General features: G+C 45.0%; 54 protein-coding genes and 7 pseudogenes (2 of these 61 only partly in view). 50 read left to right on the top strand and 11 right to left on the bottom strand.

Annotated elements, in window-relative coordinates; all coding sequences use genetic code 11:
• Positions 1 to 976, top strand: partial view of a GGGtGRT protein gene (locus tag VSQ62_RS16615; protein ID WP_334635903.1) — the 3' portion only. It extends 35 nt beyond the left edge of the window; only the last 976 of its 1,011 coding nucleotides appear in the window; its start codon lies off the left edge, out of view; its stop codon occupies positions 974 to 976.
• A 167-nt stretch (positions 977 to 1,143) separates the two neighbouring features.
• Here the strand turns inward: VSQ62_RS16615 and VSQ62_RS16610 are convergent, their stop codons facing one another.
• Together VSQ62_RS16610 and VSQ62_RS16605 are read right to left on the bottom strand one after the other, a co-directional pair.
• A complete protein-coding gene (locus VSQ62_RS16610) occupies positions 1,144 to 1,332 on the bottom strand; it encodes a hypothetical protein (protein WP_334635902.1) in 189 nt (62 codons plus the stop codon).
• A 1,766-nt stretch (positions 1,333 to 3,098) separates the two neighbouring features.
• Positions 3,099 to 3,404 (bottom strand): hypothetical protein, encoded by a 306-nt coding sequence (locus tag VSQ62_RS16605; RefSeq protein ID WP_334635901.1) that lies wholly within the window; start codon positions 3,402 to 3,404, stop codon positions 3,099 to 3,101.
• A gap of 95 nt (positions 3,405 to 3,499) precedes the next feature.
• Between VSQ62_RS16605 and VSQ62_RS16600 the strand changes: the two genes are divergently transcribed.
• From VSQ62_RS16600 to VSQ62_RS16510, 18 genes and pseudogenes are all read left to right on the top strand, one after another.
• Entirely contained in the window at positions 3,500 to 6,622 is a 3,123-nt protein-coding gene (locus tag VSQ62_RS16600) for an MSCRAMM family protein (RefSeq protein ID WP_502957756.1), read from the top strand.
• A complete protein-coding gene (locus VSQ62_RS16595; protein WP_334635900.1) occupies positions 6,615 to 7,091 on the top strand; it encodes a hypothetical protein in 477 nt (158 codons plus the stop codon). The genes VSQ62_RS16600 and VSQ62_RS16595 overlap by 8 nt, the downstream gene beginning before the upstream one ends.
• Complete coding sequence (locus VSQ62_RS16590) at positions 7,091 to 7,315, top strand: sortase family protein (RefSeq protein WP_334635899.1); 225 nt, start codon at positions 7,091 to 7,093, stop codon at positions 7,313 to 7,315. The genes VSQ62_RS16595 and VSQ62_RS16590 overlap by 1 nt, the downstream gene beginning before the upstream one ends.
• 524 nt (positions 7,316 to 7,839) lie before the next feature.
• Positions 7,840 to 8,220, top strand: coding sequence for a hypothetical protein (locus VSQ62_RS16585; RefSeq protein ID WP_334635898.1), 381 nt, complete (start codon positions 7,840 to 7,842; stop codon positions 8,218 to 8,220).
• Between the two features lie 406 nt (positions 8,221 to 8,626).
• The gene (locus VSQ62_RS16580; RefSeq protein WP_334635897.1) at positions 8,627 to 9,109 is read left to right on the top strand and encodes a type III toxin-antitoxin system ToxN/AbiQ family toxin; all 483 of its coding nucleotides are present in this window, start codon (positions 8,627 to 8,629) and stop codon (positions 9,107 to 9,109) included.
• A gap of 159 nt (positions 9,110 to 9,268) precedes the next feature.
• Positions 9,269 to 10,429 carry a methionine adenosyltransferase gene (gene metK / locus VSQ62_RS16575; protein WP_334635896.1) on the top strand — a complete coding sequence of 387 codons (1,161 nt, stop codon included), beginning with the start codon at positions 9,269 to 9,271 and terminating at the stop codon, positions 10,427 to 10,429.
• A complete protein-coding gene (locus tag VSQ62_RS16570) occupies positions 10,429 to 11,400 on the top strand; it encodes a DUF3991 domain-containing protein (RefSeq protein ID WP_334635895.1) in 972 nt (323 codons plus the stop codon). Before metK ends, VSQ62_RS16570 begins: the two co-directional genes overlap by 1 nt.
• Before the next feature lie 44 nt (positions 11,401 to 11,444).
• Entirely contained in the window at positions 11,445 to 12,248 is an 804-nt protein-coding gene (locus VSQ62_RS16565; protein ID WP_334635894.1) for a hypothetical protein, read from the top strand.
• Entirely contained in the window at positions 12,245 to 13,231 is a 987-nt protein-coding gene (locus VSQ62_RS16560; RefSeq protein ID WP_334635893.1) for a hypothetical protein, read from the top strand. Before VSQ62_RS16565 ends, VSQ62_RS16560 begins: the two co-directional genes overlap by 4 nt.
• Positions 13,232 to 13,246: 15 nt before the next feature.
• On the top strand, positions 13,247 to 13,846 hold the full coding sequence (locus VSQ62_RS16555; RefSeq protein ID WP_334635892.1) for a hypothetical protein: 600 nt from the start codon (positions 13,247 to 13,249) through the stop codon (positions 13,844 to 13,846).
• 22 nt (positions 13,847 to 13,868) lie between these two features.
• Complete coding sequence (locus VSQ62_RS16550) at positions 13,869 to 14,708, top strand: DNA-methyltransferase (RefSeq protein ID WP_350339917.1); 840 nt, start codon at positions 13,869 to 13,871, stop codon at positions 14,706 to 14,708.
• Positions 14,709 to 14,822: 114 nt separating this feature from the next.
• Positions 14,823 to 15,170, top strand: a complete 348-nt coding sequence (locus VSQ62_RS16545; protein WP_334635890.1) for a DUF3848 domain-containing protein — start codon at positions 14,823 to 14,825, stop codon at positions 15,168 to 15,170.
• Positions 15,171 to 15,200: 30 nt separating this feature from the next.
• The gene (locus VSQ62_RS16540; protein ID WP_334635889.1) at positions 15,201 to 15,524 is read left to right on the top strand and encodes a DUF7768 domain-containing protein; all 324 of its coding nucleotides are present in this window, start codon (positions 15,201 to 15,203) and stop codon (positions 15,522 to 15,524) included.
• 651 nt (positions 15,525 to 16,175) lie between these two features.
• Complete coding sequence (locus VSQ62_RS16535) at positions 16,176 to 18,542, top strand: VirB4-like conjugal transfer ATPase, CD1110 family (protein WP_334637689.1); 2,367 nt, start codon at positions 16,176 to 16,178, stop codon at positions 18,540 to 18,542.
• Between the two features lie 201 nt (positions 18,543 to 18,743).
• Entirely contained in the window at positions 18,744 to 19,544 is an 801-nt protein-coding gene (locus VSQ62_RS16530; protein WP_334635888.1) for a DUF6674 family protein, read from the top strand.
• 14 nt (positions 19,545 to 19,558) lie between these two features.
• Positions 19,559 to 19,945, top strand: coding sequence for a hypothetical protein (locus tag VSQ62_RS16525; RefSeq protein ID WP_334635887.1), 387 nt, complete (start codon positions 19,559 to 19,561; stop codon positions 19,943 to 19,945).
• 96 nt (positions 19,946 to 20,041) lie between these two features.
• Positions 20,042 to 21,865 (top strand): annotated as a pseudogene (locus tag VSQ62_RS16520) (lysozyme family protein).
• Positions 21,866 to 22,327: 462 nt separating this feature from the next.
• Positions 22,328 to 23,464: a B12-binding domain-containing radical SAM protein gene (locus VSQ62_RS16510; RefSeq protein ID WP_334635885.1), complete on the top strand. Its 1,137-nt coding sequence runs from the start codon at positions 22,328 to 22,330 to the stop codon at positions 23,462 to 23,464.
• A 181-nt stretch (positions 23,465 to 23,645) separates the two neighbouring features.
• Here the strand turns inward: VSQ62_RS16510 and VSQ62_RS16505 are convergent, their stop codons facing one another.
• The 3 genes from VSQ62_RS16505 to VSQ62_RS16495 all read right to left on the bottom strand — a co-directional run bounded on the left by VSQ62_RS16505 (position 23,646) and on the right by VSQ62_RS16495 (position 25,776).
• Positions 23,646 to 23,846: a hypothetical protein gene (locus tag VSQ62_RS16505; protein WP_334634633.1), complete on the bottom strand. Its 201-nt coding sequence runs from the start codon at positions 23,844 to 23,846 to the stop codon at positions 23,646 to 23,648.
• A 109-nt stretch (positions 23,847 to 23,955) separates the two neighbouring features.
• A complete protein-coding gene (locus tag VSQ62_RS16500) occupies positions 23,956 to 24,408 on the bottom strand; it encodes a PLC family EF-hand domain-containing protein (RefSeq protein ID WP_334634634.1) in 453 nt (150 codons plus the stop codon).
• A gap of 171 nt (positions 24,409 to 24,579) precedes the next feature.
• Positions 24,580 to 25,776, bottom strand: a complete 1,197-nt coding sequence (locus tag VSQ62_RS16495; RefSeq protein ID WP_334634635.1) for an IS256 family transposase — start codon at positions 25,774 to 25,776, stop codon at positions 24,580 to 24,582.
• 259 nt (positions 25,777 to 26,035) lie between these two features.
• Here VSQ62_RS16495 and VSQ62_RS16490 point away from each other — a divergent pair, with 259 nt between their 5' ends.
• The 3 genes from VSQ62_RS16490 to VSQ62_RS16480 are packed head-to-tail and all read left to right on the top strand — an operon-like array spanning position 26,036 to position 27,717.
• Complete coding sequence (locus VSQ62_RS16490) at positions 26,036 to 26,332, top strand: hypothetical protein (RefSeq protein ID WP_334635884.1); 297 nt, start codon at positions 26,036 to 26,038, stop codon at positions 26,330 to 26,332.
• 1 nt (position 26,333) lies between these two features.
• The gene (locus tag VSQ62_RS16485; RefSeq protein ID WP_334635883.1) at positions 26,334 to 27,548 is read left to right on the top strand and encodes an MFS transporter; all 1,215 of its coding nucleotides are present in this window, start codon (positions 26,334 to 26,336) and stop codon (positions 27,546 to 27,548) included.
• The gene (locus VSQ62_RS16480) at positions 27,535 to 27,717 is read left to right on the top strand and encodes a hypothetical protein (RefSeq protein WP_334635882.1); all 183 of its coding nucleotides are present in this window, start codon (positions 27,535 to 27,537) and stop codon (positions 27,715 to 27,717) included. Before VSQ62_RS16485 ends, VSQ62_RS16480 begins: the two co-directional genes overlap by 14 nt.
• Before the next feature lie 203 nt (positions 27,718 to 27,920).
• Here the strand turns inward: VSQ62_RS16480 and VSQ62_RS16475 are convergent, their stop codons facing one another.
• Positions 27,921 to 29,303 carry an IS1380 family transposase gene (locus VSQ62_RS16475; RefSeq protein ID WP_120397169.1) on the bottom strand — a complete coding sequence of 461 codons (1,383 nt, stop codon included), beginning with the start codon at positions 29,301 to 29,303 and terminating at the stop codon, positions 27,921 to 27,923.
• A gap of 199 nt (positions 29,304 to 29,502) precedes the next feature.
• On the opposite strand from VSQ62_RS16475, the pseudogene VSQ62_RS16470 reads away from it, so the two are divergent.
• From VSQ62_RS16470 to VSQ62_RS32485, 6 genes and pseudogenes are all read left to right on the top strand, one after another.
• Positions 29,503 to 29,799: pseudogene (locus VSQ62_RS16470) on the top strand (phage replisome organizer N-terminal domain-containing protein); the annotation flags it as partial.
• Complete coding sequence (locus tag VSQ62_RS16465) at positions 29,796 to 30,653, top strand: ATP-binding protein (protein WP_334635881.1); 858 nt, start codon at positions 29,796 to 29,798, stop codon at positions 30,651 to 30,653. The pseudogene VSQ62_RS16470 and the gene VSQ62_RS16465, both read left to right, overlap by 4 nt.
• A gap of 30 nt (positions 30,654 to 30,683) precedes the next feature.
• Positions 30,684 to 30,860 (top strand): transposon-encoded TnpW family protein, encoded by a 177-nt coding sequence (locus VSQ62_RS16460; RefSeq protein ID WP_334635880.1) that lies wholly within the window; start codon positions 30,684 to 30,686, stop codon positions 30,858 to 30,860.
• Between the two features lie 84 nt (positions 30,861 to 30,944).
• Complete coding sequence (locus VSQ62_RS16455) at positions 30,945 to 31,787, top strand: PD-(D/E)XK nuclease family transposase (RefSeq protein ID WP_334635879.1); 843 nt, start codon at positions 30,945 to 30,947, stop codon at positions 31,785 to 31,787.
• Between the two features lie 106 nt (positions 31,788 to 31,893).
• Positions 31,894 to 32,388, top strand: a pseudogene (locus VSQ62_RS16450) (type IV secretory system conjugative DNA transfer family protein); the annotation flags it as partial.
• Positions 32,389 to 32,604: 216 nt separating this feature from the next.
• A pseudogene (locus VSQ62_RS32485) lies at positions 32,605 to 33,414 on the top strand (transposase); the annotation flags it as partial.
• Positions 33,415 to 33,678: 264 nt separating this feature from the next.
• Here VSQ62_RS32485 and VSQ62_RS32480 read toward each other — a convergent pair.
• Positions 33,679 to 34,242, bottom strand: a pseudogene (locus VSQ62_RS32480) (transposase); the annotation flags it as partial.
• 813 nt (positions 34,243 to 35,055) lie between these two features.
• On the opposite strand from VSQ62_RS32480, the gene VSQ62_RS16440 reads away from it, so the two are divergent.
• The 15 genes from VSQ62_RS16440 to VSQ62_RS16370 all read left to right on the top strand — a co-directional run bounded on the left by VSQ62_RS16440 (position 35,056) and on the right by VSQ62_RS16370 (position 50,190).
• Complete coding sequence (locus VSQ62_RS16440) at positions 35,056 to 35,601, top strand: ECF transporter S component (protein ID WP_334635877.1); 546 nt, start codon at positions 35,056 to 35,058, stop codon at positions 35,599 to 35,601.
• A 14-nt stretch (positions 35,602 to 35,615) separates the two neighbouring features.
• Positions 35,616 to 36,287, top strand: coding sequence for an MATE family efflux transporter (locus VSQ62_RS16435; RefSeq protein ID WP_334635876.1), 672 nt, complete (start codon positions 35,616 to 35,618; stop codon positions 36,285 to 36,287).
• A 95-nt stretch (positions 36,288 to 36,382) separates the two neighbouring features.
• Positions 36,383 to 37,870 (top strand): IS4 family transposase, encoded by a 1,488-nt coding sequence (locus VSQ62_RS16430; RefSeq protein WP_334633004.1) that lies wholly within the window; start codon positions 36,383 to 36,385, stop codon positions 37,868 to 37,870.
• 136 nt (positions 37,871 to 38,006) lie between these two features.
• Complete coding sequence (locus VSQ62_RS16425) at positions 38,007 to 38,609, top strand: MATE family efflux transporter (protein ID WP_334635875.1); 603 nt, start codon at positions 38,007 to 38,009, stop codon at positions 38,607 to 38,609.
• Between the two features lie 54 nt (positions 38,610 to 38,663).
• Positions 38,664 to 39,542: an MBL fold metallo-hydrolase gene (locus VSQ62_RS16420; protein ID WP_334635874.1), complete on the top strand. Its 879-nt coding sequence runs from the start codon at positions 38,664 to 38,666 to the stop codon at positions 39,540 to 39,542.
• 471 nt (positions 39,543 to 40,013) lie between these two features.
• On the top strand, positions 40,014 to 40,709 hold the full coding sequence (vanR, locus tag VSQ62_RS16415) for a VanR-ABDEGLN family response regulator transcription factor (RefSeq protein WP_016230077.1): 696 nt from the start codon (positions 40,014 to 40,016) through the stop codon (positions 40,707 to 40,709).
• A 29-nt stretch (positions 40,710 to 40,738) separates the two neighbouring features.
• On the top strand, positions 40,739 to 41,257 hold the full coding sequence (locus VSQ62_RS16410; RefSeq protein ID WP_334635873.1) for a VanZ family protein: 519 nt from the start codon (positions 40,739 to 40,741) through the stop codon (positions 41,255 to 41,257).
• A 12-nt stretch (positions 41,258 to 41,269) separates the two neighbouring features.
• Entirely contained in the window at positions 41,270 to 42,334 is a 1,065-nt protein-coding gene (locus tag VSQ62_RS16405; protein ID WP_334635872.1) for a sensor histidine kinase, read from the top strand.
• 189 nt (positions 42,335 to 42,523) lie between these two features.
• Positions 42,524 to 43,411 carry an ABC transporter ATP-binding protein gene (locus tag VSQ62_RS16400; RefSeq protein WP_334635871.1) on the top strand — a complete coding sequence of 296 codons (888 nt, stop codon included), beginning with the start codon at positions 42,524 to 42,526 and terminating at the stop codon, positions 43,409 to 43,411.
• A 1-nt stretch (position 43,412) separates the two neighbouring features.
• Positions 43,413 to 44,648 (top strand): ABC transporter permease subunit, encoded by a 1,236-nt coding sequence (locus VSQ62_RS16395; RefSeq protein WP_334635870.1) that lies wholly within the window; start codon positions 43,413 to 43,415, stop codon positions 44,646 to 44,648.
• 283 nt (positions 44,649 to 44,931) lie between these two features.
• Positions 44,932 to 45,645 (top strand): LytR/AlgR family response regulator transcription factor, encoded by a 714-nt coding sequence (locus VSQ62_RS16390; protein WP_334635869.1) that lies wholly within the window; start codon positions 44,932 to 44,934, stop codon positions 45,643 to 45,645.
• A 24-nt stretch (positions 45,646 to 45,669) separates the two neighbouring features.
• Entirely contained in the window at positions 45,670 to 47,064 is a 1,395-nt protein-coding gene (locus VSQ62_RS16385) for a sensor histidine kinase (protein ID WP_334637687.1), read from the top strand.
• On the top strand, positions 47,057 to 47,803 hold the full coding sequence (locus tag VSQ62_RS16380) for a hypothetical protein (RefSeq protein ID WP_334635868.1): 747 nt from the start codon (positions 47,057 to 47,059) through the stop codon (positions 47,801 to 47,803). The genes VSQ62_RS16385 and VSQ62_RS16380 overlap by 8 nt, the downstream gene beginning before the upstream one ends.
• A 158-nt stretch (positions 47,804 to 47,961) precedes the next feature.
• Complete coding sequence (locus VSQ62_RS16375) at positions 47,962 to 48,672, top strand: DUF6033 family protein (RefSeq protein WP_334635867.1); 711 nt, start codon at positions 47,962 to 47,964, stop codon at positions 48,670 to 48,672.
• Positions 48,673 to 49,056: 384 nt separating this feature from the next.
• Positions 49,057 to 50,190, top strand: a complete 1,134-nt coding sequence (locus VSQ62_RS16370; protein WP_334635866.1) for a transposase — start codon at positions 49,057 to 49,059, stop codon at positions 50,188 to 50,190.
• Positions 50,191 to 50,262: 72 nt separating this feature from the next.
• Here VSQ62_RS16370 and VSQ62_RS16365 read toward each other — a convergent pair whose 3' ends face one another.
• From VSQ62_RS16365 to VSQ62_RS16355, 3 genes are read right to left on the bottom strand one after another with little or no spacing between them, the layout of a single operon-like run.
• Positions 50,263 to 50,454, bottom strand: a complete 192-nt coding sequence (locus VSQ62_RS16365; protein WP_334635865.1) for a hypothetical protein — start codon at positions 50,452 to 50,454, stop codon at positions 50,263 to 50,265.
• Positions 50,455 to 50,487: 33 nt separating this feature from the next.
• Positions 50,488 to 51,273 carry a class I SAM-dependent methyltransferase gene (locus VSQ62_RS16360; protein WP_004055994.1) on the bottom strand — a complete coding sequence of 262 codons (786 nt, stop codon included), beginning with the start codon at positions 51,271 to 51,273 and terminating at the stop codon, positions 50,488 to 50,490.
• 45 nt (positions 51,274 to 51,318) lie between these two features.
• Positions 51,319 to 52,803: a nitrilase-related carbon-nitrogen hydrolase gene (locus VSQ62_RS16355; protein WP_334635864.1), complete on the bottom strand. Its 1,485-nt coding sequence runs from the start codon at positions 52,801 to 52,803 to the stop codon at positions 51,319 to 51,321.
• Positions 52,804 to 53,059: 256 nt separating this feature from the next.
• Between VSQ62_RS16355 and VSQ62_RS16350 the strand changes: the two are divergent.
• The 7 genes and pseudogenes from VSQ62_RS16350 to VSQ62_RS16320 form a co-directional block, all read left to right on the top strand.
• Positions 53,060 to 53,323 (top strand): annotated as a pseudogene (locus VSQ62_RS16350) (VirD4-like conjugal transfer protein, CD1115 family); the annotation flags it as partial.
• A 64-nt stretch (positions 53,324 to 53,387) separates the two neighbouring features.
• Positions 53,388 to 53,509 (top strand): annotated as a pseudogene (locus tag VSQ62_RS16345) (Maff2 family mobile element protein); the annotation flags it as partial.
• Positions 53,510 to 53,685: 176 nt separating this feature from the next.
• Entirely contained in the window at positions 53,686 to 54,102 is a 417-nt protein-coding gene (locus tag VSQ62_RS16340) for a site-specific integrase (protein WP_334635863.1), read from the top strand.
• Positions 54,103 to 54,321: 219 nt separating this feature from the next.
• Positions 54,322 to 54,717, top strand: a complete 396-nt coding sequence (locus VSQ62_RS16335; protein ID WP_334637686.1) for a tyrosine-type recombinase/integrase — start codon at positions 54,322 to 54,324, stop codon at positions 54,715 to 54,717.
• Positions 54,714 to 55,688: a tyrosine-type recombinase/integrase gene (locus VSQ62_RS16330; RefSeq protein ID WP_334635862.1), complete on the top strand. Its 975-nt coding sequence runs from the start codon at positions 54,714 to 54,716 to the stop codon at positions 55,686 to 55,688. The genes VSQ62_RS16335 and VSQ62_RS16330 overlap by 4 nt, the downstream gene beginning before the upstream one ends.
• Complete coding sequence (locus VSQ62_RS16325; RefSeq protein WP_334635861.1) at positions 55,675 to 56,463, top strand: tyrosine-type recombinase/integrase; 789 nt, start codon at positions 55,675 to 55,677, stop codon at positions 56,461 to 56,463. The genes VSQ62_RS16330 and VSQ62_RS16325 overlap by 14 nt, the downstream gene beginning before the upstream one ends.
• 56 nt (positions 56,464 to 56,519) lie before the next feature.
• The gene (locus VSQ62_RS16320; protein WP_334635860.1) at positions 56,520 to 56,711 is read left to right on the top strand and encodes a hypothetical protein; all 192 of its coding nucleotides are present in this window, start codon (positions 56,520 to 56,522) and stop codon (positions 56,709 to 56,711) included.
• A 755-nt stretch (positions 56,712 to 57,466) separates the two neighbouring features.
• Here the strand turns inward: VSQ62_RS16320 and VSQ62_RS16315 are convergent.
• On the bottom strand, positions 57,467 to 57,671 hold the final stretch of the coding sequence (locus VSQ62_RS16315) for an FMN-binding protein (protein ID WP_334635859.1). It continues 239 nt past the right edge of the window; 205 of the gene's 444 nt are visible here — the last part of the coding sequence; its start codon lies off the right edge, out of view; the stop codon is at positions 57,467 to 57,469.

Here is a 57,671-nt window from a genome sequence, read left to right as displayed (position 1 = left end):
TAAAATCAATGAAGTGTTAGGAAGCTATGGCATTGCTTCCATTGAAGAAGCAGAGAAGATCACGAAGGATGCCGGACTTGACGTATACAATCAGGTTAAGGGAATCCAGCCGATCTGTTTTGAGAATGCATGCTGGGCATATACAGTAGGTGCGGCGATCGCGATCAAGAAGGGATGTAAGACGGCTGCTGATGCTGCAGCAGCGATCGGGGAAGGATTACAGGCATTTTGTATTCCGGGTTCTGTGGCTGACCAGAGGAAGGTTGGACTTGGACATGGTAACTTAGGCAAGATGCTTCTCGAGGAGGAGACAGACTGTTTCGCATTCCTTGCAGGGCATGAGTCATTCGCGGCAGCAGAGGGCGCTATCGGTATCGCAGAGAAGGCTAACAAGGTTCGTAAGAAACCTCTTCGCGTTATTCTGAACGGACTTGGAAAGGATGCTGCGAAGATCATTTCCAGAATCAATGGATTTACCTATGTAGAGACAGATTATGATTATTATACAGGTGAGTTAAAAGAGGTTCAGAGGATCGCTTACTCAGACGGACTTCGTTCCAAGGTTAACTGCTACGGCGCTAATGATGTACGTGAAGGCGTTGCGATCATGCACAAGGAAGGCGTAGACGTATCTATCACAGGTAACTCTACCAACCCGACACGTTTCCAGCATCCGGTTGCAGGTACTTATAAGAAGGAATGTATCGAACAAGGCAAGAAGTATTTCTCAGTAGCATCCGGCGGCGGTACAGGACGTACGCTTCACCCGGATAACATGGCTGCAGGTCCGGCTTCTTACGGTATGACTGATACATTGGGACGTATGCATTCTGACGCACAGTTTGCAGGATCCTCATCCGTACCGGCTCACGTTGAGATGATGGGTCTGATCGGCGCAGGTAACAATCCGATGGTTGGTATGACTGTTGCGGTTGCAGTTGCGATTGAAGAAGCGGCGAAGGCAGGTAAATTTTAAGAAATAGTGTAGAATAAGGGCTATCGCTGACGTGGATTGTCGGCGGTAGCCTTAAATTTTGCCGGGTAGCACACAGGTAACACACAAGTAGCACACATGAGAGGTAGCACACAAAAATGCGTTACAAAAAAGGCATCTGCTGACTGCAAGATACCTCTTAATACGGTTTATGTAACGGTTATATCTATTTTAGAATATTGTCCGGCTAATAAAGAATAATCCCTTAAATGGCTTAATACAGTGTCCTGTACGTGCTGTAAAATAGCGTCCGTATCATAATTGAAATTCTGCTCGTCCAGTACATTGTCATTTAACAATTCCTCTGCTATCCGCTTCGCTATATTCTCACTACTCATGTTTAATTCCTTTCTCTCTGCGATATTTTGCGATTATGTAATGATATATAAAAGATAATCCTCATTTTCAATCTCTTGTACCATTCGCATAATCTCTTCTCGGTAATTCTTTTCGTCATTCATGCGCTCATTTCCTCGTCAATGACTTTCGCCGCTTTCTGAATCTTTTCTATTAGCTCTGTAACTCCGATTATAACCCACCACAAACGTTCGTTTAAATGAGTACAGTATACCACGAAAGGGAGAGAAAATCATGAGTAAATCAACCATTTTTGGATATGCGAGAATAAGCACAATGAAATAAAGAAAGCTATTGAAGCAAAGAAGCAGATACGGAAACATAGCAAGGATTTCGGGGGCAATCTGTCAGACGTGGATTGTATGAAGCTGACAGGACTTGCAAGGAATACATTCTACAAGTATAAGAGGGAAATGAAAGCAGAATAGGTATTGATATTGTTTAAGGGTATGCAATAACTGCATATCCTTTTATTTTGCGTTTATTTTAATGGCATGATATGTATTACTGTCTTAACTGCCTGTATGGGGCGAATATGACGCGAATATGACGCATAGAAAGGATGTGATAATAAATGAGAAAGAAGCGTTGAAGTAACCGGGTGAGGGATTTGTGTAGAATATATGTTCGGCTTCATTAACCCGCAAAATTAACCGCAAATCAAGAAAAAGCCTTAAAGAAATTATTTCAAAAACGAAAAAGATGATATTGTTGTATCATGAAAAATATGTTATATTGTCGATAGGGAAAGACCATGAAGCCGGGCGGCTTTACCCCTCTTTTACTCGGAGGGCGTATAAATGCCCTCCAGACGAGAGAAAGGAGGGCGATAGCAATGTATGTTACATATTCGGATTTAATTCAGATAGGTATACTCATTGTTGCCCTTATCAGTCTGTTTTATCAGATTTACAAGGGAAGAAAGAAATAGCCGCCACTACTACCAATAGTGACGGCTTGCCTATGCCAAGTCATAGGTAGCAACACATCTTTGGGGTAGAGCCGCTTGTACGGCTTTCCCTCTATTCATAATATAGCATATCTGGCAGCAGGATTCAAGAAAATTATTTATCGCTTTCATTTGAAGCGTGATAGAATAAAGATTGATTCAAGAAGATTATCATAGCTTAAAAATGGTGTGGGTAATAATCAGGTAATAGACAAAGAATGCTTAAACCCCTGTAAAATCAATATTCACAGTTGCGATTGAAGAAGCGGCAAAGGCAGGGAAATTTTAAAGAATCGTGTAGAATAAGGGCTATCGCTGACGTGGATTGTCGGCGGTAGCCTTAAATTTTGCCGGGTAGCACACAGGTAACACACAAGTAGCACACATGAGGTAGCACACAAAAATGCGTTACAAAAAAGGCATCTGCTGACTGCAAGATACCCCTTAATACGGTTTATGTAACGGTTATATCTATTTTAGAATATTGTCCGGCTAATAAAGAATAATCCCTTAAATGGCTTAATACAGTGTCCTGTACGTGCTGTAAAATAGCGTCCGTATCATAATTGAAATTCTACTCGTCCAGTACATTGTCATTCAATGTTAACAACTTAGTAGTGGCATGATATCACAATAGGATTAAGTTATTAAACCAATAATAGTAGATGATAGGAATGATTAAAATACACTGAAAAAAGGGCAGACTTCCCCCTTGGTTGCTATCAGCTGTTTTTTTAGATATGGCGTTTGTATTGTAGAATATAAAGAAACTGGCACCATCACCTTTCTTAAATGGTATTAGTGTGTAGTCTTGTTATTGTAATGATGTTTGACTTTTCTTGGAGTTGTACGTAGATTTGATTCCCCGCTGCCCTTTTTGTCACGCACCCGGTGAGATACGGCAAAATCAAATATACAGCGGATGATGCCATACTTTTCTGTGTCTGTATCAGTATCCATATATTCTCCTATATGACGGCTCAGGTATCCGACAAGCTCATTCATGTTTGTCATATATTTGTTCTGATTCCCTTTCTGGTTTATGGTGCTGTCAACAATGCCGTCCGTCTCCCGCTTTATGGCAAGAGCCAGGTTTGCAAGCAATACCGATATCCAGAATTCCTGGAGAACGGAGTTCTCGGAATAGCCCCGGAAATTGGTGAGCCCGATCTTTTCTTTGAAATCCGGCGGTTTATCCGGTGGATGCAGAGGCAGGCAAGGTCACGCAGGTATCGGCAGGAAATGATTGTGTAAAGGGCAGTATCCATCTCAATAAGATCGACCGGGAGACGACCAGATTCCTCCCCCAGGGAGACAGCGTGCTTGCCGGTGCGGTGTATGGATTGTATGCGAGGGAAGATATCGTGCATCCGGACGGCAGGACGGGAGTGCTCCACCGGAGCGGGAGCCTCATCACCCAGGGGACGGTTGGGAAGGACGGAACCCTTGAGTTTACAGACCTGTATCTTGGAAAAATGTTTGTCAAAGAGATCACGGCGCCGGAAGGTTATCTGCTGGATACCACGCAGTATGATGTGGAGCTTGCCTATGGAGGGCAGGATCAGGCAGAGGTTACCAAAAGCGTGACGGTCGCGGAGCAGGTGAAGAAACAGGCTTTTCAGATGATCAAGGTCAGTGAAGACGGAGAGCAGACGGAGACAGATCTGGTGGCAGGAGCAGGATTCAAAGTGTATCTTGTCAGCAACTTGTCCAGAGTAAAAAGCGGGGAACTGAAACCGGCAGACGGAAATGCATTTACAGCGGCAGATTTTAGGGATTATGATTTCAGCGGCGAGAATGTAGCAGTGACCTATGAAAATGGAAAGGCAGTCCCTGTCCCGGAACTTATCACGGATTCTAAGGGATATGCGGTCAGTCCGGAACTTTCTTATGGCCTTTATGTGGTGAAGGAAAGCAGGGTGCCGGAGAATCTGAAGGAAGTGGATCCGTTTCTTGTCAGGATTGATGCGGACAGCCGGGAACCGATGCAGTGGCGGGTGTTCGATGACCGTCTCTTTGAATTCCTGATGAAGATCGTAAAGAAGGATGCACAGACCGGGAATACCGTGCTGAAAGCGGGAACCTGTTATAAGATTTTTGACTGCAAGAAGAAAGCCTATGTAGAGCAGGCCATCCAGTATCCGAAGAAGGAGAAGGTCAGTGTATTTACCACCAATGAGGATGGGTATCTGGTCACGCCAGAAGAACTGAAAGCCTCGACCTACCGAATCGAAGAGACAGAGGCTCCGGAAGGATTTGTGAAGCAGGGCAGTGAGGAAGTCTTATATACTGATGGGAAAATGCGCTCTGCCGGAGCTATCGCAGGCAGCGGAGAATATAAAGAAGCGCCGTCTAAAGTAGTCGAGGTTGCCATTGCCTCCAACACAGCACACCAGATCGATCCGGATACCGGGGATGCCATTGTGGAAGTGGATCAGTCCAATGATGAGCAGGTGGGAAGCCTTACACTTACAAAGACCGGGGAACAGCTGGTAAAGGTGCAGGAAGGCTCTATATTGGAAAAAGTGAAAGCAGTATTCACAGATCTCAAAGATACGATTATGGGAACTGAGACAACAGGAATTTCCCGTAGATTTGAATATGAAGAATCCGGTGTTGAGGGCGCAGGGTTCGAACTCCATGCGAAGGAGACTATTTATTCGCCGGATGGCGCAAAGGATGAAAATGGGAACCGGATCGTCCGATACAGCAAAGATGACCTGGTGGCAGAGCTTACTACAGATGCGGAAGGAAAAGCGGTGGTAAATAACCTGCCGTTAGGTTCTTACTATCTGAAGGAGACGAGAGCAGGAGAGCATTTTGTATTGAATACGGAGGTCAAAGAGTTTACGTTAACTGCCAAAGATGATACGCAGGCAGTGGTATATGAGGGAGTTTCTTATAAAAACGAGCGGCAGAAGGTAGAGGTAACCGTAAGGAAGAAGGATGCCGTATCCGGAGAAAATCTGGAAGGTGTCATCTTTGGCTTATATGCCGGAGAAGATATCGTATCCAATCAGGGGAAGGTTTTGGTTTCTAAGGATACCTTGTTGGAGACCAAGGCTACGGATGCAGAGGGAACCGTCACATTTGACAGCGATTTATACCATGGAAGCTATTATGTGAAGGAAGAACAGCGCCTGCCGGGATATCTTCCCAATGAGGAAGTATGGGAGTTTGAAGCGGTATATACAGATCAGAATACAAAGGTGCTGACATTTGAACAGGAAGTAGAGAACCAGCCGACAGAATCCCATTTCACAAAGAAGGATGCCACAACCGGAGAGGAACTTCCGGGAGCGAAGCTGCAGATCTTAGATGGAGACGGCAATGTGGTGGAAGAATGGATCAGTACCGAAGAGCCGCATGTAGTTTACTGTCTGCCGGAAGGAACCTATACCCTGCATGAGGAACTGGCTCCGTATGAGGACGGCTATGTGTCTGCAGCAGATGTGGACTTTGAGGTATTGGAAGACGGCAGTGTTGCAGAGGTGGAGATGGAGGATGAATATTCCAAGATCGACATTTCCAAGACAGACCTGACCACCGGGGAAGAGATCCCAGGCGCTACACTGCAGATCCTGGATCCGGACGGGAAGGTGCTGGAGGAATGGGTGACGGACGGAAAGCCGCACCGTGTGGAGAAGCTCCCGGTGGGAGAGGAACTGACACTCCGCGAGATCAGCGCGCCGGATGGATATATTGTGGCGGAAGAGGTGAAGTTTACGCTGGAAGATACAATGGAAGTGCAGAAAGCGAAGATGAAGGACGATTATCTGTATGGAAAGATTATGCTCAGGAAGACAGACGGAGCAACCGGAAAGGCGCTGGCAGGAGCAGAGTTTGAGATCCGCAATAAAACCACAGGCATGACCATGGAAACCCTGGTGACCGATGCCGAGGGAAAAGCAGAGAGCAGCGATTTGCTGATCGGTACTTACGGCACAGAAGGTCTCCGGGAATTATTTGAATATGAGTGTGTGGAAACGAAAGCGCCGGAAGGATATGTATTGGATGATACGGTACATCCGGTCAGATTCGAACTGGAAAATCAGATGGATGACCATATCGTGGTGACACTGGAGGTGAAGAACCAGCTAGCCGAGGAAGCGCCGGCTGTACCAAAGACCGGAGACCTGCCGTGGCTTCCGATGACACTTGCGGCAGCCAGTATCGGAGCGGTGATCTTCTTTGTTGTGGTAACGGCGAAGAAGCGCCGGGAAAGGCAGATGGCCGGCATGGATGTGGAAGATGCAAAGAAACCGGATGTAGAAATGCTGGAAGTATCCGTAGGATTAGGCAATGAGGAAGATTGTGAATAAATATCGGTTTTGGCAGGCAGTCCTGGTGTTGATATTTTGTATCAGTACCGGGCTCTTAGTTTATCAGATGGTGTATATGCCAATGAGGAACCGGGAAGCGGCAGAACGATTGAAGGGTGAGTTCCCGGAGGGCGATATCCCTCCGGGAGGTTCGGCCTCTTCCAAAGAACGCTCACCGGCTGGAAAAGAAAAAGGGATCCTGTCTGTGGATCTTGCCGCCCTTCGGGAAAAATATCCGGATGTCCAGGGATGGCTTACGATTCCAGGTACAAATATCGATTACCCTGTGCTTCAAAGCGGGGAAGACAGCCCGGAGTATTATCTGAAGCGGAATTATAAAGGAGAACGGGATGCGAACGGCAGCCTGTTCCTGCAATGGAATTGTAAAGTGCCCGAAAGCCGGAATTTCATCATCTACGGACATAACATGAACAGCGGGGCAATGTTCGGGAATGGATTGCGTCAGTAATGAAGGCTGATATTCGGATGTTTCCGTTCCAACAGGCTGACTTTTCGGAGGCGGGAGGACTGCAGGATTACGTGATTAGGGCAAAAGGGCTTGGAATGTTTGAAAAGGGAGAAGATGCGGAAGTGATGGAAGCGGATCAGGTGCTGACGCTGATGACCTGTTCCTATGAGTGGAAGGATGCCCGGAATATCATTGTGGCGGTAAAAACCGGCATGGCAGATTAGGAAGGAGACTTGAAGGAAGGGTGTTCGGAAGTACCGACGTAAGGAATATCATGAGGTATCTGGCGAGAATAAGGTTCATGACGCACGGAGAAAGTGTTCGAAACTGAGGGAGTAGGACGTGTGCTGGAACAGCCTGTCCGGCTTCTGTATCAAAGATGGAGGCCTGGGAAGCAGGAAGTGTTCGAAACGACCGCTTTGCGGAACAATTTGTGACACTCTGCGTCGATGGCGCCAGGAATGGTGCTGCATCAATGTGCTGTAATTCGGGGAAACTGCAGGATGTGTGGAACCAGTGTGGAGGGATTTAGGGCAGAATCAGGAGAAGTGTTCGAAACAGGCGATTTGCGGAACATATCGCAACGCTCTGTTGCATGTCCCGGAAGTGTTCTAAACCAGAGGCTCCCAGAACATGGTGTGGCACAGTGCGTCAAGGGTACTTTTATGACAGGATTGTTCTGATTATGGTAAACTCTCTTTGTACAGCTGGCATATTAAAAAATCAGTCAGCGGCAGGAGGAAAGCATATGCTATATACGAAGGAACAGAAAAAAGAATTGGAAGAAATGGTTACAGCATTTGGGGATTACTTAAGGAACAGTGAATATTTGGAATTAATCTGGTCGGACAAGATTGGATATATCCTGTTGAAGATCTGGGTTTCCAGCAGAAGTATCCCATTGGCGCCGGTGATTATTGAGGATGGAGAAATGCTGTGTGAAGAGCTTTTTTGTGAGATCGCCAATGATGTGTTGGAGTATACCGGGAATGGCCATGACAGAAAGAATGCCGATCCGTTGGAGCGGGCAGAAATTAGGAGAAGATACCAGCCTTATATCGAGCAGTTCCCACAGTATCAGAAACTTGCGGAAGAGATTCTTATGGGAGAAGATAGTATGTATCCGTAGATTTGTAGAAAGCGAAAAATATTGGCTTTTTTATAGAAGATATGTTAAAATAATCTCAGACCGTAGGAAGGCAAGGGTAACGCCCGAATCCCAATATTCCATTGGCGGGGCAGGCAAGCTATAAGCTTGTCTGTTGGATCAGATGTGGGGAGAGCATTCAGTATATTTATCCGGAAAATAATTTTAAAAGCCAGTTGATATTTCGGGAGTATTTGAGTATACTATAGGTAGGTTAATGCTTTTGGCTTAACAGAAGGTATATCTCGACCTTTAAGCGAGACAGTTATAAGCGGGCATATCTCAGCCCTAAGCGAGACAGTTATGAGCGAGTGTTTCGCCACTCTAAGTGCGAATCTAACAGTGGGGCGGATTTTCCGCCCCATTTTTATAACAGGAGGGTATCAAATTGTCAATAAAATTATACGAAGTCAATCCTAAATACATCGATTACCTGATCCCATATGCTCCGCATTTATTTCAAAATAAACAGCCAGGACAAAGCAATGAAAGAAAGTATATTGGTATTGTTTTAACCGTTAATGGTATGAATTATTTTGCACCTTTATCTTCGTTTAAAGCCAAGCACGAAAAAATGAAAAATGGATTAGATTTTATTAAAGTAGGGAATTATGCCGTAATCAATATCAATAATATGTTCCCGGTTCCGGATGGAGAGTATACATATGTGGATATTCCCAAAGTGAAGAATCCGCAATACAAGAAGCTGTTAACAACGGAATACCGTATTATCAGGAAATTACAGGACAAAATTAAAAATCACGCAGCGGAGGTTTATAAGCACAAAATAACGAAAGGCTCCGCAACAGCATTAGCGAAAAGATGTAATGATTTTTTGTTGTTGGAAGAAAAGAGTAAGCAATTCAAATAAATTCCAATTGTTTTACAAAGGAGAGATTATGTAGAAAGAGAAAGCCAGTAGTCAGAGATAATCTATACAAAACTGAATATGGATGAAAAGCAGGCACAGGGTATATCCACCGTATGGATGTATCCCGTGCCTTTTTGGATTGGAAAGGAAGGTTAAGAGATGAGACGATTTTATACAGCAGAATCAGTAACAGAAGGACATCCGGATAAGTTGTGCGATCAGATTGCGGACGCTGTCTTGGATGAATGTCTGAAGGAGGACAGTGAATCCAGGGCAGCCTGCGAGGTGCTGGCAACGAGAGGACATCTGCTGGTGGCAGGAGAGATCACCAGTAAGCATGAGCCATATGTGCCGGAGATTGTGAAAAAGATTCTTGAGGACACAGGGTATCAGGCAGAAGATATCACGATTGATGTGCAGATCCATAAGCAGAGTCCGGACATTGCCAGGGCAGTGGATCATCCACAGGGAAGACGAAAAGGACTGTCTGAGGAAGCGGAAGCCAGGGGAAATGGAGCCGGGGATCAGGGTGTGATGATTGGATATGCCTGCAATGAGACAGCACAGCTGATGCCTATGTCGGTCGTGCTGGCACACCGGATTGTGCGGGAGCTGTCTGCCTGCAGGCGCAGTGAATATATTAAGGGGCTTCTGCCGGACGGGAAAGCACAGGTGACGGTGGAATACGAGGATGGGAAACCGATGCGGGTGGACAGCGTGATCGTGTCCTGCCAGCATGCCGGGGATAAGAACCTGAGAAAGTTGGAGCAGGAGATTCGGAATAAGGTGCTGCTTCCGGCATTGCGCCCGCTTCCGGCAGATGAGGATACCAGGATATATATCAATCCGTCCGGCAGATTTGTGTGCGGCGGATTGAATGCAGATACCGGAGTTACCGGGAGGAAGCTGATTGTGGATTCCTACGGCAGTATGGTTCCCCATGGAGGCGGTGCATTTTCCGGAAAGGACTGCTCCAAGGTGGACCGATCCGGGGCATACATGGCGCGTTATATTGCAAAGAATCTGGTGGCTGCGAATCTTGCCGACAGATGCCAGGTCTCTCTTGCCTATGCCATTGGCATGGCAGAACCGGTCATGGTGCAGGTAGAGACATTTGGAACCGGAAGAGTGTGTGCCGATGACTGTCTGGCGGCGGCAATCCCGCTGGTGTTTGGGTTGTCACCAAAGCAGATCTGCGATACCTTCCGGCTGAAACGCCCTATCTTCCAGAGGACTGCCGTATACGGACATTTTGGCAGAAAGGAATTCCCATGGGAGAGGATTGATAAGACAGAAGAACTGAGAAATGCGGTGATGTGATGCCCTGGTACAGCGGGGAACAAATAGAAGCGGCACGGCAGATGACTGCGATGGAGTATCTCCGGAGATACCAGCCATACCGCCTGAAGAAATCCTCGGCAAGAAATGAATGGGAACTGACGGACCATGACAGCTTCAAGATCAACGGTATTACCAGCCAGTGGCACTGGAAGTCCAGAGACATCGGCGGGATCTGTGCGTTGAATTTCCTGGTAAAAGTGGACGGCATGGACTTTAAGGAGGCGGTAGATCTGCTGCTTCGGGAGAATCCTGCTTATATTTCGCCGATGCCAAAGGAGAAGGAATCGAAGCCATTTGTGCTTCCGGAAAGATACCGTAACTGCAGACAGGTACAAGAGTATCTGAACCGGCGCGGGATCAGCGATGGAGTGATCCGATACTGCAGGCAGTACGGGCTTTTGTATGAAAGCGCGCCTTACCACAATGCTGTTTTTGTTGGCAAAGATACAGAAGGGATACCCAAGTATGCATTTTTACGGGGAATCTATGACAGAAATGGGAAATCATTTCGGATCGAGCAGGCGGGAAGTGATAAGAAATATGCATTCTGTGTCCCTCCAAATCGGGAGAGCATCCGGGTGGCTGTGTATGAAGCCTGCATTGACGCTCTTGCGCATATGACATTGGAGGGAGGAACGGCAGAAAAGTACCGGCTGGTGCTTGGCGGGATCAGTGCGCCCAAGGAGGGAGAGCTAAGGAAAGAAGGGAAGAAACCCCAGGCGCTGGAATATTTTCTGTCAGAGCATCCGGGAATCCGGGAGATAGAGATCTGCACAGACAATGATTTTGCCGGAAGGTGGGCATGCGGGCAGATGAAACAGGCCTATCAGGAACGGTATCATATCATAGAAAATCTGCCGCAGATAGAAGGAGCAGACTACGGAGATCTGGCGTGGCAGGAGGCAGAGAAGAAGAGAGAGGCAAGACAGAAATATGGACGAGGGAGATGAGCGGTAGGGGATAGAAATGAGTAGAAAGGCAGGAGGAAGGAAGATTGATAGAAATAGAACTTTTGTCTCCGCTGACCGGAGATTTTTTCTCAGATGAGCGAGAAGATGACATAGATTATTCCGACCTGGAGGAAGGGGAACCGTTTGACGGCAGGGATCTTTTGCAGTATGAAGCTTCTATCCGGGAACGGGCAGAGGAAGAAAACCGATTGGATTCTTCCGTAGGAGACCCGTGCAATCTGATGGTATATTATCACGAGGAAAATGAAGTAAAGCGTAAGGTGGAAAGCGCGGTGATATCCGTAAAAAGCAGGGGAGATACCTTGTATGGCTGTACGACACTGAAGCTTCGTGAACCTTTAGATGAAAAGGAATTATCTGAATTGAAAGATTACATCCGTGGGCAATACAGCGACGGATGGGGAGAAGGATTTGAGCAGAGGGAGATTTCCGTTGTCGGCGGGGAATTGTATGTACATTTTTGGCAGCCTGACGGATTCCGGTTCTTGAGTGAAGCGGAGCTTGGCAGGGATTCATCTGCAGAGGAACCCCATAAGAGGCCGCGGATACAGTTACTTGGACATGATGAAAATATCTTTGTGATTATGGCAAGGGCAAAGCAGCTGCTGGTTCGAGATGGACAACACCAAGAGGCAAAAGAGATGATTGACCGGGTAAGTGATGCAGGGGATTATTACCGGGCCTTGGCAATCGTCAGTGAATATGTGGAGACGGAATTAAGTCCCCAGGTTCAAAAAGGAAGGAAAGAGATGAGAGAAGAGCAGGATCAGAAGATCCGAAAATCAGAACAAAGAGACCAGAAGAAAAGGAGTGGTGACAGCAGATGAAATTAACAGTATATATACCGTTTAGCGGAAAACTGGAAGACAGGTTGGGGAATCCGGTCAGGGAGTTATATGGAGAGGATCTGGCAGTATTCCAAAACGCCGTATTAGAGAGGCTTCCTTCGGATCCGGCGTTTGTGTTTTCGAAGGATTTTAAAGAGTTTATCAATGATCCGGAATATCATGAAAACGGGAAAGTAAAGAAGATGGAAGTATGCATCAAAGGCAGTGAGGATTCTTTGTATGGGGAAATGAGTTTTTACAGTGACATTGCATTGACCAGAGGGGAACAGGAGGAACTCGGCAGGCGTATGGATGAGCAGTTTTTAAAAGGATGGGGAGAGCGGTTCCGGGGAATCCCGATCACGGTAGAAGAAGGAATCTTGAGGATTCAGGCAGAAAATCCATATACTTCGCAGTTCCTGATGGATGTGCAGGATTACTCGGAAGATTCCCATTTAAAATATAAAGTTACAGAACATTTGCACCCCAAGTTTCCAAAGCTTCGGCAGATTCAGGCGTTTAGAGATATCGGATCAAGCGTCAGGAAAGGCGACCTTGGAGGATATGTAGAGCGGGAATGGAACCTGGATCAGCAGGGAGACAGCTGGATCCATCCAGAGGCGGTCTGCCGTGAATTTGCACGGGTGCAGATGGATGCGCAGTTGTTTGGAAATTCCGCAGCAGAAGGGCAGGCCATGGTGTCGGGGCGTGCGCAGATCTGTGGAAACAGTATCCTGCAGGGGAATGCCTATGTAAGCGATGCACGGATCGAGGATGATGTGCTGATCACAGGCGATGCAATCGTACAGAAGGCTCCCGGCGGCACAGGGATACCGCTTATCTGTGGAAAGAGCCGTATCCAGGGTACGGTAGTTGGGAAAGTACGGCTTAAGGATGAAGTAGTTGCGGCAGGGGAGAACCGGATGTGTTCGGAGGAAAAGCGGGCTGATAAGGATCGAAAGAAGGGAGAGACAGAGAGATAGGGAAAGGCAGAACAGATGGAACAGAAGAAATATGAGATCACGGACATCGCACATCCAAAATACCCCTGGCTTCACCGGATCCGTGCGCTGCTCCCGGTCAATGAGCAGGTAAGCGCCGGGGATTTGGGAGGGTATGTTCAGTCTGAAGATAATCTCAGCCAGAAAGACAGCTGTTGGATCCATGACCATGCAATCTGCTGTGAGGATGCGGTGGTGCATAAAGACGGCAGGATTTTTGACGGAGCGGTGGCAAGAGGTTCTGCAGTGGTAGGCGGGGATGCGAGGATGTTTGACAGGGCTTGTGCGGATGGGAACTGCTGTATCCGCAGTGGAGAGATCAAAGACGATGCCAGAGTTGCAGGAACGGCCATAGTGGCCAGTGATACAGGAGAACTGTCACCATTGATCGCCGGAAACAGCCGTATCTATGGAAATGTCTGTGGCTGGTATGTGGTCAAGGATGTGGTGCTTCCGGGTGAGAATTACCGGAATCCAACTCAGGATCTTTTCATCCTGGAAAATGGAAAGCGGACGGTGCTGGTGAAGGAGCGGAAGCTGAAGCCGCCAGAGCAGATCCGAAAAGAAAGAGCAGTACAAGGAAACTTAGAGAGATGAGATAAGAGAGGGGATGATGCCTATGGAAAAAACTTTGAAACTGGAGGAGCTTCTTAAGGATGGGATGTATCCGGAGGAATCGGCAGGAGGCCAGCGGTGGAGGATTCTGCATGGGGATACGTTGAAGCTTGTGAAATCCTTCCGTCCCGGAATCTTTGACGCGGTCATCACGGACCCACCCTATGCTTCCGGAGGTACGAAGCAGAATGAGCGGAACCGGACGACCAATCAGAAATACAGCAGTATGAAGCCGGGAAATGCCCTGCCTGATTTTGACGGGGATAACAAGGACCAGAGGTCATGGACACACTGGATGGCGGAATGGCTGTATGATGTGCGGAAAGCATGCGTTAGCGGTGCGCCTATCTGCCTGTTTATCGATTGGAGGCAGTATCCGTCTATCACGGATGCCATGCAGTGGGCAGGATGGATCTGGAGAGGGACTGCCGTGTGGGATAAGGGAAACTCCCGTCCGCAGAAAGGACGGTTCCGCCAGCAGGCAGAATATATCGTATGGGGCAGCAACGGACCGATGCCCATCAGCCGTCCGGTGGCATGCCTGCCGGGTGTGTTCCGGTATGGGAATCCCCAGAACCGGATCCATGTGACGGAGAAGCCACTGCAGCTGATGAAGGATGTCATCCAGATCTGTGAGCCGGGAGGCAGGACTTTAGATCCCTTTGCCGGTTCCGGGACTACCATCCTTGCGGCTGTGGAAGAAGGCTATGAGGCGGTCGGGATTAAGGTCACCGATGCCTATTTTAAGTTGGGAACAGACCGTGTAAGGATTGCGTTGGAAGCGGGAGGAAAAGCAGAGGAAAGTGAGACGGAAGAAAGGAAAAATGAAGACCAGGAAGAGTAGCAGGGCATCCAATGGGATGTCCAAAATTATGCTGAAAAGAGGGCGAGGCATCCAATAGGATGCCTGGAATTCCCCCTATAAATGACAAATAAGCAGGAAGAAGAGGTGAATGAAATGAAAAATCAGACCATCCTGAACGAAAAGCTTCGGGAGATGGTACAGCAGGAACAGGAGACATTCCGTAAGAGTGTTTTGGAGAAAAACACCGAAGAAATTTATAGCATGGCACAGGAGATTGCCATGAAGGAAGAATTGGCCGCATTTTTTAGTAATACGGAGTTTTCAATTAAGGCGGCAGGAGCAATGTTGAAAGCAGGGAATGTTCTGCAGAATATTTATACAGAAGCAGAGTCACAAGGGATGATTGGGGAAAATATCCTGATCCATGCGGTGGCGGTTTATCAAGAGTCTTTGGCAAGAGCAGAAAGAAGCCAGCCGGGGAGAGAACGCCGGGAAAGGTGATTAGTTGTAAAAAGGAAGGAGGGTTGCTGAATGGAGATTGCATTGGCTTATGTGTGCTGCCCGTCAGATGCGGGCAGGACGAAAGTGCAGAAATACTGCCGGAAGATTTATGAGTTGGGATATGTCCCAATCTGCCCGCAGTTTGGTTTTTCCCCGTTTTTGGACGAAGGAGATGCGGAGGATATGCAGGCGTTCCAGAGGATGTCGCATATGGTACTCAGAAGGTGCCGGATGGTGGTAGTGTGTGGAAAAGAGATGACCGGAACCATGAATACGGAGATCAGCATTGCAGACCGGAACCATATCATCTGTACGACGCTGGACGGACTGGTCAGGATCAAAGAGTCAGAATGATATATGTGTACTGATTTTGCCGGAGGGAGGCTGAATGAACCGGTGCGACAGGTTTTGCAAGCATAGCGTTTGGATATCCAAACGCACTTTGGGGAGAACCCCAAACCCCCGTGACCTGGCAGGCTCAACAGAATCTGCTGAATTAGAATCGGTACAGAATGGAAACATTTGCACCGGAGTCCTTTTCAGATATAAGTGGGGAGAGGGAAAGTCTTTGAGAAAGAGGAAAAGTCATGAAAAGAGAGGAAGAAAGAAATGTTCATAATGGGCGTGATAACAGGCGCGTTGCTTGGAGGAACGATGGTGCTCCTTCTACTCTGTATTGCGATAGCCGGAGGCAGGGAAGACCGGAAGGAGAGAAGAAGACCGAAGAGCAAATCAGAAAAAGTGCTGCCTGATACAGGAAAGGATCAGAAGCAGATTTCATTTGTAGATACCAATAATCAGGAATTGTTCTGGATTGAGGATGGAGGCTGTATAGAACTGTTTAGTGAGAATGGAGACAGGCAGACCTGTCTCTGTCATTATCTGGACAGGCGCCACGCTTCCATTGACGGGAAGAGGTGGGTGTTGCTGACCTTTGCCAGATGGATGAAGAAGCGGGGGATTACCTATATTCCATCAACACAGCAGCGAAGGGAAGGGGTGCCAGTGATTAAGACATTAAACCAGGCGATGAAGATGGACCGGGATAAATTCAAAGTCCCCAAGTCTGTCCAGGAGGCGCTTCCTATACAGAGGATCTGGCAGGACGGGATCTTCCAGGTGGGGAATAAATTTTCAAAGTCGTTCCGGTTTTCCGATATCAACTATTATATTGCAAGCAAGAGCGACAAGATGGAAATGTTCCTGGATTACTCGGAACTCTTAAATGCCTTAGATTCCGGTTCCTCGGTGAAGATCACGCTGAACAACTGCAGGATCAATAAGGAAGAGTTTGAAGAGTCCCTGCTGATCCCGATGAAGGGAGACCGGCTTGACCGGTACCGAAAGGAATACAATGAAATGCTGCGCTCCAAGGTCAGCGGCACCAACAACAGTATTTTCCAGGAGCGGTATCTGACGGTCAGTATCCATAAGAAGAGCGTGGATGAGGCGAGGACGTATTTTGCCCGTGTAGGTACGGACATCGTGACCCATCTGGCGAAGCTGTCCTCTACGGCAGAGGAACTGGATGCGGGAGACCGCCTGCAGATCTTCCGGGATTTCTTCAAGGCAGGGGATCCGCCCTGTTTCCCCTTTGACCTGAAGGCTTCGGCAAAAAGGGGAGGGAGCTTCAAGGACTGGATCTGCCCGGAGTCTATGGAGTTCCGTAAGGATTTCTTTAAAATTGACGGCAGGTACGGAAGAGTCTTGTATATGCAGGATTATGCCAGTTACGTGAAAGATGACATGATCTCGGAACTCTGCGGTTTGAGCCGTGACCTGATGCTGTCCATTGATATCCTGCCGGTACCCACGGATGAAGCGGTACGGGAGATCCAGAACCGCCTCCTTGGGGTAGAGACCAATGTGACGAATTGGCAGCGGCGGCAGAATGCCAATAATAACTTCTCAGCCGTGGTGCCTTATGATATGGAACTGCAGAGGAAGGAGACGAAGGAAATGCTGGACGACCTGACTACCAGGGACCAGCGGATGATGTTCGGGCTTCTGACCATGGTGCATATGGCGGACAGCAAGAAGCAGTTGGATTCCGATACGGAAACCCTGCTTTCTGTGGGGAGAAAGGCGCTTTGCCAGATGTCCGTCCTGAAATGGCAGCAAGTGGACGGTTTGAACACAGTGCTTCCCTATGGGCTACGTAAGATCCATGCACTGCGGACGCTGACAACGGAGTCGACGGCGGTGTTGATCCCCTTCCATACTCAGGAGGTGATGCAGCCGGGCGGCATTTATTACGGGCAGAATGCGGTAAGCAAAAATATGATCGTTGCAGACCGCAGAAAACTTCTGAACGGGAACTCCTTCCGCCTTGGCGTCAGCGGTTCCGGGAAAAGCTTTTCCGCAAAGGAAGAGATCGTAGACCTTGCCTTATCTACAGATGACGATATCCTGATCCTGGATCCGGAGTCTGAATTTGTTTCCCTGGTGGAGGCTTTGGATGGGGAGGTCATCCGCATCTCTGCAACCTCGGATACCCATCTGAATGCGCTGGATATGGATGCGGCATACGGAGATGATAAGAATCCGTTGATTGAGAAGTCAGAATTTATCCTGTCATTGTTTGAACAGTTGGTAGGTGCGGGGAATCTGTCGGCGAAGGAGAAGTCCATCCTGGACCGGTGTACGGCAGATGTCTATCGGGATTACATTCGAAGCGGATACCGGGAAGAAGTGCCGACATTAAAGGATCTGTACCGGGCGCTGATGCTGCAGCCGGAGGAAGAGGCGAGGGGGCTTGCCTTGTCCTCGGAGCTCTTTATCAACGGGAGCCTGAATACCTTTGCACAGCCGACAAATGTCAATACGAAAAGCCGTATTATCGATTATGATATCCGGGAGTTGGGCGAACAGCTGATGCCTCTTGGTATGCTGGTGACATTGGACAGCATCTTCAACCGGGTGATCCAGAACTGGAAGAAGGGGAGGACTACCTGGATCTTTGCAGATGAGTTCTATTTGCTGTTCCGATACCAGTATAGTGCGGATTTTTTCTATCGATTGTATAAGAGAATTCGGAAGTATTATGGTTTTGTGACAGGGTTAACTCAAAACGTGGAGGAGCTTTTGAAGTCCGATACAGCAAGGCTGATGCTTGCCAACAGCGAGTTCCTGATCCTGCTGAATCAGGCAAGCACGGACAGGGAAGAGCTGGCAAGGCTTCTGAACATTTCCGATAACCAGCTGTCCTATATCACCAATGTAGGCGCTGGCCATGGGCTGATCCGGTGCTCCGGGAATATCGTGCCTTTTGAAAATACGTTTCCGAAAAATACAAAGCTCTTTGAACTGATGTCCACCTCTGCAGGGGATTTCCAGGGGAGAGGGTGGAAGGATACAGGAAATGAAAAGTAGGAATTTGTTCTCCGGCAGTGATAAAAAGAGACAGCAGGAGAAGCAGATGGCAGGTAAGAGATAGGAATCTTGTAAATGGCAGAGATAGAAAACGATAGACAGAAGCGGTAAAAGTAAGCATTATGCAGCCTGCATAGGGACAAGGATTCCCGGCAGGCTGCTTTTTTCAGATAACAGAAATATAGAAGGGAGAGTGGGGATATGGGCTCATCATTATCTGTCCCATTAAGGGAACAGGAGAATCTGAAGGAGTTATTCCGGATTCTGGATGAAAATGGATTAAAAGAGGAAAAGGAGCAGGTCTTAAGTCTGGCTGATTATATTGACAGTATGGACGAGCAGTTCGGGAAGGTGCTGTCGGAGCTTCAGGAGGTTAAGCTGCAGTTGGATCAGATGCAGGAAAAAGGCCTGCGGCAGTCGGCATTAAAGACGGTAAGGGCAGTAGAGAATAAGATTGGGGAAGCCAGAACGCAGCTTAAGGTGTTGAAAGCGCGTTTCGTAGATGGCGTGAACCGTACTATTAAAGGCTTCAAGGAGAAGGGAACCCTGGTGGTCGATAAGACCATTGACTTCTTAGGGATTCGGAGAGGACTGGAGGCAGTGAAAACGCATCTCCACCAGTCGATTGAAAGGGCGGACAGAGGAATAGACCGGCTGTCTAATATCGGAGATGATATGCACGGGGTGAAGACGCACCTGGGAAACATAAAACGGGAACTTGCAGGAAAAGAACCGCTGGCGGCAGGCTCCTGTGATGTAGAGGCAGGGGCGGTATTCCAGATGCAGAAGATGCTGTATGGAACGATCGGAGTGCTGAACGGCATGGAGAAGCAGACAGATCAGACGCTTAAGCAGTTAGATTCTCTTGGGCAGAGGGCAAAAGAGATCCGGAAACCCTCCGTGAAAGAAAGCCTGCGGTCTTTGCAGGAGAAAAGGTTGGCAGACAAAGGGGATCCGTCATCAGTTCAGAAGATGAAGGCAAAGAAGGAAACAATGAGATAGAGGGGGACAAGGCTGTGGGAGAACAGGAGAAAGCGAAGATCACATTTTTTGCGGCGGAATGCATGGAATTCCTGGATTACGGGGAACTGTATGAGGATTTGAGCCTGCCGGAAGCGGTGGAGGCTTATCAACGGATCTGTAAAAAGGGTTTTCCTTATGGGCCAGGTATCGGATTCAATCTTAAGGATCCGGAAGCGCCGAAGTATTCAGATATTAACTGGCCGCTGTATCAGGGCGGAAGGATTGCGTTAGAAGAGATCAGACTGATACCCGCTTACCAGAGCCATCCACTGGTGAGGGCGGCAGTACAGGAGATGGAGGGGTATCTATCGAATATGAGTAAGAATGGAAAGCAGAATAGAGGAATGGAACGGCAGAAAACAGCAGGAAAGGAAAAGTAAACGTCGAGGGAGTGTATGGAGCTGTCGGGAGAAGGAAAGAAGGCGGGGAATGAGGGGATCAGTTGCAGCGGTAAGGAGAGGAAAAGAGGATGAGGGATGAAAGAGATTAAAATGAAAGAAAGCTGCCGGATGCCAAAAGTGAGGAATCCGGCAGGAAAGATGCCGAAAGAACAGGCAAAAATGACAGCGTTGGAGGCAAAGGAGAAATCCCATCGGATTGCAGACAATGTGCGTGCGGGGGAAGAACAGGAGTCTCCCACGGAATATGCCAGCGCAAAAGTAGAGACGGCAGAAGAGTGGGCAGCAGGAAAAGCAATGTCGCTTTCTTCTTCAATTGCAAGGGATACGGTAAAAAAATCCTATAAGAAAATCCGGGAACGAAGCCAGGGACAGACCTCAGTAGAGGGTATAGAACAAGCCGGAGAACATGCGTCGGCAGGCAATCCGGCACATCCATCTGTCTCAGGAAAGTCCTCTGTGCCGGGACGCTCTTCTATGCCGGGACAGCCGTCAGCATCAGGTACCGGGAATTCTGGTATGGCAAGGTTGAAAAAGACCCGGTCAAAAAGTCAGGTATCCAGCGGACAAAAGATAAAGATGAAGCTGGATCGGAAAGCAGGTCTGCATGCTTCTTCCAACCGGTCAGTGAAAACAGCTCCCCGGATTGTGAATACGAGATTCCCCGATCCTTCCTCGAAGCAGATCCGGGCAGGAATGGGAGTGGCACAGAGGTGGCAGAAGCTCCATGCAGAAACAGCGGCAAAGCGGATGGCGGTCAACTCTGCAAAAGCAGCACAGGCAGGAGTGAAGCAGGGAGTACACTATGGAAACAAGGCGGTGCGGATGACTGCAAGAGGAATCTCGGCGGCGGTAAGGGCGGCGGCATCCGCAGTGAAGTCTTTGCAGGCGCTTCTGGCAGGCGGTATCGGGATTGCCGTATTCTTTGTGATTATGATCGGAGTCATTGGAGGGATCCTTTGTAATAACAGCTCCCAGAGTTCGGAGCCTTTGAGTCCGGAAGTGCTGAATTATACACCGATTATCCAGCGGTACGCACAGGAATACGGTATCCCGGAGTATGTGCAGGTGATACAGGCGATCATGATGCAGGAATCCGGAGGGCAGGGAACAGATCCGATGCAGGCGAGTGAATGTCCGTATAATACCCAGTATCCCAATAGTCCGGGCGGGATTACAGATCCAGAGTATTCCATCAAAGTAGGAATCCAGAATTATGCAGACTGTGTCCGGCAGGCAGGATGCACCAGTCCTCAGGATCTGGACAAGCTGAAGCTGAGCCTGCAGGGATACAATTACGGCAACGGATACATAGGATGGGCGATCCGGAATTATGGAGGCTATAGTGAGGCGAATGCACTCCGGTTCTCCCAGGAACAGGCGGCTGCCCATGGATGGTCGGGATACGGCGATCCAGAGTATGTTCCCCATGTGCTCCGGTATTATTCCGGCGGGAATCTGTTTGTCGGATTATTTGGAAGCAGTCAGATGGTGTCGGTGGCGATGACGTAGCTTGGCAATGAGGGTGGGCAGAAGTTCTGGTCGTGGTATGGGTTTGGCAGCAGGGAAGAATGGTGCGCCTGCTTTGTCTCCTGGTGTGCGGATCGGTGCGGGTTGATTGAAAATGGAACGTTTCCAAGGTTTTCCTTATGCTCTGCCGGTATGAGCTGGTTTCAGGCGAACGGAAAATGGCAGGAGAATACTTAACAGCCGTCACCAGGGACGATTATTTTCTTTGACTGGAATGGAGATGGGAATCCGGATCATGTGGGGATTGTGGAGAAATGTGAGAATGGGAGAGTGCATACGGTGGAAGGGAATTCGGGGGATGCGGTGAGACAGAGAAATTATGTGGTAGATAATATAAAAATTTTAGGATATGGAATTATAGTACAAATATAAAATCTATTATTTTGTGGTAATATTCTTAATATTATTTTATAAAGATACATCTATAGATTGATAGAAATGAACTTAAGTTCATGGATTTTTGTTAGTGAATAAGTATAATAGTTATGTAATCTGTATTAAGATTATATTCCAGAGGTTAGGAGGTGAGAATATGGAGAAGAATATCATGGAAGAAGAAATCGTTTTTGCTGAAGAGGAAATGGAGATTGATGATAGAATGGTATATACTATTCCTAGAAGATCTTAATATTTTGACAAAGCGAGGGTAAAGTCATTTCTTTGAGGTAAAGTCAAGGAATGACTTTATTTTATTAAAAGAGAGAAAGAAGGAAAAAACAATGTATGATATTTTATTGATTAACCCTATAAATCATTACGGCTTATCATCCAATCCTTTAGGGATGCAAATTTTAACATAGTATATGTGAAAAGAATGGATATAAAGTAAAGCTATTGGATCTAGCCTTAGAGCATAAAAAAGAAGGATATTTTTTTACTAAGGAAATATTTACTTGGATAGAGAATAAAATAAAATTATATCCTTCGAAATATTACGGTATTTCAATTATGAATGGAACATTTATATGGGGACTTGAGATTGCTAAAATTATTAAGAAGTTAGACTATAAGAAAATTGTATTTGTAGGAGGGCCGCAAGCGACGGCATTGAAGGAGAAGATATTCGATATAACAACAAATATAGATTATTGTTTGTTGTATGAAGGTGAAACAACAGTCTTGAAGTTTTTGAATATGATAGAGGATGAAAAAGCACAATTGCCATATAATGTTATCAAAAGAGATGAAATGGATTACACCTGTCAATTAACTTCTGAAAATATAAATGAAATTCCCCCTCTTGATTATAAAGATTATTATAATGTTAGAATTGTAGATGTTGAAATGGGACGTGGATGTCCATATAGTTGTTACTATTGCTCTGCAAAAAGTCTGGTGGGACACAATATACGATACAAAAAAATTGAAAAAATATTATCTGAAAGTCAAGAATTATATGATAATATGTGTGCTGAAACAAGAAAATACATTAATTTTAATCACGATAATTTTTTGTCGAGTCGCAAAGTATTTAAAGAATTTATCAATAAAAAGCTTGGTGGGAAATATGGTTTTCCATATGGGTGTGAAGGAAGAATAGATGCTATAGATGATGAAATTATTGATGATTTGTATAAATCGAATTGTGTCTATCTTTTTGTGGGATTAGAGACTGGATCAGAACGAATGCAAGAAATATCCAAAAAGCGTTTACACTTAAATGATATAAAAAGTAAAATAAAAAAAATTACAGATAAAGGAATTTTCTTTGAGTCGAATTTCATTATAGGATTTCCAGAAGAAACTCTAGAAGACTTGTATCAAACAATTAGACTTGTGGCAGAATTGTCTTGGATAAGTTTCAATGTTCGAATTTCTTATTCGTTTATGAGTCCAGAGCCTGGGTCAGAAGTGTTTCATAATGTAAATTTAGATGAGTGCGTGATGGTAAAAGATGATCATATTTATTCGGAATTAAAAAGTGTTGGGTTTGATGTTGATAATATGCCAGTTTTATATTTGAGACTGTAAAATAAACTGTGTATTGTCGTAAATTGGTATGTAAAATCTTGTTTTTTCGACATTTCTAAAATCAATTCCCAGTGCCGATTTTTTTACAATTACCGTTATTTTTCGACGCTATTTTCGATTTCTTTATATGAATAGTATTGCCATTTTCTGGTGATACTATTCATTTTATTTTATTTTTCTTTTATTTCCCATCCCTTAGCAATGTTTCATAGGCATCCAGCCGGACGTTATCCAGATAGACTTTTTTGATTTCATTTTCCGTATAAAAATCATACAGCATCTCCATCAGTATGCTTAAATATTCTTCAGACATTTCCTGTCCTTCGTATTCCATGATCCGGTAGGCTACACAGGCATACGCCCTGGAAGATTGATGTGTCATTGTATTATTTCCTTTACTTTACTGCTGGTTTTCAGGTTCATTCTCTATTCTGCTTATAAACTATTACCCCCAATAGGTGGGGGCTTTATGGTATTCCCTTCTTTTCCTATCATTTGATTTCAAAGGGAATAGGTTCTCCTCCATATTCATCAATATATTTCTGTGATTCTTCCCAAAAGCCTTTCTGTCCTATGAATTCCTCCAGGTGGAATAGTTCCCTTTCCAGTTCCCGTACCCTCTCTTTTAGTGCTTCAACAGTGTATTCTTTTTGCTCGTTTTCTTCCTCCGTCCATCCATAGTAATCCAATACGTATTTTCTTGCTTCTTCATTCCCCATGCCGGCTGTCGCTTTACGCAATGCTTCTTCCTCTCTGTATATGTCAAGAAAGTCAATCGGACTGTTCCCATCGCCAACAGCGCAGCATGTATTCTCATGTACACTATATCCTGCTTCTATCCATTTATGGAGCTCCCTGCGTTCTTCTTCGGTCATAGGCGTTATTTTTTCATATTCCTTTAATTCTTGTTTCAGAAATCGTTTTCGTTCCTTACTGATCCGCATTCTATACACCTCTCTGATTGCCTTATCCCTCACTTTAGTTATTGCCGCCTGTATGGTTCTTATGCATGAAATGCCTATGCATAAGAACCATACAGGCGGCATTGAGGCAGTCAAGGGATAAAGGGCAGCACTGCTGTCATTTACAGCCGGATACGTTTCTGTTTCTACGCTTTAGGCAATCCTGGCCCTGTCGCCGAATTCAATCACAAACTGTCCATAGGTCTCTCCCCAGTCACGGTACGGCATGGACCATTTCTTAATAATGTCCCTGGTAGACAAATAAATTGTTTTTCTTAATGCCTCGTCATTTGGAAAGAGTGCTTTGCTCTTTGTAACTTTGCGCAGCTGCCGGTTAAAACCTTCTACGGTGTTGGTGGTATAGATTAATTTGCGGATCTGATGGCCATAGCAGAAATAGGTGGAGAGGTGCTCCCACTTATCAAGCCAGTTATCCAGGACGACGGCATACTTTTTCCAGCTATCCATCATACTCTCCAGATTCCGCATCGCGATTTCTTCACTCTCCGCCCCATATACGCGCTTTAAATCTCTCATAAATGCTTTCTGGTCTTTATAAGCAATATATTTTAGCGTATTGCGGATCTGGTGGATGATACATAATTGGATCCTTGTTTCCGGAAATACCGTATGGATCGCATCCGGGAAACCTTTTAAACCATCCACACATGCAATCAAAATATCAGAAACGCCTCTGTTTTTCAATTCATTGCATACTTTTAACCAGAATTTGGCACCCTCATTTTCCCCAATCCATATCCCAAGGATATCTTTATAACCGTCTCCATTGATTCCCAATGCCACATAAGCTGCTTTTGTTATGATCCGCCCATCTTCACGTACCTTAAAATGTACTGCGTCCAGAAATACGACAGGATAAAAAGAATCCAGTGTCCTGCAGTACCATTCTTTTGCTTCTTCCATTACTTTATCCGTGATATTGGAAATGGAACCGGCCGAGAGTTCTATCCCATAAAGGGATTGTACATGTTCCGAGATATCCCGTACAGACATCCCTTTTGCATACATAGAAATGATTTGGGATTCCAGCCCTTCTTCAACGACTGTACGGTTCTTTATGATCTCCGGCTCAAACCCTGGTTCCCGTGTCCGCGGCACGTCAATTCCAATCTTTCCATAAGCTGTTTTGATTGTTTTAGAGCTGCTTCCATTTTTAGATACCCTGTTTCCATTCTCCTTTGCATCCGCAATATACTCATTTACTTCCTTACGGAGTATCTGCTCCACGGCATCCTTTATTACTTTCTGTATCAACCCATTCGGACCTGTAATATCTTCCATCGTGTTGCATTTTGCTATTTCTGCCTGATAGTCAATTTTCTGTGACATAGTTGTTTCCTCCTAAAATTTTTCTACCAATTTTTTCCAACTAATCACAGTATTGTCGAATTCATTATCCATTATACAAAAATGGATGTGTCGAATAATCTGTGATGATTTACACAGATTATTTTACACACCCTTATATTTTAATCATTTATATACTATACAAAATCTCAATTATGATGTATTATATTATATAAAATGTGCTTCTATATATTTTCCAATGTTATATAATTACCATATGTCAACATACTTACTATTCAAGATGAAAAATAAAGATATATGTGAAGTGTTTGAAAACTTGGGAAATTTCTGCTCTGCTGAAGAAGCCATTTCATATTTTTATGAAAGGGAGAAAAAATCCTTGTCGCCAGTAGAATGTGATATGATTCGTTATGAAATGGATTTAAATTATATTTTAAATAATGATGTTTCAGAATATAGTTTTGAATATAACTATCCAGTTCAAAAAATATATAAAAAATTCAAACAGAATAAAGATAATTATCTTGAATGGGAAAAAGAGAATGAAATTCCGACAAAGATTGTAAGTAAAAAGTAAAATGAAAAATAGTAACAAAAATAAGGTGTATTATGGGTTATATGCTTTTATCAGTTCATTTGTTTTAACAAGAGGAATTTTTTTGCTATATCTATCATATAGGGGATTGACGGCCAGCGAAATAGCAATATATTCGATAATTCTTAATGCTATGACTGCATTTTGTGAAGTTCCTACAGGTGTTTTGGGAGATAAAATAGGTACGAGAAATTCAGTGATATTAGGATGTGTATTGTTGACGCTACATGCTATTATAATGGCAAATACTCATAATCATATTATATTAATTGTAATGGGTGGTGTTGAGGGTGTTGCGTATACTTTTATATCAGGAAGTGACAGTGCGCTTTTATATGAAATATTAGAAGAAAAAGAAGAACAAAAAGAATATTTATCAGTCAATTCAAAATTACTTGCAATTCAATCAATGACAATGGGAATTATGATTTTTGCAGGTGGTGTTATTGCAAAATATTCATGGGAAATGGTTTATTATATCCAAGCGTTAGCAATGTTTATCTCTGTGTTAATGTTGGGGAAAATAACAACCCAAGGAAGAAAGAATTTATTATTAAATAAAGGTGATGAGCAGAAACATATTAATCGGTGGAAAAAACTTATTAAATATGATCCCCAAATAGTGTTTTTGATATTTATTTTAGGTTTTAGCATTTGCGATGGAATCTTTTGTGGATATTATAACATGAATCAGTTAATATTTTCAAAAGTTGGAATTAGTGTTGCTATAATTGGAGCCTTTTTTTCTGCATCATACTTTATAAATTCTGTAGCATATATTTTGGTTAATTATATATTGAAGATAATTAATCGAAAGCAGATGTTCATTTATGGTTTGATACTGCAAAGCATTATATTATTTGCACTTGTTGTCGTGTCTAATAAAGGAGCTTTTTTAGTCATATCGATTATTGCTTGTTTTGTTCCTGAAATCATATTTACCGTTGCAGATAGCATTATTCAGGATTACATTATTTCCGAATATAGGGCCACTATGCTATCAATTGTTTCCATGGTACGCACAGGTATAACTGCAATATGTTACGGGGGGATGGGGATTATGTTTGATCAAGTATCAGTAAAACTGTTTTTACTTGGAATGAATATTATTATAATAGTACTATCAATTATTTCGTGGTGTTTTTATTTTAAGTTAAGAAAAGGAAAGAAGTTGATTAGAAAAATTGAAAAGAAATAAATTGGTTGTTGCAATGGACGAGTTACCATTGAGTAAAGAAAAAGGAGAATGTGAGGATTATGGAAGCATACTTTTTTGGAAATGGGTTGGTAAAAGTGCATTTGGTAAAGATGTCAATATTAAAGTTATAGATAATAAAATAGTTCCTGAATCCGTGAACCTAACCTAAAAATAAAATGAAATCGGTAAATAAGAAATATGAGGCACTCTTTGTACCAATTTCATGCCAATAAAATATTGTTTTCGATAATCATACACTTTGAATCAAACTACTATCCAGCCACTTAGGTAAAATTTCTCTAAAATTGCCATACCTTAACTAAGGCTCATCGAACCATTCCAATGGCAAGGAAAATGTAGGATATCTTTCGTTTATTTTGCAGCTTGGAATATCCTGCTTATTTGTGAAGCTGCGTTCCTCCAGGGATTACTCCGCCCCAGATCAAGTCTCACCTGCCTTGCATGCTTTGTCACAACCCCGGGGGTCATGATGATCCGTTCAACTACCGTGCGTAGCCTCCGGCGGTTTACGGGTCTTTTCATGGGGATATCGCTGATCCTAAGTGATGCCTGTCCAATCATCCGCAGGAGATTGTAGGCCAGCTGGATCAGTTCCAGGACAAGTTCGTTTGTTTCGAACTTTCCAGATGGAAACTGCTCTGCACATAAGTCCGTCTTGATTTCACTGTGGTACTGTTCCATTTCTCCATGTTTATGGTAAAGCTCTATGATGTCTTCGTCCGAAAAATCTACATTGACGGAGTACATATCACAGTCAATTTTAGGGCTGATATAGTACTGCCCATCATGGTCACAGGCACGCTCTGTTATATCGTAAATGGTTCGGATTCCAACGGTCTTCCTGCTATGGCCGGATTTTGAACTGGCATCAGGTACATTATAAGATACGTCCCGGAATGTCTGCCCAATGTATTCCTTTTTCCCTTCCCGTGAAGACTTTACATTTGTGCATACACCGCCTACTTTGTCCAGCCACTCCTGCGGATTCTCCTTGCGGATGTTGCGCTTAATGATGAAATGCACCCTGTCCCCCCGGAAACACTCTTCCATGAAAATGCCGATATTATCCGCAGAATCGTTTCCGGAGTCGAGACGAATCAAGAGTGGTTTGTCCGTAATCTGACGGGCAAGTTTTAATACTTCGACCAGAAAGTTTGGTGTCCCTTTCTGGCAGTGCTGTTTTCCCTCCCGTAGTTCGCATGCAATAAGGTATCCTTCTGTCCCAATGTAGGCGAAGATAGGCGCATAGCCATCCTTCTTTTTATAAGTTCTCGAAATGCCTTCCTTATTGCATTTCTCATCAAGGAAAGGGCTCACGTCGATGTCGATTGGTATATAGCCATTTTCCAATGCAGACGGTTCCACGCCAAACTTTTTGAACAGATCCACATTGATCTGACGCAGCGCACCCTGCATACTGGCGCCGATTTCGTCCATACGCTGCCGCATGGTTGGCTCCGATGGGATATGGCGCATATGGAAAGCATTGCAGAAAAACTCAGGGTCATCATCGGTTTCATGGATGGATTCGAAGTCAGCGTTCCCACAGAGTATACCGATAAGCATGGCCTTTAGTACATCACTGTTCTTATATTCCTTGGATGGCGAAGAATATTTGTCAATTTTCGTGTCAAAATCAACAGCTTTTAACATCTGTCCTGGAATCAGCAGACCGCCATAGGGTGTAATCCTGGAATTGCTGAATGTATACTTTATGGTGTTATATGCAAACATAACATGTTCTTTCATGCTCATTTTAGTTGGCCTCCGTGTGTATAAGATGATGATATCATTATACACCGACAGCGGAAAAAAGGCAATAATTATCCACCTATTCGGTGAGCGCCATATCTTAGCCGATATATATCAAGATATTGAATTTTAGAAGCATGCCAAAGTATTACTTTAAACGAAGTTCACGGATTCAGGGTATAGAGATAAAGAGATTAGAGATAAGAGTATAGAGAATAGAGAGGGAGATATGGCACACGCCTATGGGAGATACCGGAATGTATTTCTATCTTCTGCAGAACTGGCAGAACTCCAGACGGAACTCCCCACCCTCTGGGAACAGTATATTGAGCGGCTGTCCGAGTATATGGAATCCAGTGGAAAAGGATATAAAAACCATGCCGCCACAATCCGGCGCTGGGCGAACGCCGACAAAAAGAAAGAGGGACCGCCTGCCCGGAACCGGGATTACAGCGTAGAGGAAGGAGAAACCATATGATAGAGATTACCGCAGAAGTCCGGGCGGCCATTGACCGGGCCGCCGGGGATATGGAACTTGCCGGGGACGAATACATAGAACCGGCTGACGGGCTTATCCACTGTAAGAAATGCCGTGGCAGCCGCCAGACTGTTGTGCCCAGGTTCGGAGGCTCCGGCTATTTCATGCCCCGCGGCCTCTGCCCCTGCCAGCAAAAGGCGCAGGCGGAACGGAAAGCCATGGAGGAACAGAAGGAACGCATGGAGCGTATCAAACGCCGGAAGGCACAGGGGCTTCAGGACAGATACCTTTATGATTACACTTTTGCCAATGATAACGGCCAGAATCCCGTCATGGAGAAGGCACACGCCTATGTGGAGCATTGGAAGGAGGCATACCGGGACAATACCGGCCTTCTGCTCTTTGGTGACGTGGGAACCGGGAAATCCTTTTTTGCCGGCTGTATCGCCAATGCCCTGCTTGACCGTGACGTGCCGGTTCTGATGACAAATTTCCCGTCTATCCTGAACCGGCTGACCGGCATGTTTGCCGAGGACAGGGCGGCCTTTATCGCCAATCTGGACGATTACAGCCTGCTTATCATTGACGATTTAGGGGTGGAAAGGAATACCGAGTATGCCATGGAGCAGATGTTTACCGTCATTGACAGCCGGTATCGGAGTAAGAAGCCGCTGATTGTCACGACAAACCTGAAACTGGAAGAAATCAAGAACCCGCCAGACCTTGCCCACGCAAGGATTTATGACCGCATACTGGAACGGTGTGCGCCGGTTCTCTTTTCTGGAAAGAATTTCCGGGAGGAAGGAGCCAGGGCGACCAAAGCGGCGGCGAAAGAGATTGTGAAGAAGGGATAACATAAACTGATTGCATGAAAAGGAGAATTTATGGGCAGCGAGAAAATTACAGAGAACACTACCACCACAGCACCGGCTAAGGACGCTTCCGCACTGGTGAAGAAGATTGGCCGGACGACCTACATTGTGAGGATTCATTTCAGCAAGACCAGCAGGGAAACCATGAGCGACAAAATCAAGCGTATGCTGAAAAATGAGATACAGTAGATGTAAAAAAGCGATAACGGAAACAGGCCGGGAATCAGAAATGCGCTGGCTCCCGGCTTGTAAAATCAGGAGGTATATGGTAGTATGGAGATACGAAAACAGAAGGGAAAGCAGGTGGGAAGATTGACAGTGACGGAACAGATAGACCAGAAACATCAGGAAGATTTACAGAGGCTAAGAGGCTTTCGCCTGCTTGATGATGACTTCCTCACAAAGTGTTTTGAGGGAGATACGGCAAGCATAGAACAGGTATTGCAGATTGTACTGGAAAAGCCGGATTTAAAAGTACTGGACGTTCGCACCCAGGTATTTGTGGAGAATCTGCTGAACCGTTCAGTAAGGCTGGATATCCTGGCTACGGACAGCACAGGGGCGAAACTGAATGTGGAGGTACAGCGCTCCGACAAAGGAGCCGGGAGAAAAAGGGCAAGGTACAACAGCAGCATGATGGACGCAAACCTTTTGAAGAAAGGCGAGGACTTCGACAAGCTGCCGGAAACGTGGGTAATCTTTATCACAGAAAATGACGTAATGGGAAAAGGGCTGCCGCTCTATCCGGTTGAGCGGTGCTTTTTAGGAACCGGGGAAAGATTTGAGGACGGTTCGCACATACTGTATGTAAACGGCGCTTACCGCAGCGATACGCCGATCGGGAAGTTAATGTATGACTTCTCCTGCACAGACGCAGCGGATATGTACTATGGGACACTGGCGGACAGGGTGAGATTTTTCAAAGAGAGCAAGGAGGGAATCGAGATTATGTGCCGTGCTATGGAAGATATGAGGAATCAGACATTAAAAGAAGGAGCAATCAATTCCGCAAAGAGAATGTTGGCAGATGGGATTTTGACACTTGAAAAAATTGCGGAATATGCAGAACTTCCTCTTGACGAAGTAAAAAAATTGAAAGCAGAACGGACAGCATAGTAAGACCATAGGTCGGGAATCTAAAAACAGGTTCCCGGCCTTATTTTTTTTGCCCTGAAATGTAAATTTTCTGTGAACTTGATTAAAAAGTCCTTTACAAAACGTTTCTGGCAAAACCGCGAAGTCGATTCTGATTTCCTGCGGCGCGCGGCTGGCGGTATTCGATATTGCCGAGCTGCGGGAGGTCACAGCCTATGACGAGCTGGAACTGGACACCCTGGGGGACAAAAAAACCGCCTTATTTCTCATTATGAGCGATACCGATGACAGCTTTAACTTCCTGATTTCCATGTGCTACACCAAGCTGTTTAATCTGCTCTGTGAAAAAGCGGACGATGTGTACGGCGGCAGGTTCCCTGTCCATGTGCGCTGCCTGATTGACGAGTGCGCCAACATCGGGCAGATTCCAAAGTTGGTAGCCACCATCCGAAGCCGGGAGATTTTCGCCTGTCTGGTATTGCAGGCGCAGTCCCAGTTAAAGGCCATTTACAAGGACAATGCCGACACCATCATCGGAAATATGGACACTTCCATCTTTCTGGGCGGCAAGGAACCCACCACCTTAAAGGAGTTAGCCGCCGCCCTGGGAAAAGAAACCATTGTGCGCCCGTTAGGGTGTATGCCATAAACCGCCTTTAGCAAGCGGTAGACAAAGATATCAAAGAAAGGAAGGTGAAAATTTACTCATACTTCGCAACCTGAATTTGTGCTGTGTTAGTTGAAAATACAGAGAAAATCAAAAATAAAAAGGTATAAGCACTCTGTTTTTGTTATAATGGAATTAGCCGAAAACCATTAAAAAACGGAGGCTTATACCATGAATAGCATAGCAGAAATCTTTGATAATAGCAAACAACTCTTAGATAGTATTGAAAATTTTTTTGATAAGTACATTGGTCGTCCCCTTCTTAGGAAATGTGGTGTCATAAAAATGGTCGATGACATTTTTGTCAACAGCGGGATGACATACTTTGATAACCCGATTTCCCGTCTGCTGGGTGATCTGAAACAATCACCCGTCCTTGAGAAAGTTGTGAGTGCCAAGGATCTGCTTATCGACAAACTTCTCGTGTGTTTTGCCCCTGCAAGTGCGTATCTGATGTTTAAGACGGACACATTCTTCCGGGATTATAAGCAAGACACATTTTACCGTTTTGATAAGCTTCCCGGAGCTAACTGGGAAAGGCTGCAATTGGAAACAGCAAAAAATGTCATTTTAGATATAGAGTCACAGACCACAGACAAACATATCAATGCTCTGATTTTTGATGATTCTTTATATGCGCGGACCGGCGGAAAGGGAACCGAATTATGTGCCAGGGTTTTTGACCATAATGATCATAAGACCCGTCTTGGATACCGCATGATGACTGGTGGATGGACAAATGGAGAGACATTCATTCCTTTTGCACAGTCCCTTTTGTCAACGCGCGATGAGAAACAAATGGTTGGACCCAATGTCCGAATCGATTGCCGTACACTACGCGGAAAGCGCCGGGCAATGGCAAAAACAAAGGGAACCCTTGTTGTCCAACATATGGTAAAGCAGGCACACAAAGCAGGGATACCATTCGATTATGTCCTGTTTGACACATGGTTTTCCAGTCCATCCCAGCTGGCTGCGCTCAAGGGGATAGGAACAGATGTCATAGCGATGATCAAAAAGAACAGCACGAAATATATCTGGAGAGATCCCGCAACAGGCGAGGAGAAAAAACTGAATGTAAAAGAAATCTACAGCAGGAACATCTTCCTTGTATTCTCTCAATGGAGTCTCTTTCATGGATTCCAGTATCCTCCTGTGCTTTTGCTCCCTACTCTGCTTTACCTTTTTCCATATTTTTTCCCAAGCCTCCATGATCTGGCTGATCATGTGCCCGATCTGGATCAGATAATAATGGTTTTTCAGTGCCTGATAATTCCTGCTGTACTGGTGTTCCAGATGGTATCCCTGCCTTTTCTGCGCGTTAAACCCATCATTCTCGATTCTCCATCTCATCCTTCCGCGCTCCACCAGTCCTGCCACATTTTTTCTGGTGATTGGCAGATCTGTGAGAAACCAGAATTCTTTCCGGATCGTTTCTGCTTTTCCCTTTTTCCTGCCCTTTTTGCAGATATGCTCCCCGCTTTCTCCATACTCTGCCAGATTTACCTGATGTCCTTTATAATCTATATCTGTCACGTAATCATACCATTCCTTCCCAGTCTGTGTTTCGCGCTCCTGGTAATTCTTCTCCATTTCTTTCAGTTCTCTGTATTCTTCCCCAATGCTCGGGATGCTCCCCTCCTTATACCGCAGGATATACCGCCAGTTTTTTCCTTTGCATCTCTCAAAGAAACCTTCACAGGCATACAGACTGTCCCCGCACAGGCAGATCGGCAACCTTGGAAACGCTTTTTTCAGCTTTTCCATTAAACGCCAGCAGGCCTTCCTTTCACAGTCCTGTTTCTCCATTTCTTTTCCCTCTTCATTATCCACAAATTCCGTCTGAATACTGATCAGGATTTTCGGATGCAGTACCAGCTTTGCTTCCAGCACATAATAATAGTTCTCCTGATACTCTTTTTCCGTCCCCTTGTTATGGGTCCGGTGCAGGCTTTTCCCATCCAGTTCCCTCCGGCTGCTGCAAAGCTGCGTTCCATCTATGATCACCTGCCAGTACTTGCCCCTGATTCGCATATTTTCAAAAGCCCGGCTGCAAAGAAGCCTGCTGCAAAGGCGGTTTAAGATGTCCTGCAATTTTTCCGGATCTACTTTTTCCAGATACCGGTTGATGGTTTCCCAGTAGGGAAGCTCCTCCACGGTCTGTTCCTCCCCGGATAGATGCCAGATGTTTTTGATCATTTCACTGGAATTGAATTCTTCACTTGTTTTCCTCATACTGCTGATGTAAAATAGAGAAGAAAGGATACGGGTCATAAGAAGTAACACAGCAGGATAGGTAATATAGCTCTGGTTTCTGGGATCTGGAATCTGTTTTAACAGGGGTAAAAGATCTGGGAAAAAATGCCGGATTAGCTTGGCTAATTCACATGCAAGGTTCAACTGTTCCAGGTGTTCCCTAACCTCTTTTCTTCTGATTTTTATTCTTGCTTCATAGTAAAACCTCCTCTCTTTTATGGTGGTGCGAAAAAATAGTTGTCTGGTTACTTCTATTATCGCGCATCTTCCCATAAAATGGGAGGTTTTTTTATTAATTTTTTTTAAGCGTCAGAGCTGTGGGTTGCGTAAGAAACAATCCATTTGAAAATGAGGAGGAAAACAGTTATGAAGAAAATCACGATAAGGGAGATCGCCCGGATTGGAATCATGGCGGCGGCAGTGTATGTGGCATCGGCCTTTCTGCAGGTTCCCATCCCCACGGCGATAGACAACACAAGGTTACATATGGGGAACGTCATGTGCCTGTTATCCGGTATGCTTTTGGGACCCCTGCAGGGCGGGCTTGCGGCTGGAATCGGCTCCATGTTCTTTGACCTGACGAACCCGGCCTATATTGCCTCTGCGCCTTTTACCTTTATCTTCAAATTTGTCATGGCATGGATATGCGGGAAGATAACCTCCGGCAGCCCGGCACATCTGAAACAGCGGTATGTGGCCGGCGGCATTGCGGGCGCTTTTGCCTATGTGGTCCTTTACCTGTCAAAGAGTTTTATGGAACACAGGTTTGTATTGGGGCTGTCCCTGGAAGCGGTCATGCTGACGGTCACGCAGAAAGCGGTGGTGTCCAGTGTAAATGCCATTGTAGCCTGTGTGGTGGCGGTTCCCCTTGGCCTTGCCCTGCGCCCCGTGATGGCGAAGATGATAAAATAATTATGGAAATGGATATGACAAAGGGAAAGCCCGTTAAGGCGCTGCTGAAATTTTCCGTCCCACTGTTTGCGGGGAATATCATGCAGAACCTCTACAATGTTTTTGATACGGCGGTTGTGGGGCATGTATTAGGCAAAAACGCTCTGGCTGCCGTGGGAAACTCATATGTTCCCATGCTGGTCATAAACAGCATTATTCTGGGGCTTTCCTCCGGCATTCTGATTTTGCTGGCGCAGGTGTATGGTTCAGGGGAAAAGGTACAGGGCTGCATGGGTTCCATCCGGACGCTGGTATTCCTGACCGGCGGCGGTCTTGCCTGCATATTTTTTCTGTCTGCGGGATGGATTTTCAGGGCGATGGGTATTCCTGCGGCGGCTGCCCGCCCTGCGGCAGAGTATTTGAGGATCACGGCATTGGGAATCCCGTTCCTGTCAGCATACAACTTTTACTCAGCGGTGGCGAAGGCCGGAGGGGACGCACGGACGCCGGTACGGGATATGTCCGTTTCCTGCCTTATGAATATGGTGCTTGATTATGTGCTCGTTGTAATCTTCCGGCTGGGAATAAGAGGGGCGGCATCTGCAACGGTGATTTCACAGGCGGCAGCGGCAGGGCTGGCCGTTTTCCATTTATGCCGTAAAGATAAACTCATACTTCGCAACCTGAATTTGTGCTGTGTTAGTTGAAAATACAGAGAAAATCAAAAATAAAAAGGTATAAGCACTCTGTTTTTGTTATAATGGAATTAGCCGAAAACCATTTAAAAACGGAGGCTTATACCATGAATAGCATAGCAGAAATCTTTGATAATAGCAAACAACTCTTAGATAGTATTGAAAATTTTTTTGATAAGTACATTGGTCGTCCCCTTCTTAGGAAATGTGGTGTCATAAAAATGGTCGATGACATTTTTGTCAACAGCGGGATGACATACTTTGATAACCCGATTTCCCGTCTGCTGGGTGATCTGAAACAATCACCCGTCCTTGAGAAAGTTGTGAGTGCCAAGGATCTGCTTATCGACAAACTTCTCGTGTGTTTTGCCCCTGCAAGTGCGTATCTGATGTTTAAGACGGACACATTCTTCCGGGATTATAAGCAAGACACATTTTACCGTTTTGATAAGCTTCCCGGAGCTAACTGGGAAAGGCTGCAATTGGAAACAGCAAAAAATGTCATTTTAGATATAGAGTCACAGACCACAGACAAACATATCAATGCTCTGATTTTTGATGATTCTTTATATGCGCGGACCGGCGGAAAGGGAACCGAATTATGTGCCAGGGTTTTTGACCATAATGATCATAAGACCCGTCTTGGATACCGCATGATGACTGGTGGATGGACAAATGGAGAGACATTCATTCCTTTTGCACAGTCCCTTTTGTCAACGCGCGATGAGAAACAAATGGTTGGACCCAATGTCCGAATCGATTGCCGTACACTACGCGGAAAGCGCCGGGCAATGGCAAAAACAAAGGGAACCCTTGTTGTCCAACATATGGTAAAGCAGGCACACAAAGCAGGGATACCATTCGATTATGTCCTGTTTGACACATGGTTTTCCAGTCCATCCCAGCTGGCTGCGCTCAAGGGGATAGGAACAGATGTCATAGCGATGATCAAAAAGAACAGCACGAAATATATCTGGAGAGATCCCGCAACAGGCGAGGAGAAAAAACTGAATGTAAAAGAAATCTACAGCAGGAACAAAAAGCGCAGGGGGCGTTCCAGATACCTCCTGTCTGTAGATATTATCATTCCTGACAGTACCGGGAATGCCATGAAGGCAAAACTGGTCTACGTACGGAATCACAGCAACCGCAAGGACTGGGTATGCTTTGTATGCACTGACATGACCTTAGATGAAGAGAAAATCCTCCGTGCGTACACGATGCGCTGGAAAATTGAAACCTATTTTAAAATGTCAAAGAGCTATTTAAAACTTCGTACGGAATGCCACAGTACAAGCTATGATGCCATTACTTCACATATGGTAATCGTTGCAATACGGTACATGATACTGGCAATTGAGCGTTTCCAAAATACAGATAACAGAAGTCTGGAAGAACTATTTTATGAGGTACAGCGGGATATCATAAATGAAATGATGGACTGTGCAATCATTCTCATTTTGGACATCATGCTGCAGAGTGTGAAACAGCATTTCAAAGCTTCGGATGAACAGATCAACGGACTGCTCTGTACATTTATCGGCAATCTCCCCACACCGTGGAGAGAACGCTTTACTATGCCCACTGCGGCATAAAGCTATTTTATTTTTACTATTGCAAGGCTTATAAAATCGTAATGATAAGCAGTTTTAGGTTGCGAAGTATGAGGATAAAAATGCACTGGCGGAGCGGCCTGACTTTAAGTATGTACTGCCCGTATTCCGTCTTGGCGTGACAAGCATCGTGCAGAATGGAGCCTCCGCTGTCAGTATGTTCTTTATACAGGGAGTGATCAATCGGTTTGGCATCAATGAAATATCGGCCTATGCAGCGGCATATAGGATTGAAACGATACTGACTATCCCGGCAGTCAATCTTGGGGCTTCGCTCAGTGTTTTCACGGCACAGAATGCGGGGGCTAAAAATTTTGAAAGATGCCGTAAAGGGTTAAGGGACGGTTTTAAGATTTCAGTGGTATTTGCGGCAGCGGTGGTGGCTGTTATATGGGCTGCCTCGCCGCAGTTCATGTACCTGTTGGTGGGAGACGAAGGGGAAATTGTCCGCATCGGGGTGCGCTACCTCCATATCGTTTCCCTGACATTCCCTTTCTGCGTCAGCCTTTATCTGCTCACGAATTTCCTGCGCGGGGCAGGGGAGATTGCATACCCGGTTTTTAATACCATGCTTGAATTAGGGTTCCGTACAGCCTTTGCCTTTGTTTCGGTGCGGTATATCGGGTTTTATGGAATCATGCTCTGCAGGCCATTGAGCTTTCTCATAAGTATGGCCAGTCTGTCCTGCCGGTATTTTACAAAAAAATGGCAGGGACGGTAAGAAATATGTTATGATTTGTTTTGTATGTGGAAACAAATAGGGAGGAAGCGAAAAATGTATGAATTGGTACAAGTCAGTGAGAAATGCTATTACATAAACTGTCCGGCAAAGATAGGCGTCTATGTTGCGGACAGGGATAATGTCTATCTGGTTGACAGCGGGAATGACAAGGATGCGGGGAGGAAGGTCAGGCAGATACTGGATAAAAACGGGTGGCACCTGACGGCAATCCTGAATACGCACTCCAATGCAGACCATATCGGCGGGAACAAATACCTGCAGGGGCAGATGGGGTGTAAGGTCTATTCCGGCGGCATTGAAGCGGCTTTTACAAAATACCCGGTCTTGGAGCCGTCTTTCCTTTACGGCGGTTATCCGTGTAAGGACTTGCGGCATAAGTTCCTGATGGCGCAGGAGAGCAGTGTGACGTATTTTTCGGATGAAAGTTTCCCGAAGGAGATTGAGGTGATACCTCTGCCGGGGCATTTCTTTGACATGGTCGGTTTCCGTATGCCGGACGGTGTGGTATTCCTTGCGGACTGCATCAGCAGCCGGGAAACGTTGGAGAAGTATGCTGTTTCTTTCATTTATGATGTGGGAGCCTATCTGAAAACGCTGGATATGGTGGAGGGAATGGAAGCCGCCATGTTCGTTTCTGCCCATGCGGAAGCGTCTGCCGATATCAGGGAACTTGTTTGCTACAACAGGAATAAGGTGCAGAGCATCGCGGAGCGGATTCTATCGATCTGTGAAGAACCAAAGTGCTTTGAACGTATTTTACAGGAAGTGTTCAAAGGCTATGGACTTTCCATGAACTTTGAGCAGTATGTTTTGGTGGGAAGCACGGTGCGTTCCTATCTTTCGTGGCTGAAAGATACCGGGAAATTGTCGGCTGAATTTCAGGACAGTATGCTGCTGTGGCAGAAAGCATAATTTTATGATCCGGAAACAGTCCGGGAGGCATACAGGCAAAGCACGGAAAATCTGAAATCTTATATGCAGCGCCAGTGGAGCCTTGTCGGGGGAATGGCCGACACGTTTAGGGAGATGGAATAAGTGTGAAAAGGGGGCTGTTCAATGGCTCCTTTTTGCTTTCCATTCTTACAAAATAGCCCTTTCGCACAATCGGACAAAAACAGAGAATTTTTATGGCATAAATCAGCGGATGGTTTTGCTTTAGTGGGAACGGTATTCTGCCGAAGTAATAGGAAATGGCGAACAGTAGATATGTGATATGGAGTTTGTGCGGCTAATGATGAAAGATGCGAAATAAATATATTGATGGATATTTGGCGGGATTAGGAGAATCTTAATAATATCTCATGCGTTTTATTGGGATTTTTGAAAGAAAATATGATAAATTCATAGGAATAGATAGTTTTAACATAGAGGGAGGCGGCCTGTATGTCTGAAAGGATTTTGATTGTTGATGATGAAAAGGATATTGCAGATCTGCTTGAAGTTTATCTGATGAATGAAAATTACACCATTTATAAATATTATTCTGCAAGGGAAGCGTTGGCTTTTATCGAAAATGAAGAAGCTGATCTCGCAATTCTTGATATCATGCTGCCTGATATCGATGGTTTTACCCTTTGTCAGAAAATCCGTGAAAAATATACTTATCCTGTGATCATGCTGACGGCAAAAGATGAGGAAATGGATAAGATTACAGGACTGACGCTGGGAGCGGATGATTATGTGACAAAACCATTCCGTCCCCTTGAACTGATTGCCAGGGTGAAGGCACAGCTTCGGAGATATAAAAAGTATACCCCGATACTGCCGCAAAATGAGCCTGCAAAAGTCCTTACTTATAAAAAGCTGGTTCTTAATATGCAGACCTATGAATGTGAGCTTGGCGGGGAGGCTGTATCTTTAACACCTACGGAGTTTTCCATCCTACGCATTCTGTTGGAAAACCAGGGCATGGTTGTGACTTTGGAAGAACTGTTCCATAGGGTGTGGGAAGATGAATATTACAGTAAGAACAGCAGCACGATTACAGTACATGTCCGCCATTTGAGGGAGAAACTGAAAGATACGGCAGAAAAACCAAAATATATAAAAACAGTATGGGGAGTGGGTTATAAGATATAACCTGTTTGTTCCCGGATAAGGAGATATTTATGGAAGAAAGGAAAAAGGTGGGTCTAAACTGTCTTGTACAATTTTTGTTTGCTGTTTATTTGATTCTGTTGGTATGGATTATATTGTTCAAACTGCAATTATCAATCCATGAGCTGGACAGAATCAGGGGTATCAATCTGATTCCGTTTTATTATGACAATGAGATTGGAACGGGTTTCCAGTTGAAAGAGGTATTGGAAAATGTTGCGATATTTATCCCATATGGCATCTATTTATGTATGCTGAAAAAAGAGCCGGGGTTATGGGTAAAGTTTTTTCTTATTCTAATGACCAGTTTTATCTTAGAAGTTCTTCAATATATTCTGGCAGTCGGAGGGACGGACATAACAGACATCATAACAAATACCTGTGGAGGGATGGCGGGGATTGGCATATATTGGTCTGCCGTTAGGATATTCCGGAGCAGAAACCGGGCAGAAACTGTTATTGTGGTTTTCGCCGTTGTTGTTACAATATTGGTAACAGGCGGTTTGTCAGTCCTTCTGATGGCAAACTGATGGAGGTGTTTCATGAAAAAACAGAGTTTCCCGGCAAGGGAAAAATTGCGGACCCGCCTTTTGGCTATTGTGCCTGCTTATACGGCAGCAGGTCTTACCGTAATGCCGTTGCTTGAATACATTTTACCAAAGTCGGCAGACCGGATTTCTGAATGGCTGTATCTGCGGCTGGATGTGCTTTATTTTTTTTACCTTGTCATTGGCCTGTCCGTTATTTTTTACCATTACTGGAGGAAACCTTGGGATTATCTGGATGAGGTGATAAATGCTGCACAGACGGTATATGAACAGAATAACGTTGCGATTGAGCTGTCAGAACCGCTCCGGGAAGTGGAAAAGCAGATGAACCAGATTAAAATGTCCATACTGCTTAGTAATCAGGCTGTAAAAGAAGCGGAAGACAGAAAGAACGAACTGGTCATGTACCTGGCCCATGACATCCGCACGCCGCTGACGGCAGTAATCGGCTACTTGAGCCTGCTTGACGAGGCCCCGGATATGCCGGCAGAGCAAAAAGTCAAGTATGTGGGAATTGCCCTTGAAAAATCAGAACGTCTGGAAATGCTGATCAATGAGTTATTTGAAATCACGCGATACCATACGGCAGCAGTGCAGTTGAAAAAAATGCAGGTTGACTTATATGCCCTTTTATCCCAGGTGACAGATGAACTGTATCCTGCCTTGTCTGCAAGGGGGAACACTGCCAGAGTTTCTGCCGGGGACGGGCTGGTTGTAACAGGCGATCCGGAAAAGCTGGCAAGGGTATTTAATAACCTTTTGAAAAATGCGGCGGCTTACAGTTATCCGGATACGGAGATCAGCATATCGGCAGAAAAGAAAGGAAGAAATGCTATCGTAGTATTCCGAAACCACGGACAGACAATCCCGGAAGATAAGCTAGTGCATATTTTTGAGAAGTTCAGCCGTTTAGATGAGGCCCGGCTGTCAGACACAGGCGGGGCGGGGCTTGGCCTTTCTATTGCAAAGGAGATTATCAGCCTGCATGGTGGTGAGATAACGGCACAGAGCAATGGGGAAACAGTCACATTTACAATTACACTCCCGGTTTCTGATTAGGAAAATATACGTTCCATACTATGAAATGCAAAAAAAAGCATTTCATAGCCAAGTATTAGGAAATTCTTAGGATTATTCCATTCCAAAATTTGAGATTGAAATGCCCCTGTTTGGTACAATTTTTACTGGACAGGGGGATTTGATGTTGAATAAATCCCTTGGAAACAGGATTGGAAAAGGAGTTGTGTAATGGAACTGAAAATTGAACATTTAACGAAACAGTTTAAAGACAAAATGGCTGTGGATGATGCCAGTCTTACCCTCACGCCGGGGGTTTGGGGACTGCTTGGCGCTAATGGTGCGGGGAAGACTACTCTCATGCGTATGGTTGCCGGCATTATGACACCTACCAGTGGGGTGATCTGTTATGATGGTACGGATATCCGCAAAATGGGAGAAGCCTACCGGGATATCTTTGGTTTTCTGCCGCAGGACTTTGGGTATTCCCGTGATTTTACAGTAAGGGATTATCTGGAATATGTAGCTGCCCTGAAAGATGTTCCGGCAGGAGAAACAACAAAGAAAATGAATCATCTTTTGGAGGTGCTTACACTTTCTGATGTAAAAGGGAAAAAGATAGCAAAGCTGTCAGGAGGCATGAAGCGTCGTGTCGGTATCGCACAGGCTATGCTGAATGATCCGAAAATTCTTGTGATGGATGAACCAACTGCAGGGCTTGATCCCGGAGAGCGGGTACGTTTCCGTAACTTTATTTCCGAATTTTCACATGACAGAATTGTGTTGATTTCTACTCATATTGTTTCAGATATTGAGTACATTGCAACGAAAAACGCCATTATGAAAGCAGGAAAGATAGTGGACATAGGCCGGGCGGATGAGCTTGTGAAGGAGATTGAAGGAAAAGTGTGGACTTGTACCATACCAGCAAAAGATTTAGTCAGCTATGAAATGCGGCTCAGGGTGATAAATCAGCGAAGTGAAGATAACGGGCAGGTATCCATCCGGTATTTATCTGAAACACCTGAAATTTCCGGGGCAGTTGCTGCATTACCCCGGCTTGAGGACTTGTATCTTTGGTATTTTCCGCAGGAAAATCTGGAAGGGGAGGGAAATTAATATGCGATTATTCCGATTAGAAATAAAACGGATTATGAAGTCACGCCGTACTTTGACATTGCTTGCTGCTGCACTTTTAATGTCTATCGTAATGGCATATCTGCCAATCAGCTTTGAATCAATTAACCGTCCGGGAGAAGATGGGAAAATCATAGAATTAGGTGGATTGCCGGCAATCCAGTTTAAGAGGGATTACTTTGAAAAAACAGCAGGTAACATTACCCCGCAAAAGTTGGCGGAAGCCCTGCGGACATATCAATCCTATGTAAAAGAATACGGTATACTTAATGATGTCCCACTGGACATTTATATTGAAAATATTATGGCTATCCGCCCTATGCTCAGGGGATTAATAGAAGCCTTTGCTGATCCAAAAACTGGCATTGGTGCAGACTTGATGGATATTGATCCTGATGAGGTGGAACAGTATTTTTATGAAAAATGTGTTTCTCATTTGGACGATACCATGAATCTTGAGCAGAAAGAATATGAGGCAGCCAGACAGTTTGCAGCAGGCAGGTATGCAGACGTGGATCAGCCATTTTACCTGTACCCCGGTATGAGCAGGGATGCATTTGATTATACAACATTGTATATTTTGGTTTTATCAATCCTTTGTGTTGCCATTGCTTCTCCTGCTTTTGCCAATGAATATCAGACCGGCAGTGACAGTATTTTGCGCTGTACTAAATACGGACGCATGAAATTAGCTGTTACACGGATTTTGTCGGTCTGTTGCATATTCATAGTTATTTTCATTTTGGGAATGTCAATTCATCTGTTAATCCTGAATCTTGCATTTGGCACAGACTGCCTGAAGACTTCGTTTCAGATGCTGTTTTCGGTTATAAATCTGCCAAATATAAATTTAGGGCAGCTACAGATTATTTTGGTACTTGCAGGACTTCTCTCAGTACTGGCAATCGTTAGCTGCACATTGTTCTTATCTGCAAGATGCAGAGATTCCCTGACGGTGTTGTTGATTTCCATAGTGATACTGTTTCTGCCCATATTTGCGTATGGAGCTTTGGGTGATACATGGATTGGAGGGATTTTACCATCAGCGGGCATAGGTATGAAAAATAATTTTCTTTATCAGCTTTGCGATTTTAATTTCCTGCATATAGGAGGTATGAGTTTTTGGACACCATACGTCATTTTGGTATCAGCCGCAGTTGAAATTCCGCTGTTTCTGTTTTTGACAGTTCGTTCATACTGTAAGCATCAAGTGGCATAAAATCTGAAATATCTGAAATACAAAGACAAAAGCTAACCGCCGCTATGGCAGACTGCCATATGCGGCGGTCTGCCTATTGGAAAGCGGGGAAAACAGAGTTAATATGCTTACACGGCAGTTTGCGTTTCCCCTATATCGGACGAATGGATAAATAGCATTTGCCGTTTTAGCCGTTTTAGTGTGATGGAGGGAAAAGAATTCACGCTGTCAAATCCGCTATTCACGCTATCGGCGTTAGACTATTTCCTGTTTTTTACGATATAAAAAGTGAGAGCCGGAGGAGGTGGATTTTATAAAAATTGCAATCTGTGATGATGAAAAGAATATAAGGGTCTACTTAGCCTCTCTGGTCAGGAAGCAGGGGAGGGAGTGTGAAATTGCAGAGTATGTGTCTGCGGACGAATACTTGCTGGATCAAACAGAGCATGACCTGCTGTTTTTAGATATAGAGCTTGCTGGAGATGGCCCCGGTATGGACGGGATGGAGCTGGCAAGGCGGATAAGGGGCATGGAGCTGGAGCGTCAGCCGGTCATTATTTTTGTTACGGGATATGAAAAATATGTCTATGACGCTTTTGACGTGGGGGCATTCCAATACCTCCTGAAACCTATTGATGAACAGAGATTTGCCGAGGTTTTTGGCCGGGCAGCGGCGCAGATCATATTTGAGGCGGAACAGAAAAAGAAAACGCTGGTCATCCAGTACGGGAGTGAAAGCAGGGCGGTACCGCTCCAAGACATTTATTATATTGAGAGCCGCAACCATAAGGTGGTGCTGTACCTCAAAGATGGGGAGCTGGAATATTACGAGAAGATCGGGAGACTGGAGGAAGAACTGCAGGGGCAGTTTTTCCGGATACACAGGGGGTATCTCGTCAACCTCGCCTATGTCGAGGGGTATGATAAAACAGAGGTAACGCTGACTGGTGGCATCAGTCTGCCCCTTTCAAAAAGATACGAGGACTTTGCGGCGGCATACCTGCAGTTTGTGCAGTAAAGGGGGAGAGGAAATTTGAGCGAAATGGGTTTTATGCTGTTTCAGCATATAGCATCGGGAGCTGAAACGGTTTTATGTGCGTTCTGTATGGCGGCTTTTTTCCGTCCATATATGGCAGGACGGAAGAACAGGCTGCAAAAAACCATTGCGGTATTTCTGGTCTATGGGACGGTGTATGTGGCGGGGGAAGCGGTTTCCATTTCCGGCTGGCTGTGCATGGTGATTGTGATCCTCCTTTTGATGGCAGGCAGCAGATGGCTGTGCATGGAAAGAAAACAGGTTTTTTTGTATGGCATACTGTTCTTTTGTACCAGGGATATGGGCAGGCTGATAACGGAAAGCCTGTATTATCTTTTCAATGGGAAAATCGTGCAGGGGCTGGACAATGAAAATATGATATACCGTAATGTCGCAGCAGGGTATTCCGTATTCATGATACTCAGGATCATACTGCTTTCTGCCATGCTGCTGTTCTTAAGTAAAAAACTGAAAAAGGGGCCGCCGGAACTGCATACAAAAGAACTATGCTATCTGTGCCTGACGCCTGTTGTGGGCATCATGTTTGGGAATATCATTTTCCGCCTGCTCTTTACAGTTAAGGAAAATGTGTTTTTCTCGCTTTATGACCAGTACCCTGCATTTATCGGGCTGGTGCCGCTGATAGCAGCCCTGTTTTATGCAGGCATGATGGTGACGGTGGCATCATGGCAGGAGATGGTAGGTCTGCAGGAGGAAAAAAAGAAGTATTTCGTGGAACAGCAGCAGCTTGCGGCCATAAGGGAACGGATAGGGGAAGTGGAGCAGTTCTATGACGGGATACGCCGGATGAAGCATGAGATGAAAAACCATCTCACAAACATAAAGGGACTGGCGGGGAGCGGCAGTTATGAGGAAATGGAACAGTATATAGCCCGGATGGACGAGAGCATGGACGTGTTTGAGATGTCCGTCAGGACAGGGAACGCTGTTACGGATGTAATCGTGAATGACAAGCAGAAAGCCGCAGAAAAGCAGGGTATACGGTTCAGGTCTGATTTCGTGTATCCGGCATCAGACAGGTATAATGCGTATGACATTGCAATCATTGTAAATAACCTGCTGCAGAATGCGCTGGAAGCCTGTGGGAGGATGGCATCGGGGGAAAAGTATATCTCCCTTTCCGGCATCAGGAAAAACAGATTTTTTCTCATATCTGTAAAGAATTCCTTTGATGGGGAGGTGGTATTTGATAAAAGCACGAATCTCCCGGTTTCCACGAAAGCGCCGGATGTACCGGGAGGCCCGGCTCCGCTCCACGGCATAGGCTTATCGAATGTCAGGCGCGAGGCGGCGAAATACCTGGGAAATGTAGATATTAAAGTCAAGAAAAACGAGTTCAGCGTAACAGTGCTGTTACAGGAAAGGAGCAACCATGAATAACACGATCAATGTAAATTACATGACAAGGACGTACAGCAATTTTTTGAAAAACAATGAGGCAAAGGGAAACGCATCTAAAAGCCCGTCTTTTTGTGACAGGGTGGTGGAAAGAAGTACAACTGCAACAGAAACGGTTGGAACTGTTTCGACAAAGGACATGACAATGGATGAGTATAAGCAGTATATTCATGAAAAGATTTCACAGATTCCCATGCACCCGACCCGTATGTCGGAGAGCATTTCCATCCATATTTCAGAAGCAGGGTTTGAGGCGATGAAGAATGACCCGGAGTATGAGGCGTGGGTGCTGAATGACCTGCGGACAGGATGGGCGCAGCCGGACAGATGGGCAGGCGTCTGCGGAGGGGCTTATTCCACCATCTATTACGGGGCGACAAAAGAGGAGTGCCACGCAGAGATGTGGAGTGCAGGCTACCAGAACGGAAGCGGGAAAAGCCTGTTTGACGGCAGGGCAAAAGACAGTTTTTGGGAGCGCAGGACTGAGCAGAAAAAACGGACGGAGGCGCAGATAAAAAAGGAGCAGGAAAAGAAACGGGTGCGGGAAGAAGCCAACGCGAAAGCGGCGATGGAAAAAAGCGATGCACACAGGCGGCTGATGTCACAGTGGGCAAAAGAGGCCGTATATTCCGATTCCGTTCTGGCAAAATCGGGGACTGTGGCAACAGCAAATGCCGCTTATGAAGCGAACTTCGTCATGGCAGACAATGGATTAATTTGATATGGGACTGTCTGGAATTATAGGAAAATGTGGATATGCCATATGAAGCGGCGGCATTTTGAAGTAAGGAAGATCATGCTCGGACTTACCACAAGGGGGCATAAGCAGCCCTGAATGACAGAGGGGCCGCAGGTAAAATAAGAAGGAGGATGATTATTATGTCAATGGAGATCACAAACAATTACAGCGATTATGGGAAGGGCTACACAAATACTGCAAAGGAAGGAAATGTGACAACAAGCACAGTGGAACTGAAAACCACAATCGGTGGAACAAAAACGGAACAGATCAAGACAGGGTACAGCAATGTCAATGACTATTCCAAATATCTGCAAGGCAAGTACAGCTATATGAATTCGGGTACAACCTCCATGCAGGGCGTCCCGACAACGGTATCCGTATCGGGTGCTTTCCTGAAGAAATGCATGAACGACCCAGAAAAAGCAAAATATCTGGAAGAAAATCTGGCGGCATTGCCGGATTGTGCAAAAAGTGCAGTAGCAGGCTGCCGAGGAACGCTGACCAATCTCAGCTACAGTGTTGATGCAAATGGGAATATTTCAGTAGCAATCTCCGGAACAAGTGACCCCGATGGGAAGATAGCAAAAGAAAATGCGGAACGGAGGGCGAAAGAGAAGAAAGCAGCCGAAGAAAAGGCCGCCGAGAGGCGCAAGGAGAAAAAGGCCGAGGAAGAAAAGGCGGCGGAAAGGCGGGCAGAGAAAAAAGCGGCTAATGAAGCAAGGACAGAAATGGGCGAATATACCGTAAGTGCTACGGGTACGGATATAAAAGCTGTTACGGAGAAAATTATAGCTGCTACGTCTGGTACATCTGCGCCGACAGGGGCAAGTTTTGATATAAAGGCGTAACAGGAAAAGGATTTAAATTTGTTACCATACCGCCTGCGGCGGCACAAATGATGACGAAAGCCTCGATTCCATATTTCCATATAGACTAAATGGGTATATTTTTATTTTCAGAGATGCCAGCATACTACAGAGCACGTTGTAACGCCTGGAGATCCAGAGCCCGAAAATTTATCAGTTGCCGCCATCCTTCTTGCACAAATGATAGGCGCTTTTAAAGCCCGTATACTTATGAATAAACCCGTCCTTAAAGGGTTCCCGCAGGGATAGCAGTCACTGCGGCGTCTCTTTTTCAGCCCTTCCATTTCTGAAAGGAGGCCCCTATGGCATCAAAAAAACGCAATACACAAAAGAAACACATCCGGTCTGAGGGAACCTATTCTTGTCGTGGCATCCTTCATCCCACCAGCGGACATCCGGGATTTGAGGGAACTGTGCCGCTACCGTCTGAAGCTTACTTACATGCGGACTTCCGAGAAAAACCGTTTCCAAAATTCCATGACTGTATCCAAGGTGAGGCTGGACTGCGTGTTCTCCGATCCCTTTGGAAAATCTGCATCTGCCATCATGGAATATCTGATCGAGACAGATCCGGACCAGGTCAGCGATGAGGAGATACTGAACCTGGTGGACCGCCGGGTTCAGGCATCCAACGAAGATATCCTTGAAAGCATCCACGGCTATGAATTCATAGGAGTCCAGCGCGACAAACTGAACATCATCCAGCTACATCTCGGGCAGCTGAATGAATGCATCCGGTTGATTGATGAAAAACTGGAATATTACCGTCAAAAATACTTCCGTATCATCCGCCATCTGGTAACGATGGTAGGTATCACGGACATATCCGCCCTGTATATCCTGGGTGAGATTGGGACAGACATGTCCGTTTGGAAGGATGATGCCGCTCTTTCCTGCTGGGCGGGTCTCTCTCCGGCAAATAATGCAAGCGCAGGGAAGAAGAAGTCCACAAGGACGGGGGACGGCGGGCATTATCTGAAGCCCCTGCTCGTCCAATGTGCGCTTGCGGCTGCAAAAAGCACGCGGAAAGATCCCTATTTCCATTGTAAATACGAAACGCTGAAAAAGCGCCGGGGCCACAAAAAAGCGATCATCGCTATCGCAAGAAAAATGCTTGTGGCCATTTACCATATGATCCGGGATGATGCAGATTTCCTCCCGGTGGATTATGAAGATACCATACAAAACACCAAGAAAACTAAAGGGCTGAATTTAAACAATGTCATCGCTTTCTTAAAAGAACAGGGCGCTGATGAAAGCACGATCCACCTGATTGAGACACAGTGCTGTGGCAAGGAGACAGAAACGACAGATACCTGCAGCAAGTCACCTGTTGTCCAGGATGCAAAAGAAAAGCAATCCACTTCAGGAAGTGCAGATATATCCCAGCCAATACAGGAATCTGTAAATGGAAGTCCGGTACTTATCTCCGGCTCCCAACAGGGTCATGCCCTAAATTGTCCTCCAAAAGATCCTGCGGTGGCAACTGCTACAGCCTAAACTGGATTGCTGTAGCTTATTGTATCATATCGTATCCCATTTAAAAAGCCCCTTTTCATGAGGAGGGGGATTTTATGCCCTTTTGCACTCTACAAGTCCTACAAAGCTTTCATACTTCTCATATGACAGTTCGATGAAATATGTATACTTTACAACAGGTTGTTCCCTATATTTCCACACGCCTTTAAGTTTTCCAATCTCTGTAGTTCCAGTTACGATAATTTTATCGTTTTCATATTCTATTTTATCTGCTCCAAATTTCATCTTAACACCTCTACTATATCAACAAACTGGAATTTAACGCTTTTTTAGTTCGGCAATAGCACCATAATGTAAAATATCAAATTCATTAGGCGCAATATGTTCAAGGAGTGTTCTATGCTCTTGTTCCCACATAGAAATTTCTTTTTCGGTAAGCGAAGCACCAATTCCACGACACGCTTTCATTCTTCCATTCCAGCTTTCATGGGTGAATGGTATTCTTACAGTAAATTCTTCGTGATGTACAAGTTCAAAGTTTTCTTTATAGCAATCGGGTATGTCTATTTGATGTATCGTTTCTCCTGCACCACTCCAGTTAGGACTATATTTTAATACAAGTTTTTCACTTGCTCCCGCAATTTTATCCTCAAATGGAAGCCATGCCATATATAAAACAAGAATCTTTCCCTCTTTTTTAAGCATACGATAAAACTTAGGCATAACAATTTCATGGTTAAAATACCAAAAACATTGACAAGCTGTGATTACATCAAAAGAATTATCTGAAAAACTTATATCTTCTGTTGGCACAACGTAATAATCTATATCCATATCTTTTGAAAGGATTTTGGCTTGTTCAATTTGATTTCCTGAAATATCGGTAGCCCTCCACTTCGCCCCATACTGGTACATATTTCTGGGAAGAACCCCTGTCCCTGTTCCAACATCAAGGATAGATTGTCCGTCTATACATAATTTGCGGTCAACAATTTTTTGATAAAATTCTTTTGGATAAATATCACGGAACTTTGCATAATCTAAAGAGGTTTTCCCCCAATCAAAAGGTTTTCCGTTATCTATATCTCTATCAGTTATCTTCATACTATGCCTCCATAAATTTCTTTTGCCCGACAAACCGGAATTTAACTACCTATTAATTAATCGTTTAATTTTAGGAAGTATGAAACTCCCTAACAAATATAAATTACACAGATATACAAATAGATTTCCAATATACGAATAAAGAGTAAAGCGTCCTTTCATAGCAACCTGTGCTGATAATGTCTTTGTATCAGACTGAAAGTAATCGGTCTGTGCCAACACACAGCCCTTAACATTTGAAACAATCGACATTCCGTTATTTGTATGTCTGATTATATTACTTCCATTTTCAACCCCACGCACAATCGCTGTCTTTGCAGCTAATAATGTCATTTCTTTCCAATCCGAAGCTGGAACAATTAGTATATCTACATTATTTCTACCTGCCTGCTGCATTTTAGACAAAAATGCCATATCAGAACATATAAACGGCGCAATTCTACCATATTCTGTATCAAAACTTTTTAGCATTCCATCTCCTTTTTGGCACAATTCTCCGATTGAACGTCCATACTTAAAATATTCTGATATTAGTTCTCCTTGTGGATTAAATGCTACCGTTTTATTTTCCTTTAAGTCCTCGTAAGGGGTTTTCACCAGTAATGAAACAATCAAATAAATTTCTTCCTGTTTTGCCATATCCGACGCTCGTTGCAAAAGCATATCTTCATCTTGTTTTAAAACCGCTCCATTCAGTTCAGACCAAAAAACAATCTTTGCCCCTGCTTGTGCTTCCAGCTCTGTTTTTAGGAAAAGTTCATCAGCTACTGATGATAGTTTCTTCCTTGTATTGGTAATGTTTTCATCAGTAAATGTATTGGTATAAAATGTAGAATATACATCTTTATCATTATTTAACAGCTCTGAAACCGGAACGGTTACTCCAGCGATCCTGACACTTTTATCTGAATTTCCTACAAAATGAAACATAACAACTCCATAGACAAATACCAAGCCAATTACAGAACCATATACGATTATGTATTTTCTGATGTATTCTTTTTGGCTTTTATTGTTCCAAATCCATATAACCATTGCTGCCGTCCAATACATTAAAAAGGTGATTCCGTAAATCCCTGTTACCGTTACTATTTGTAGCAGGTATAGATTTTGGTATTGTGTATAAGCGTCAGACAACCCTCCCGATGCAGGGTATATCAGATAAATGATATACTCTATTGATACCATTATACTTGCAAAAATAATAGTATCTTGAAATCTCATTTTTGATTTCGACCAGTAGATATATGGTAAAACTTTCAGAAAAGACAGCAAGATTGCTACTATTATACATATCTTTATATCCATTCCAATGGCTCTCCAAAACTGGACAATAAAACCAATGGCATATATTGAACTAATTATAAGGTAGACTTTTCGAGTACGATTAAGATAAATCATACATAGAAACAAAATTGGATAAATCCATGCAAAAATCGGGATACACCATTCTCCATTGGACATTACATAAATTAAAAAAGTTAAGAATATGAAAACTGCAAATCGGTTACTTTTCAAAAGATTTTTCATTGCCAAACTCCTTACTTACATTCTCTATAAATTTCGATTTACTTATTTCTTTTGGCAAACTTATCAATAACATTGTCTACCCAAAAAGTGATAAAAAAAATCAGCAATCGCCGCAAATAGATTAACAATAAAATCAACCATATAGGTTTCCTCCAAATTTCGATTGTTGCTGTGTTTAGTTTAGCATATTTATAGGGTGTCTACAAGATTCTATACACGAAAAGCCAAAAAGAATGAATTCTTCACTTGACAATGTGGCAAAGAACTGATGTCAACCGATGAATTGGCGGTGATGGACGGCGGCAAGTGCATCTTGCAGGTGCAGGGCGTAAGGCCGTTTTTCAGCGACAAATTTGACATTACCAAACATCCGCAATATAAATACCTGCTGGATTCCAGCAAGAAGAACGCTTTTAATATTGCAAAATATCTGAGCCGGAGATTGACCGTCCGACCGGACGACGTTTTTGAAAGCTGTGAACTCAAAGCGCCGCCCGCGTCTGATGCACCCGCCGATTGACTTTTCAACCGGCGGGCTTTTTTGTCCCTGTCAACCAATCGCAACAAATTTATGGAGGTAATTTATGGCATTTTTTACGAGCGCAATCGACACTTTGAAGGTACTGGTTATCGCGCTGGCCTTGGCGTGTGGGGCGTTATCAATCTGCTTGAGGGCTATGGCAACGACAACCTTGGCGCGAATGCTCATGTACGGTAAAGAAGCAAGCAACCGAAAACAAGAGATAGACCGCCAGCACCACACTATTCCGAATCAAAAGAACCAAAGAGCAAAAGACAAGCACCGTGGAAAAATCCAAACTTAGGATTTATTTTTGATTCCTTCTGAATCCGTTACCATAGGATTCAGGAGGTGATCAACACATGAAATTAGAAAAAACAAACAATACCGATGCTGGCCTGGCTCAGGAACCGGCAACCCAAAACGTATATGCAGAAACATCTGCGGGACGTGGTGCTTACTGGCAGCTCAACCCTGTCTTTCGTGAACTGATAGACATTTACAGGGATTCTGGAAAAAAGCGGGGGTTAAAGGAATCCACCATCTATAAAACCTCTTTCAGCGCATCAAGTTTTCTTTTGGCGATGCAGAACCGTGGCAGGGAATCTTTAAATGACATAGACGAAAAAGATGTCATTTCTTATTTTATCCGTGAAGACGGGCGCAGTCCTTTAAGCGGCGGATACAGGGATACGGTGGCTTCGGTATTCAAATCGGATCTGGGAACCTATACAGAACCTGCCAGACGTATCCTTGCATACATCCCTGTCATCCGCTAGCGCAGAAAAAACATCCAGTACCTTAAGCCTGAAGAAGCCGATGCGGTCCGCAATGCTCTTGACGACCCCGGTTCCGGACTCTGCATGAGGAACAGGGCTATCGGGATGCTGCTGTTCTTTACAGGGATCAGGGGGTGCCACATCTGCTGCATGAAGCTTTCGGATCTTGACTGGGAAAAGGAAGAGATATGCATTGTCCAGTAGAAGACCGCAAACGGGCTGACGCTTCCAATGTCCGTGGCAGTTGACAACGCCATATATGACTATGTTACTATGGAACGCCCTTCATCAGGGGAACCCTATGTTTTCCTGTGCATGACAAGGCCATACCGCCCGCTGTCGGAGGATGGGCTTAGGAGCGCCGTCCCCCAAATTTACCGGGCTGCGGGTATTCGCCAAGGCAAAGGCGACCGCCAGGGAACTCACCTGTTCCGCTACCATGTGGCATCAGCCCTTGCCGGGAACGGCATTGCGCGGTCAGTGATCAGCGAAACGCTTGGACATACTGCCCCCAAATCCCTTGACTGCTATCTTTCTGCCGACATACAGCATCTCCGGGAATACGCGCTCAGCATTGAGCCGTTTCCCGTAAGCGGGGAGGTGATCCCATTATGAACGTTTACCATTCAGGGTTTTCAGCCAGCGTGGAATCTTTTGTAAACAGCCGGAAGATATCCGGCGCATGGAACGAGACGGTGTTCGGCATGAACATAAGGCTTTTTGACCGTTACTGCACCGAACATTACCCCGGTGAGGCTCTCCGGCAGGAAATGGTGGATATATGGTGTGCCAGGCGGAAAACAGAAAATGTGAATTCCTGTTACACCCGGACGCTGGTCATCCGCCTTTTCATTGGGTATCTCCGCAAACGCGGGCAAACGGATGTCCTCGCGCCGCCAGCGCTGAAACAGAATAAAAAACGACGAATCCCCCATGCGTTCAGCCATGAAGAACTGGAACGGTTTTTCCATGAATGCGACCGAATCATCCCCTGCAGGGGGCGGCTGTCCCATGCTTCTGAATTAAGGAAAATAACGTGCCCTGTATTCTTCCGTCTTCTTTACAGCAGCGGGATCCGCACAACAGAGGCGCGCTTTTTAACACGGAGCGGCGTTGACTTTGCACAGGGCATACTGGATATCCAAAAATCAAAAGGTTATGACAAGCATTATGTCGCCCTCCACCCAAGCATGACGGAACTGCTGGAACGCTATGACAGGGCAGCGGACAGGCTCAGCCCCGGAAGGACATACTTTTTTGAATCGCCGGGAGGGCATCCTTACTCACGCACATGGGTATCCTATAACTTTTCCCTGCTGTGGGAAAAAGCAAACGGTAAAAAGGGCGGCACTGTCGCTTATGATCTCCGGCATAATTATGCCACCGCAAATATCAACGGCTGGAAAGATGATGTGTTTGAATTTAATGACCGGCTCCATTATCTGGCAAGGTCAATGGGGCACCGCTGCATGGAATCCATGCTGTATTATTATTCTGTCGTTCCGGGGCTTGCGGGCATAATACAGGAAAAAACAGAGGAAAATTTCAACAGCATCGTACCGGAGGTGGCCTATGAAGAAGAATAACAGGGCAGCCGCACGCATGGCAGAGTATATTTCTGAATTTCTCCACGATTATGCCCCACAGTTTCTTACATCCAGCAAACATACGTTGAAATCTTACCGGGATGCGCTGACACTTTATATCGTATTCCTTGATGAAAAAGGGATCGCACATGACAGCCTTGGAAGGAGTTGTTTTGAGAGGGCTTCCATAGAGGAATGGATTGTCTGGCCGAAGGATGCAAGGCAGTGCTCCCCGGAAACGTGCAATATACGGCTTGGCTCCCTGAGGGCATTTCTGGAATTCGTGGGAAATAAAGATGTCGGGCTCATATATCTGTATCAGGAGGCAAAACTCATCAAACGCCAGAAGTGCCGGAAAAAGAAAGTGGAAGGGCTCACCCGCGAAGCGGTCGCCGCAATTCTGGCAGAGCCGGATCCTTCCACCCGGACAGGAAAAAGGGATCTGGTTTTTCTGACGCTTTTGTATGCAACTGCCGCAAGGCTTGATGAGGTTCTGTCCATCAGGCTCTTGCATTTATACCTTGATGTCGCCAAGCCTTACGTGGACCTGCACGGCAAAGGCGGCAAGATACGGACAGCTTACCTTCTTCCAAGGGCTGTTGAACATATCCGGATCTATCTGAAAGCATTCCATGAATCAGAGGCAAACCCGGAAGTGTATTTATTCTATTCCCGTGTAGGCGGGAAATATGTGAAACTGACAGAGCATGCTCTTGATAAGCGGATAAAAATGTATGCGGCGGACGCCCACAAAAATGTCCGGAGGTTCCGCTGAATACCCACGCCCACCAGTTCCGCCATGCCAAAGCCACCCATTGGCTGGAGGATGGCATGAACATCATACAGATCAGCTTTCTCCTTGGTCATGCAAGCCTGGATACAACCATGCGGTATCTGGATATAACAGCGGATGATAAACGGAAAGCACTGACTACACTGGAAGGTGAAAAGGAAAAGAATGTCACAAAAAAATGGAAAGACAGCAGTGGCTCATTGGCCGATTTCTGCGGACTGAAACACTGAAATCATCAAAATAAAATCCAAACTTTTTTGCAGTAAAAAGCCGGATTTGTAATCTTTTTTGCAAAAAGTTTGGATTTCTCCTAAGTTTGGATCTATGGAGATGTGCATAACAGGCTATGTAAAAAGAAATAGCCGCCACTACCGCAAATAGTGACGGCTTGCCTATGTCAATGAAAGACAGAGGCAAACAAAAACCTATTTAGTGGGTAGAGCCGCTTGCATGGCTTTCCCTTTGTCTATAATGTAGTATATTCGGCAGCAGGATTCAAGAAAATTATTTATCGCTATTATTTGCTATTATTTGCCTTTAATATGAAGTGTGATAGAATAAGGATTGGCTAAAGTGGATAAATTTTAAACAACAGTAAATAGTAGTGTAAAATAAGGGCTGTCGTTGACGAGATTTGTCGGCGGCAGCCTTAAATTTTACTAGGCAAAGCCTAAAATATACTTTTAAATTTACAAAAAGGCAGTATTGGTGTGTATTGAGAAATGTGATATATTGTTTATAAGGAGTAATCGTGTTACTTTAGGCGGTTCGTTTCTCGTTGCATTGCTTGCCTACATAGATAGGAACAACAAGCGAAAATAAATAAGCCTACCTTGTACTTGGTTGGTCGGGGTAGGCTTACATAGATATCCAGGAGGTCAACCACTTTGTGGGCGGTTACTCCTTTTCTATTCATAATATAACATATCTAATAGCAGGATTCAAGCAAATTATTTGTTGCTTTCATTTGCCTATTTTGTACCATTTAATGAGAAGTATCAACAACTACGATATCCGAATCACCCTTGCGGGCCTGTTCCAGCACGGCTTCTGATAATTTCTGGAAAGAGCCGTAAGAGGATGTAGCGCCGGATAATGCGTCGATGTCATCATCCCTGCGCCCCTCCAGAAGTTGATTGGCATAATATCGGGTATATTCATTGGGATAGGTTCCGTTAGAATGGAGCATT

The organism is Sporofaciens sp. JLR.KK001, assembly GCF_036941055.1.
GTDB lineage: Bacteria > Bacillota > Clostridia > Lachnospirales > Lachnospiraceae > Sporofaciens.
Note: the sequence above shows the minus strand (reverse complement) of the source record. Positions and strands in the feature narration are given on the sequence as shown.

Excerpts from the sequence above, each read along its gene's own strand:
- VSQ62_RS16610 (WP_334635902.1), bottom strand. The coding sequence starts at position 1,332 with ATGAGTAGTGAGAATATAGCGAAGCGGATAGCAGAGGAATTGTTAAAT.
- VSQ62_RS16590 (WP_334635899.1), top strand. The coding sequence starts at position 7,091 with ATGAAGGCTGATATTCGGATGTTTCCGTTCCAACAGGCTGACTTTTCG.
- VSQ62_RS16585 (WP_334635898.1), top strand. The coding sequence starts at position 7,840 with ATGCTATATACGAAGGAACAGAAAAAAGAATTGGAAGAAATGGTTACA.
- metK (WP_334635896.1), top strand. The coding sequence starts at position 9,269 with ATGAGACGATTTTATACAGCAGAATCAGTAACAGAAGGACATCCGGAT.
- VSQ62_RS16570 (WP_334635895.1), top strand. The coding sequence starts at position 10,429 with ATGCCCTGGTACAGCGGGGAACAAATAGAAGCGGCACGGCAGATGACT.
- VSQ62_RS16560 (WP_334635893.1), top strand. The coding sequence starts at position 12,245 with ATGAAATTAACAGTATATATACCGTTTAGCGGAAAACTGGAAGACAGG.
- VSQ62_RS16555 (WP_334635892.1), top strand. The coding sequence starts at position 13,247 with ATGGAACAGAAGAAATATGAGATCACGGACATCGCACATCCAAAATAC.
- VSQ62_RS16550 (WP_350339917.1), top strand. The coding sequence starts at position 13,869 with ATGGAAAAAACTTTGAAACTGGAGGAGCTTCTTAAGGATGGGATGTAT.
- VSQ62_RS16545 (WP_334635890.1), top strand. The coding sequence starts at position 14,823 with ATGAAAAATCAGACCATCCTGAACGAAAAGCTTCGGGAGATGGTACAG.
- VSQ62_RS16540 (WP_334635889.1), top strand. The coding sequence starts at position 15,201 with ATGGAGATTGCATTGGCTTATGTGTGCTGCCCGTCAGATGCGGGCAGG.
- VSQ62_RS16530 (WP_334635888.1), top strand. The coding sequence starts at position 18,744 with ATGGGCTCATCATTATCTGTCCCATTAAGGGAACAGGAGAATCTGAAG.
- VSQ62_RS16505 (WP_334634633.1), bottom strand. The coding sequence starts at position 23,846 with ATGACACATCAATCTTCCAGGGCGTATGCCTGTGTAGCCTACCGGATC.
- VSQ62_RS16500 (WP_334634634.1), bottom strand. The coding sequence starts at position 24,408 with ATGCGGATCAGTAAGGAACGAAAACGATTTCTGAAACAAGAATTAAAG.
- VSQ62_RS16495 (WP_334634635.1), bottom strand. The coding sequence starts at position 25,776 with ATGTCACAGAAAATTGACTATCAGGCAGAAATAGCAAAATGCAACACG.
- VSQ62_RS16490 (WP_334635884.1), top strand. The coding sequence starts at position 26,036 with ATGAAAAATAAAGATATATGTGAAGTGTTTGAAAACTTGGGAAATTTC.
- VSQ62_RS16485 (WP_334635883.1), top strand. The coding sequence starts at position 26,334 with ATGAAAAATAGTAACAAAAATAAGGTGTATTATGGGTTATATGCTTTT.
- VSQ62_RS16475 (WP_120397169.1), bottom strand. The coding sequence starts at position 29,303 with ATGTTTGCATATAACACCATAAAGTATACATTCAGCAATTCCAGGATT.
- VSQ62_RS16465 (WP_334635881.1), top strand. The coding sequence starts at position 29,796 with ATGATAGAGATTACCGCAGAAGTCCGGGCGGCCATTGACCGGGCCGCC.
- VSQ62_RS16460 (WP_334635880.1), top strand. The coding sequence starts at position 30,684 with ATGGGCAGCGAGAAAATTACAGAGAACACTACCACCACAGCACCGGCT.
- VSQ62_RS16455 (WP_334635879.1), top strand. The coding sequence starts at position 30,945 with ATGGAGATACGAAAACAGAAGGGAAAGCAGGTGGGAAGATTGACAGTG.
- VSQ62_RS16440 (WP_334635877.1), top strand. The coding sequence starts at position 35,056 with ATGAAGAAAATCACGATAAGGGAGATCGCCCGGATTGGAATCATGGCG.
- VSQ62_RS16435 (WP_334635876.1), top strand. The coding sequence starts at position 35,616 with ATGACAAAGGGAAAGCCCGTTAAGGCGCTGCTGAAATTTTCCGTCCCA.
- VSQ62_RS16430 (WP_334633004.1), top strand. The coding sequence starts at position 36,383 with ATGAATAGCATAGCAGAAATCTTTGATAATAGCAAACAACTCTTAGAT.
- VSQ62_RS16420 (WP_334635874.1), top strand. The coding sequence starts at position 38,664 with ATGTATGAATTGGTACAAGTCAGTGAGAAATGCTATTACATAAACTGT.
- vanR (WP_016230077.1), top strand. The coding sequence starts at position 40,014 with ATGTCTGAAAGGATTTTGATTGTTGATGATGAAAAGGATATTGCAGAT.
- VSQ62_RS16410 (WP_334635873.1), top strand. The coding sequence starts at position 40,739 with ATGGAAGAAAGGAAAAAGGTGGGTCTAAACTGTCTTGTACAATTTTTG.
- VSQ62_RS16405 (WP_334635872.1), top strand. The coding sequence starts at position 41,270 with ATGAAAAAACAGAGTTTCCCGGCAAGGGAAAAATTGCGGACCCGCCTT.
- VSQ62_RS16400 (WP_334635871.1), top strand. The coding sequence starts at position 42,524 with ATGGAACTGAAAATTGAACATTTAACGAAACAGTTTAAAGACAAAATG.
- VSQ62_RS16395 (WP_334635870.1), top strand. The coding sequence starts at position 43,413 with ATGCGATTATTCCGATTAGAAATAAAACGGATTATGAAGTCACGCCGT.
- VSQ62_RS16385 (WP_334637687.1), top strand. The coding sequence starts at position 45,670 with ATGGGTTTTATGCTGTTTCAGCATATAGCATCGGGAGCTGAAACGGTT.
- VSQ62_RS16380 (WP_334635868.1), top strand. The coding sequence starts at position 47,057 with ATGAATAACACGATCAATGTAAATTACATGACAAGGACGTACAGCAAT.
- VSQ62_RS16375 (WP_334635867.1), top strand. The coding sequence starts at position 47,962 with ATGTCAATGGAGATCACAAACAATTACAGCGATTATGGGAAGGGCTAC.
- VSQ62_RS16365 (WP_334635865.1), bottom strand. The coding sequence starts at position 50,454 with ATGAAATTTGGAGCAGATAAAATAGAATATGAAAACGATAAAATTATC.
- VSQ62_RS16360 (WP_004055994.1), bottom strand. The coding sequence starts at position 51,273 with ATGAAGATAACTGATAGAGATATAGATAACGGAAAACCTTTTGATTGG.
- VSQ62_RS16355 (WP_334635864.1), bottom strand. The coding sequence starts at position 52,803 with ATGAAAAATCTTTTGAAAAGTAACCGATTTGCAGTTTTCATATTCTTA.
- VSQ62_RS16340 (WP_334635863.1), top strand. The coding sequence starts at position 53,686 with ATGAAATTAGAAAAAACAAACAATACCGATGCTGGCCTGGCTCAGGAA.
- VSQ62_RS16330 (WP_334635862.1), top strand. The coding sequence starts at position 54,714 with ATGAACGTTTACCATTCAGGGTTTTCAGCCAGCGTGGAATCTTTTGTA.
- VSQ62_RS16325 (WP_334635861.1), top strand. The coding sequence starts at position 55,675 with ATGAAGAAGAATAACAGGGCAGCCGCACGCATGGCAGAGTATATTTCT.
- VSQ62_RS16320 (WP_334635860.1), top strand. The coding sequence starts at position 56,520 with ATGAACATCATACAGATCAGCTTTCTCCTTGGTCATGCAAGCCTGGAT.